Here is a 56,548-nt window from a genome sequence, read left to right on the forward strand (position 1 = left end):
GACCGGCTCGCCGAACGCGTCCACAAGGGCGCCCTGGGCGAGGGCGCGAAGGGCCTGAAGAGCGTTTCGGTCACCCTGCACGAGTCGCACATCGCCTGGGCGAGCTACGAGCGTGGCGTGTGACCGAGACGACCGTGGCGAAGGCGCGGCTCGCCTACGTGCCCGCGCAGCCCACCCCTTCCGAGAAGGCCGGGATCATCCCCATGTCCCTGCGCACCGTGCACTTCGTCATGCCGGGCGGTGTCGACGACCCGGCCGCGCCCAGCGGCGGCAACGCCTACGACCGCCGGGTCTGCCTGGACCTGCCCGGCTTCGGCTGGCAGGCCGTGCGGCACTCCGTGCCCGGCAGCTGGCCGCGCCCCGGCCGCACCGACCGTGACGTGCTCGCCCGCATCCTCCGGGACCTGCCGGACGACACCGTCGTCCTCCTCGACGGCCTGGTCGCCTGCGGCGTCCCGGAGGTCGTCGTCCCCGAGGCCGAACGCCTGCGGCTCGCCGTGCTGGTGCACCTGCCCCTCGGTGACGAGACCGGCCTGGACGCGGCCGTGGCCGCCGACCTCGACGCCCGCGAGCGGACGGTGCTACGGGCGGTGCCCGCGGTCATCGCCACCAGCGACTGGGCGGTCCGCCGCCTCGTCTCGCACCACGGCCTCGCCCCCGACCGGGTGCACGTCGCCGCCCCCGGCGCCGACATCGCGCCCCTCGCACCCGGCACCGACGGCGTCTCCCAGCTGGTCTGCGTCGCCGCCGTCACCCCGCGCAAGGGCCAGCACCGGCTGGTGGAGGCACTGGCCGCGGTGACCGACCTGCCGTGGAACTGCGTCTGCGTCGGCGGGCTCACCCAGGACCCGGAGTACGTCGCCCATCTGCGCGAGCTGATCCGGCGGCACGGCCTCCAGGACCGGCTGCGGCTCGCCGGACCGCAGGCCGGCGCCGCACTCGACGCCGCCTACGCCACGGCCGACCTGATGGTCCTCACCTCGTACGCCGAGACGTACGGCATGGCCATCACCGAGGCCCTCGCCCGCGGCATCCCGGTGCTGGCGACCGACGTCGGCGGTGTCCCCGAGGCGGTCGGCCGCGCCCCCGACGGCGGCGTCCCCGGCATCCTCGTCCCACCGGAGGACCCCGCCGCACTCGCCGCCGAACTGCGCGGCTGGTTCGGCGAACCCGACGTACGCCGCCGTCTGAAGGCCGCCGCCCGCAGTCGCCGCGCGGCCCTCGACGGCTGGGCGACCACCGCGCGCAGCCTGGCCGGAGTCCTCGGCCGGCTGCCCGAGGCACCGAGGAGGGCGGCATGACCGACATCACGACGGTGACCGGGGGGATCCCGGCCCAGCCCGGTCCGAGCGAGGCGGAGTTCGCACGGGGAGAGGGCGCGCAGTCGACGGGCGCCGGATCCCGGGGCGGTGAGGAGCAGCCGATGGGTGGCGCGCCCCAGGACAGGGAACCCACCGACGTGATCGCCGGTGCCGGCCCCGTCGCCCGCCCCGGCGAGCGGGCCACCGTACGGCTGCGGGAGGGCGGGGAAGAGGAGCCGCCGCGCTACGCGCCCGAGTGGCTGCAACTGCGCGAAGCGGCCGACGCGGACGCCCGGGCCCAGGAGCTGCTGGACCCGCTGCGGATCCGGCTGGCCAATCTGCCGGGCCGCACGGGCGGTCTCGTCGTGCACGACCTGGGCTGCGGAACCGGCTCGATGGGCCGTTGGCTCGCGCCCCGCCTGGACGGCGCCCAGCACTGGATCCTGCACGACCGCGACCCGTACCTGCTGCACTTCGCCGCCGTGGCCTCCCCGCGCTCCGCCGCCGACGGCAGCCGGGTCTCGGTCGAGACGCGGCGCGGCGACGTCGCCCGGCTCACCCCGGACGCGCTGACCGGGGCCTCCCTGGTGACGGCCTCGGCCCTGCTGGACGTCCTGACCCGCGAGGAGATCGAGGCCCTGGCCGCCGCCTGCGCGGGAGCGGGCTGCCCGGCCCTGCTCACGCTGTCCGTCGCCGGACGCGTCGAACTCACCCCGTCCGACCCGCTGGACGCCGAGATCGCCGAGGCGTTCAACGCCCACCAGCGCCGTACCGGCCTGCTCGGTCCGGACGCGGTCACGGTGGCCTGCGAGGCGTTCGCCGAGCGCGGGGCGACGGTACGGGTGCATTCGAGCCCGTGGCGGCTCGGCCCCGAGGAGGCCGCACTGACCGCCCAGTGGCTACGGGGCTGGGTGGGCGCGGCCGTCGAACAGCGGCCCGAACTGCGCGAGCCCGCCGAGCGCTACCTGCGCGAACGCCTGGCCGCCTGCGAGGCAGGCGAGCTGAGGGTGGTGCTCCACCACAGCGACCTGCTGGCGCTGCCCCGGCCGACGGGACAGGAGTCATGAGCGGGCAGGCGGGCGCGGTTTCGGCCCCGGACGCCGTAACGGCCCTGCTGGAACCGCCGGTCGGCGAGGAGACGCACGCCTGCGCCGCCGAGCCTGCGGGGCGCATCGCCGCCGGACCCGCGCGGCGTAATGCCGCCGAGCACGTGGAGCGCGTTGCCGCCGTGCCTGCGGGGCGTGTTGTCGAGCCCGCGGGGCGTAACGCCGCCGTGCCTGCGGGGCGTAGCGCCGCCGAGCCCGCGCAGCACCTCGCCCTTGAACCCGCGGAGCACATCACCCCCGAACCCGAGCAGCGCACCACCCCCCAGCCCAAGCAGCCCACCCCCCGCCGCTTCGGCTCCCGTGCCCTCCGCACCCACATCGGCACGATCGCCGGCGTGGCCATCCTCGGCGCCCTCCTGTGGCGGCTGGGTACCGGTGTGCTGCTCGACGGGCTGCGGCGGATCGACACGGTGACCCTGCTGGTGGCGTTGGGCATCGGGGTGGTCACCACCGTGTTCAGCGCGTGGCGCTGGCAGTTGGTGGCCCGGGGGCTGCGCATCCGGCTGCCGCTGGGCCCCGCGGTGGCCGACTACTACCGGGCACTGTTCCTGAACGCGGCCCTGCCCGGCGGGGTCCTGGGCGATGTGCACCGGGCGGTCCGGCACGGGCAGAGCGCCGGTGACCTGCGGCGCGGGGTGAAGGCGGTCGTTCTGGAGCGGGTCGCCGGGCAGATCGCGCTGACCGTGTTCGGCGCGGCGGTGCTGCTGACCCTGCCCTCGCCCGTCCGGGACGACGTCCGCACCTTCGCCGCGCCGACGGCCCTCGCCGCGGCGGGCGTGCTCGCCGTGCTCCTCGCCGTCCGGATGAACCGCGCGGCCGCCCGCCGCGGCGGCGCCCTGCGCCGGGGCCTCGGCGAGGTGCGGGAGGGGCTGCTGTCCCGTCAGGCCGGGCCCGGTGTCGCCCTGTCCTCGGCGGTCATCCTGGCCGGGCACGTCGCGATGTTCGTCGTGGCGGCCCGGGTCGCCGGCTCCGCCGCCTCCGTGGCGGTGCTGCTCCCGCTCGCGGTCCTCGCCCTGGTCGCCATGGGCCTGCCGCTGAACGTCGGCGGTTTCGGCCCCCGCGAGGGCGTCACCGCCTGGGCGTTCGGCGCCGCCGGGCTCGGCGCGAGCAGCGGGGTGACCGTCGCCGTCGTGTACGGCGTGCTCAGCTTCGTGGCGAGCCTGCCCGGCGTCGTCGTCCTGGTCGCCCGCTGGTACACCGGACTGCGCGGCTACCCGTCCACGGCCCCGGAGCCTTCGGCGGACGTCAGCAGCGCGAAAATCGCGCCGAACGATTCCGTCAGGCTCGCCAGCAGTTCCTTCCCCTTTTCCGCCGACCCCAGGGAAGGACGGCCGATGACGCCCGATTCGGTATAGGCGGACATTCCCACGGTGAGCAGATGACGACGGTCGTCCGCGGTGAAATCGGCGGACTCGTATCCAGGGCGGACGAATTCGGGATGAGCGTGCAGCAGAATGGAGGTCTCGATTTCCCCTGCGTGCATGTCGGTGAGCAGCGAGGTGTGCACCCCCGCCGCCTCCCGCGCCGCTTCCCAGTCCTCGGCGGCCGGGAACAGGCCCATCCTCTCCCCGCGCGCGGAGGCCTCCTGCACGACGTTGCCCAGCACGTAGTTGCCGCCGTGCCCGTTGACCACGACGAGCGCGTCGACACCGGAGCGGCGCAGCGACGCCGCGATGTCCCGGACCACCGCATGGAGGGTCACGGAGGAGATGCTGACGGTCCCCGGCCAGGCCGCGTGCTCGTGCGAGCAGGAGACCGTCACCGGAGGGAGGAGGTGCACCGGGTACGCGGCGGCGATCTCCCGTGCCACGGCACAGGCGACCAGCGTGTCGGTCGCCAGCGGAAGGAACGGGCCATGCTGTTCGAAGCTGCCGACGGGAAGGACGGCGACCTGAGTTGAAACGCCCGCCCCCCGCATCCGTACGTCCTCCGTGGTGTCTGCCGGCACCACCCCGTATGCCGCCGCCCGCGCGCCCGAACCACTCATCTTTTCCCGGCCTTTCGTCTCTGCTTAGGAATCAGATCATGACAGAAAACATCGGCATCCTCGGCAAGAAGTCCCCGCGGCGTTCGGGTGCGGAACGCGTTGTGAATACACCGCTGCCCACCGTGTACGGGAAATTCCAGGCGATCGGCTACCTGGACCACGACCGCGGTGACGAGCAAGTCGCCCTGGTGTACGGGGAGATCGGCGCCGAGAACGTTCTGGTCCGGCTGCACTCGGAGTGCCTGACCGGCGACGCGTTCGGCTCCCAGCACTGCGAGTGCGGCGACCAGCTGGCCGCGGCGCTGCGCGCGGTGGTCGCCGAAGGCAGCGGTGTCGTCGTGTACTTGAGGGGCCACGAGGGCCGTGGCATCGGTCTGCTGGCGAAGCTGCGCGCGATGGCCCTGCAGGCGGAGGGTCTCGACACGGTCGAGGCGAACCTGGCGCTCGGGCTGCCGGTCGACGCCCGCGACTACGGCGTCGCCGCGCAGATCCTGCACGACCTCGGGGTGCGTTCGGTGCGGCTGATGTCCAACAACCCGCGCAAGCGGGAGGCGCTGGTGACGCACGGCATCCAGGTCGCCGAACAGGTGCCGCTGCTGATCGAGCCGTGCGAGAGCAACATCACGTATCTGCGCACGAAGCGGGAGCGTCTGGACCACCACCTGCCCCATCTGGACGCCGTCGCGCACGGCTCCTGATTCGGCGGGCGGCCGTCCGGACAGGATCAGGGGATGACCGACGACGACGTCCTCTTCCTCTCCGCCGCCGAGGTGACACGGCTGCTCGGCGCGGACGCGGCGATCGCCTCGCAGCGGGCGGCCTTCACCGCGCTCGGCACCGGTGAGGCCGATCTGCCCGGCAAGATCATGGAGCCGAGCCGCTTCGACGACAGCGTGGTCTTCGCCTACGTCTCCCGGCTGTCCAAGGACACCGGGGCGGTGGCGAAGTTCGGCAGCGTCAACCCGGGCAACGCGGCCGCCGGGCTGCCCACCGTGCACGCGGTCGTCACCGCGTTCGACCCCGACACCGGGCGGCTCGTCGCCGTCCTGGACGGTACGGCGGTGACCACGCTGCGTACGGCCGCGGGCAGCGCCGTGGCCGTGGACGCCCTGGCCGTGCCCGGCCGCACCGAGCTGGCGCTGCTCGGCTCCGGCACCCAGGCCCTCGCCCACGCCCACATGATCGCCCGGGTGCGGGAGGTGACGGCGGTACGGCTGTGGAGCCCGACCCCGAGCCGCCGCACCGCCGCGGCGGACACCCTCGCCGCCGAACTCGGTGTCCCCGCCCGGGCGGTGGACAGCCCCGAGGAGGCCGTGACCGGCGCCGGCGTCGTCGCCGCCTGCACGCTCAGTACGACGCCCGTGGTGCGCGGCGCCTGGCTGGCCCCGGGCTGCACGGTGGTCAGCGTCGGCTCCTTCGAGCCCACCCGCCGGGAGGTCGACCCCGACGTCGTACGACGTGCCGCGGCCGTCGTCGTGGACGACGCTGGTACTGCGGCCGGGCACGCCGGGCCGGTCGTGGACGCCCTGCGCGACGGGCTGCTCACCCCCGACGCCCTGATCCCGCTGGGCGAGGTGCTCACCGGACGCCGTGGCGCCCGTACCGCACCGGAGGACATCGTCTACTACAACAGCACCGGACTCGGCATCCAGGACGCCGCGGCGGCCTGGGCCGTGATCCGCGCGGCGAAGGAGGCGGCCGAGTGAACCTTCAGGCCCGGGTGGTCATCGTCGGCGGCGGGGTGATGGGCACGAGCATCGCCCACCACCTGGCGCGCGCCGGAGTACGTGACGTCGTCCTGGTCGAACGCGACGAACTCGCCGCCGGCTCCACCTCCAAGGCCGCGGGCGGAGTACGCGCGCAGTTCTCCGACGAGCTGAACATCCGGCTCGGTGCACACAGCCTGGAGGCGTTCGGCCGGTTCGCCGACGAGATCGGACAGGACATCGGGCTGCACCGGGTCGGCTACCTGTTCCTGCTGTCCACACCCGAGGAGGTCGCCTCCTTCGAGGCGAGCGTACGGCTCCAGAACTCCCTCGGGGTGCCCAGCCGCATGCTCACCCCGCAGGAGGCCCGTCGGCTCTCCCCGCTGATCACCACCGACGGACTGCTGGCCGCCGCCTACTCCCCGGACGACGGCCACTGCACACCCGAGGCCGTCGTCCACGGGTATGCGGCCGCCGCCCGCGCCCACGGCGCCCGCATCCTGCGCCACACCGAGGTGACCGGCATCGAACTGCACGGCGACGCGATCACCGCCGTCAGCACCACCCTCGGCCGCATCGCCACCGACACGGTGATCTGCGCGGCCGGCGCCTGGTCGAAGGCGGTCGGCGCCATGGTGGGCGTGGACCTGCCGGTGCAGCCGCTGCGCCGCCAGATCGCGGTCACCGAACCCGTCCCCGGGCTTCCGCCGTCGCTCCCCATGACCATCGACTTCACCACCAGCCTCTACTTCCACGCCGAGGGCCCCGGCCTGCTGCTCGGCATGTCCGACCCGGACGAGAAACCGGGCTTCGCCACCGACACCCACGACCGCTGGATCCCCCGGCTGTACGAGGCGATGCAGCACCGCGCCCCCGCCCTGCTCGACCTGCGCCGCGCCGCCACCTGGGCGGGCCTGTACGAGAACACCCCCGATCACAACGCCCTGATCGGCGAGGCGTCTTCGGTATCCCGTTTTCTGTATGCGACCGGCTTCTCCGGCCACGGCTTCCTGCAGGGACCCGCCGTGGGCGAGATCGTCCGCGACCTGTACCTGGGCCGCGTACCCTTCCTGGACGTCCGCCCCCTGAGCGCCGGCCGGTTCGCGGCCGACGCCCCGCGCCCGGAGGCCAACCTGGTATGAGCGAGCTCCACCTGTGGCTGCGCCACGAGGCCCGTACGACCGAGCGGCGCACGCCGGTCGTCCCCGCCGACGCCCGCCGCCTGATCGAGAGCGGGGTGCGACTGACCGTCGAGGAGTCCCCGCAGCGCATCTTCCCCATCGAGGAGTACGAGGCGGCCGGCTGCGGCCGCGCTGCCACGGGCTCCTGGGTGACGGCACCACCGGAGTCCGTGATCCTGGGCCTGAAGGAGCTCCCGGACAACGAGCCGGCGACGTTGACGCACCGGCACATCTTCTTCGGGCACGCCTACAAGCAACAACCCGGCGCGGCCGCGCTGTTGCGCCGGTTCGCGGCCGGGGGAGGAGCGCTGCTGGACCTGGAGTACCTGGTGGACGACCAGGGGCGCAGGCTGGCCGCGTTCGGCTTCTGGGCAGGCTATCTGGGGGCCGCGCTCGCCGTGCTCCAGCACCGGGGCCGCCTGGTGGCACCGCTGCGCCCCACCACGAAGGAGGAGCTGGACGCCACCCTCGAACCGGTCGCCGGGGACGAGGACTTCACGGCTCTGGTCATCGGCGCGCTGGGCCGCAGCGGCCGGGGCGCCGCGGCCGCCCTCGACACCGCGGGCGTGCGGGCGACCCACTGGGATCTCGCCGAGACCCGCGCCCTCGACCGCCCGGCCCTGCTCGGCCACGACGTGATGGTGAACTGTGTCCTCGCCACCACCCCCGTGCCGCCCTTCCTGCGCGAGGCGGACCTGGACGCCCCGGCCCGCCGCCTGCGCACCCTGTGCGACGTCACCTGCGACGTCGGCTCCCCGCTGAACGTCCTGCCCGTCTACGACCGCACCACCGACTGGACGGAACCCGTGCGCCGGCTGGGCAAGGAGCCGCCGCTGGACCTGATCGCCATCGACAACCTGCCCTCGCTCCTGCCCCGCGAGTCCAGCACCGACTTCTCGGCGGCCCTCGTGCCCCAGCTGCTCGACTTCGGCCCTGCGGGCCCCTGGGGACGCTGCCTCGACCGCTTCCACGAGGCCTGCCGTGAGCTGGGCATCGCCGACGAAAGGGAGTTGCCCCATGACTGACCGCGTCCCGGCGTCCGGCACCGTCCACTGGGTCGGTGCGGGCCTGTCCACCGGCAGCGGACTGGCCGCCCTCTGCGACACGGCCGAGCGGGTACGGCTGTGGCACCGCACCGGGGAACGGGCGTCCGCCGCCCTCGCCGCCCTGGGCCTGACCGGCCGCGCCGAGCCCCGAGCCTTCACGCTCCCCGCGCTCGCCGCCGAACTCGCGCCCGGCGACATCGTCGTCTCCATGCTGCCCGCACCCGAACACGCCGGACTCCTGTCCGCGTGCGTGGACGCACGGGCCCACTTCGCCTGCTCCAGCTATGTCTCGCCCGAGGTGCTGGAGCGCGTGCCCTCGGCCGAGGCGGCCGGCCTGGTCGTCCTCACCGAGTCGGGCCTGGACCCGGGCATCGACCACCTCTTCGCACACAGCCTCATCGGCAGGGCGCGTACGGAGATCGGCGCGGACACCCCGGCGACCTACCGCCTCACCTCCTACTGCGGCGGCGTCCCGGCGGTCCCGAACGACTTCCGCTACCGCTTCAGCTGGGCACCCCTCGGCGTCCTCAACGCCCTCCGCTCACCGGCCCGTTACCTCGAGAACGGCACCGAGACCACGGCCACCCGCCCCTGGGAGGCCACCAGGCCGCACATCCTCTCCGGGGAGACCTTCGAGGCCTACCCCAACCGGGACAGCATCCCCTTCATCGCCCAGTACGGGCTCCCCTCCGCCTGGACCCCGCGCACCTTCGTACGGGGCACCCTGCGCCTGGACGGCTGGCTGAAGGCGTGGGAGCCGGTCTTCGAGGAACTGAGGTCGGGCGACGACGAGAGCATCGCCGCACTGGCCCGCGAACTGGCAGCGGCTTACCCGACCACCGACACGGACCGCGACCGCGTGGTGCTCTCCGTATCCCTGGAGGTCGAGACCGCCCCGGACCACACCTGGACGGGCATCTACCTCCTCGACCTCATGGGCGACACCGAGGAGTCGGCCATGGCCCGCTGCGTCTCCCGCCCTCTAGCCCTCGGCGTCCGCCACATCCTGGACGGCAGCCTGCCGGCGGGGCTGAACCGGGCGGCGGAGACGGCGGAGCGGTCGGACCAGTGGCTCGCCGAACTCTCCGAGGAGGGACTGGACTTCACTCTGCGGCTCGGTCGGTAGAGGAGGCCTGGCTCGCGCGCTGGTCGTCGATGAGGACCTGCAGGTCAGGCCAGCGCGCGGTCCACCGTCTCAGATCGTCCGCGGCCGGCAGCCGCTGCGAGCGCAGCGACTTGCCCGGCAGGAACCGGACGAGCGTCCCGGTCGTCCCGTCGGCCTGGAGGGGTTCCAGGCCGGTCACCGGAACGCCATGCTCATAACGCTGGGCCCAGGCTCCGTCGAGACGGCGGTTGGCGTGAATCAGCCACTCGCTGAGCGCCGCCACGACGGACATGCCACGACGCGGGTGCCCGTCCGGAAGGCGTTCCGCGTCCGGGAAGTCGAAGAACCGCAGGTCCTTCGTGGCCATGACTGGCTTCTTCACGGGCCGGCCGTGCTCATCGACGCGCGTGTCGGTACCTCGTCCGTCATCGACCACGGACACAGAGCCGTCGCGATGCAGAGTGATCGTGCATCGTCCTCCTGCTCTGCTCGCTGCCTCGTCGGCGGCATAGGCGACGACCTCGAGGACGAGGTGCCCCGGGCCACCGGGCGCAAACTCTGCTGGCCCATGGCGAATGTGCGCAAGATGGTCCAGGTCCGTGGCGCGGGCCCAGTCGTGGGTGGTGTTGGTCCAGGAAGCCCTTGATCCATCCATCCGCCAAGTATCAGGGCAGGCGGCACTGACAACGGGTCGGGGTACTCGGGTGGATCTGAGTACGTGCGCTCTGGTCGGTGACAGGGCGGGCCGAGACGCTTGGGCCATGAGGCAAGGAACACCGAAACCCGTTCTCCAGCTGGTGTCGATCCCCGTGCTGGCCGGGGTGTCGCTGGCGTTGTGGGCTGCCTGGCTGGGCTGGGACCAGCAGCGCGACGTGCACCCCGACGGTTCGACGACCGGCCCGTACGAGGCGTGGCAAGTGATCGGGCTGGTGCTGACTCTGCTGGCACCGGTGTGCTGGGCGGCATTCCGGCGCTACACCGCGGGCGCTGTGCTCGGCACCACGGTCGGCCTGACGGTTGCGGCCTACGTCGACTGGTCGGACGACTCGAGCGGCCTCTTCATGGTCGGCGTGGGGATGGTCATGCTGGGGAGCTTCGTGGTGACCGCCGTTCTGTCCGCCGTGATCGCCTCCGCGACACAGGACGGGCGACAGGCCGCGGTCCACTGACCGCCGATTGGCCCGCGACCTGGACACAGTGAGCCTGAGAGCCTGCGCCTCCAGCACCGAACTTCGAGGAGACGCCATGCAGGTAGCCGTGGTCACCTTTGATGGATTCAACGAGTTGGACAGCTTCATCGCCTCCGCGCTGATCAACCGGTGCCGAAGGGACGGCTTGGAGGCGTTCATCACGACACCGACGCCGGTGGTGACGTCCATGAACGGCGTCGAGGTGACCGGGCAGCGCCCGATGGAGTTCGTGACCGAAGCCGACGTGGTGCTGATCGGCAGCGGGGTGAAGACGCGCGACGTGGTCGCCGACGACCGCCTGATCTCCAGGCTGCCGCTCGACCCCGCGCGACAGCTGATCGGTGCGCAGTGCTCCGGCGCGCTGGTGCTCGCCCGGCTCGGCTTGCTGGACGGCATGCCCGCCTGCACGGACATGACGAGCCGGCCCTTCGTCGAAGCCTGCGACGTCACCGTGCTGGACGCGCCGTTCCACGCCGAGGGCAACATCGCCACGGCGGGCGGCTGTCTGGCGTCGCAGTACCTCGCCACCTGGGTGATCACCCGCACGCTCGGCGAGGACCCGGCCCGCGACGTCATCGGCTATGTGGCACCGGTCGGCGAGAACCAGGAGACCGTCGAACGCGCCCTGCGTGCCGTCCGGGCGGGCGAGGCGGCACTGCGCTGACGCCCCAGCGCAACCGGGCGGTCAGTCCACCACCGCCTCGTGCACCAGTCGCCGTAGCTCCGGGAAGATCTTCAGTGTCTTCGGGCGGACCTGGGTCATGAACTGGACGGTCAGGTCGTGGGTCGGGTCGATCCAGAAGGCGGTGGTGGCCACGCCGGTCCAGCCGTAGGTGCCGAGGCCCTGGGGGGCCAGGGTGCGGGTGGGGTCGGTGACGACGGAGACGTTGAAGCCGAAGCCGAGGCCTTCGTTGGCGCGCTCCTGGTGGGTGGGGGCGCCGAAGGTGCGCAGGTCGGCACCGCCCGGCAGCTGGTTGTGGGTCATCAGGGCGAGCGTGTCCGAGGAGAGCAGGCGGGTGCCGTCCAGTTCGCCGCCGCGGCGCAGCATCTCCATGAACCGGTGGTAGTCCTGCGCGGTGGCGACCATGCCGCCGCTGCCGGACAGGAACCGCGGGCGGCCGCGCAGCGGCAGTCCGGGGATCGGTGCGATGCCGGCGTCCTCGGTCTCGCCGTACATCTCGGCCAGTCGCCCGGCCTGTTCGTCGGTGATGTGGAAGCCGGCGTCGGTCATGCCGAGCGGGCGGAAGATCCGGTCGGTGAAGTACTCGTCCAGAGGCTGTCCGGAGACCACCTCGATGACCCTGCCCAGCACGTTGGAGGCGACCGAGTAGTTCCACTGCGTGCCGGGATCGAACTGGAGGGGCAGGCGCGCGTACACCTTCATCGTCTCGGCGAGGTTCGCGCCCGGTGGTACGGACGACTCCAGGCCGGCCTCGCGATAGAGGGCGTCCACGGGGTGTTTGTAGTAGAAGCCGAAGGTCAGGCCCGCCGTGTGGGTGAGCAGATGCCGGATGAGGATGGGGCCGGAGGCGGGGCGTGTGCGTACGTCGGTTCCCGCACCGCTTTCGTAGACCTGGGGGTCCGCGAACTCCGGCAGGTAGCGGTCGAGCGGGTCGTCCAGGGACAGGCGGCCCTCCTCCACCAGTTGCAGCACCGCGACCGCGGTGACGGGCTTGGTCATGGAGTAGATCCGCCACAGCGTGTCCGCCTCGACCGGCAGCCCGGCCGCGAGGTCCCGGTGGCCGTGCGTGGTGAGGTGGGCGACGCGGCCGCCGCGGGCCACGGCCACCAGGTAGCCGGGCAGGCGCCCTTCGTCGACGTAGTGGGCGAAGTGCTGGTCGAGGCGGTCCAGGGCCTTCGCGTCCAGCCCGGCCTCGTCCGGGTCGACGTCCTGTCGCAGCTGTGCCATCGCTCTCCTCCGGTCGCGTCGTACGCGTGCGGTCCGGCGTACCCGCTGGGACGCCGGGCGCACACCTCATCGTTGCGCAGGAACCCCGGGACGGGCCCGCTCATCAGGGGTGTGTGTGATCGACGCGACGCCGGGCCCCGGCAGCGCGCGGGCAGCCGGTACGGCGATCGCGGCCACGGCGGCGAGCACGAGCAGCGCCGTTCGCGGGCCCGCGTCCATGAGGGCCGTGCCGGCGGCCACGCCGAGCACCGGCCCCACGTTGAGCGCGGTCTGCTGCAGCCCCCCTGCCACTCCGGCCACCTCCACCCCTGCCCGCCGTACGACCACATGGGTGGCCGCCACCATCACCGTGCCGAACCCGGCACCCAGCAGCGCGAAGCCGAAGCCCTGGGCGAGGGCGCCGGTGGCCCCGGACAGGACGAGGACGGCGAGCGCGAGCAGCGCCGTCGCCACTGCCGTCGTTCGCCGCGCACCTGCCCGGCGCAGCAGCACCGGGCACAGGGGAGCGGACAGCACCATCAGCGCCGCCAACGGCAGGCTGCGCAGGGCGCTGTGGAACGGGTCGAGGCCGAGCCGGCGCTGCAGCACGTACGTCTCGACGAACAGGGTGCCGAAGAGCGAGGCCGACGCGGCGACCAGGAGGGCGAGGGCCGCCCCGACCGCGGGCGAGCGGATCACGTCGGGCGGCAGCAGAGGGCTCGCGGCGCGCCGCTCGTGCCGCACGAAGGCGGCAGCGGCGAGCGCGGCACCCCCGAACCCGGCCGCGATGGCCGCAGGGGAGGCGGGCAGCGCGACCAGCGTCTGGACGAGACAGGCGAGGGTCACGGCGAGGAGCAGCGCCCCCGGCAGGTCCAACGGGGTACGGGAGACGGGTACCCGGTCCGGTGCGGGCCCGACCACTGCCGCCACCCCGAAGCCCACGGCCGGCAGCACGCTCAGGAAGAACACCGCACGCCAGCCCAGCCCGTTCACCAGCGCCCCGCCCACCAGCGGCCCCGCTGCCGCCGCCAGACCGATCGCGCTGGTGCGCACCGCGAGCGGCATCGCCAGCCGGTCCGGCGGGAACGCGGCCCGCAGCATCCCGAGTGTGGCCGGCTGCAACAGCGCCCCGAACACCCCCTGCGCCGCCCGCAGTCCGATCACCCAGCCGATCGAGGGTGCGAGTCCCACGCCCACCGAGGCCGCGCCGAACCCCAGCATGCCGAGCGCGAACATCCGCCGCTGCCCGTACCGGTCGCCGAGCCGCCCCGCGAACACCAGCAGGCTCGCCACCGCCACGAGATACCCGGTACTGGTCCACTGCACCTGCGCGTACGACGCGTGCAGCGCCCGTTGCAGGGAGGGCTGGGCGACCGTGAGGACCGTACCGTCCAGGGCGACGAGCACGGCGCCCGCCACACTGCTCACCAGGGTCAGCCGGGTCTGCCGGCGGTTCACCGCCCGCCCTCCGGGCCCAGGTGGGCGAGCAGGGCCGCGTCCAGCAGCGGACCGAAGTCCTCGTCGCCCGTGGCGAGTTGGAGGCTGCCCCAGCGCCACAGCTGGGCGATGCCGTGCAGGTTGCCCCACAGGGCGCCCGCCGTGCGCCGGGCGTCGGCCTCCGGGCGGACCTGACCGACCAGGTCCGCGAGCAGCCCGAACAGCGGCAGGCTCGTGTCCCGCAGACCCAGGTGTCCGCTCTCCAGCAGATCGTGACGGAACATCAGCTCATACATGCCCGGGTTGTCCAGAGCGAACTCCAGGTAGACGCGGGCCAGTTCCCTCACCTGTGCGCGTGGACCGCCGCCGTCGAGCGCCGGCCGGACCCGGTCGCCCAGATCGGCGAATCCCCGCCGGGCGATGGCGGACAGCAGCTCCAGATGGGTGGGGAAGTAGCGGCGCGGCGCCCCGTGCGAGACCCCCGCGCGCCGGGCGATCTCCCGGAGCGTCAGCGCCTGGGCGCCCTCGGCGGCGACCAGTTCCACCCCGGCGTCGATCAGACGGGCCCGCAGTCCCGTGCCGGATTCAGTCATAGACACTGTCTACCAGGCGTGCGTAGACAGTGTCTACTGCGGTGTCCACCACAGGGGTTGCCGGTCGCGTCCGTGCGGGGAATGCCCGTACCGTCGGGCCAGTTGACCCTCATATGACTCAGGACCCGACGCAGGACGCCCTGCTCAAGCTGCTCTCCGACACGCGAGGCGGGGTGCTGGTCACCCTCAAGAGCGACGGCCGCCCCCAGCTGTCCAACGTCAGCCACGCCTACTACCCCGACGAGCGGGTCATCCGGATCTCGGTCACCGACGGCCGCGCCAAGACCCGCAACCTCCGTCGCGACCCCCGTGCCTCCTACCACGTCACCAGCCAGGACCGCTGGGCGTACACGGTCGCCGAGGGCGCGGCCGAGCTGTCGCCGGTCGCCGAGGACCCGCACGACGAGACCGTCGAGGAGCTGATCCGGATCTACCGGGACGTCCTCGGCGAACACCCGGACTGGGACGACTACCGGGCCGCGATGGTCCGCGACCGGCGGCTGGTGCTGCGGCTGCCCGTCGAGCGGGTGTACGGCATCCCGAAGGGCTGAGTCACGGCGCGTCGGGGCTGACGTACGCCGCCTCGGCGGTCCGCGTCTCGATCGCCCGCAGTACCGCCACCATGTCCTCGCCGCCGTGCCCCTGTGCCACCGTCTCCTCGAACAGGCTGTGGCAGACGTCCAGCAGCGGCGAGGCCAGGTGTGCCTTGCGGGCCGCCTCGGCGATGAGCCGGTTGTTCTTCAGGACGTCCAGGGCGGCCGCCTGCACGGCGAAGTCCCGCTCGCGCAGCTTGGGCGCCTTCATCCGGGAGACCCCGCTGGCCATGGGGCCCGCGTCCAGGACGTCCAGGAACAGTCGACGGTCCAGACCGTGCCGTTCGGCGAAGTGGAAGGCCTCGGTCAGCCCGGTCACCAGGGTGATCAGGAACAGGTTCACGGACAGCTTCATCAGCAGCGCGCCCGGTGCCGCGCCGCACGTGAAGGTCTCCCGGCACAGGGGCGCGAGCAGCGGTCGTACGACGTCCACGGCGGACTCCTCGCCGGCCAGCATCGCCACCAGCTGCCCCTGCTCGGCCGGTACCCGGGACCCGGAGACGGGCGCCTCCACGTACCGGCCGCCGGCCGCGCGGACGTCCGACTCCAGGGCGTGGGAGTACTCGGGGGAGGTCGTGCCCATGTGGACGACGACGCGTCCGGCGACGCGCGCGGCGAGGGCGGGGGTGCCGCGGCCGAGGACGGTGTCGAGCGACGCCTCGTCGGCGAGCATCAGCAGCACCACCTCCGCCCGCGCGAACACCTCGTCGGCGTCCACCGCGACCTCGGCGCCGGCCGCGCGCAACGGTTCGGTGCGCTCCGGTGTCCGGTTCCACACCACGAGGGGTGTGCCGCATGCCGCCAGCCGCAGCGCCATCGGCTGACCCATCACTCCGAGGCCGATGAATCCGACGTTCACGGGGGCCGTCCTTTCTTCTCCTCCTGGGCCCTTTCCGCTCCGGGCCGGCTATGACCGCTGTCATAGTAGCGAGTGTTATGACAGCGGTCATAGGGTGAGGGCGGAGGCTGAGGGGTGATCGGAGGCAGGTGGTTGTCCATGACGGAGTCGGGGCGCGGACCGCGCGAGCGGATGGTGTTCAGCGCGGCCCAGCTGATCCGGCGCGACGGGGTCGGCGCGACCGGCATGCGGGACGTCGCCGCCCATGCCGGTGCGCCGCGCGGTTCGCTCCAGCACTACTTCCCGGACGGCAAGGAACAGCTGGTCAACGAGGCCGTGGGCTGGGCCGGACGGTACGCCGGCAAGCGCGTCGCCCGCTTCCTCGCGGGCCTGGACGAGCCGACGCCGAGCGGCCTGTTCGCGGCGATGGCGGCCCAGTGGACGGACGAGTACGAGGCGGAAGGCTTCGCCGGGGGCTGCCCGGTCGCCGCGGCGACCGTGGACTGCGCCGCCATGGGCCCCTCCACCCGCGAGGCGGCGGCCGCCGCGTTCGCGACCTGGCGCGCCCCGGTCGCCGAGGCCCTGACCGGCATGGGCGTCCCGACCGCCCGCGCCGACGCCCTGGCCACCCTGATGATCAGCACCCTGGAGGGCGCGATCCTGATGGCCCGCGCCGAACAGGACGTACGCCCGCTGGTGACCGCGGTCCGCGAACTCGGACCGCTGCTCGACGCCGCGGTGGTCTCTTCCGCGTGACGCCCCGGCATGTGGGTGCTTGTTCCGCGCCCTCTCCCGCATTAACCTCCGCGCGTGATCAATGGGGCACATGTGGTGATCTACAGCCGGGACGCCGAGGCCGACCGGACCTTCCTGCGGGACGTTCTCGGTTGGCCGTACGTCGACGCGGGCCACGGTTGGCTGATCTTCCAGGCACCGCCCGCGGAGGTGGCCTGCCATCCCACGGACGGCGACCCGTCGCACGAGCTGATGCTGATGTGCGACGACCTCGACGCGACACGGGAACAACTCGCCCAGCAGGGCGTGGAGTTCGCCGAGCCGGTCGAGGAGGCCCGCTGGGGCCGACTCACGGCCCTCCGCCTGCCGAGCGGCAGCCGACTCGGGTTGTACGAGCCGCGCCATCCACGGCCGTAGGGCTGCGGGCGGGGTGGGGCGGGGTCGGTCGCGGTGTAGGCGTTCGGTTGCGGGAAGCCCCCGCCGGGGGCTTGGCGCGGGGGCCGTTGTGGGGTGTTGGGCTGCCGGGGTGGTCGGTGTGGGGGTGGTGCAGGCCCTGGCAGGCAGGGCCGTCGGCCCCGCTGGCAGGTCGCCTGTCCGGCAGCCGGGCGCGCGACCTGCGGAGGCCCGGCAGGCGGGGTGAGGTCGAGGCTGTCTTCGGCTGTGGGGCCGCGGGCGGGGGCCCAGTGCAGTGGTTCGGATGCGGAAGCCCTCGCTCGACCTGTGCGAGCCGCGCCATCCATGGCCGTAGGGCTGCGGGCGGGCCGCGCCGTTGGTCCCGGTCGAAGGTTGCCCGTCCGGTAGCCGGGCGCGCGCCGCGGCGGCCCGGCGGGTCTGTAAGTCGGTTCGATGGGGAGTACGGCGGCCGTGAGGCGGAGGTGATGTTCGGCCGAGGCTGGCCTCGGCCGGGGCCGTCCGTCACAGCGGCACGTTGCCCGTCCGGCCGTCGGGCCCGCACCGCGGCGGGCCCTGCCGGTCGGGATCGTGTCAGGCCGACACTGTCTCCGGGTGTGACTCGTTGCGGTTCGGGTGTTCGCCCAGGAGTTCCGTCGGGGTCGTGTGGGTCTCGCGGGCGGTGAGGGCCGCGAGGGTCGGGGGGATGCACAGGGCCGCGGTGAACAGGGCGACCGCCGGCCAGTCGTCGCCGCCGGGGCCTGCGATCTCGGCGGCGAAGGTGACCGCGAATCCCGCCACCGCGAAGCCGATCTGGGTGCCGATCGCCATGCCGGACAGCCGGACCCGGGTCGCGAACATCTCGCCGTAGAAGGCGGGCCACACACCGTTCGCGGCGCTGTAGACGATGCCGAAGGCGATGATCCCGAGGGCCAGGGTGAGGGGGTAGGAGCCGGTGGAGATGGCCCAGAGGTAGCCGGCCATGGCGGCCGCGCTGCCCACCGCGCCGATCAGGTAGACGGGGCGGCGTCCGATCCGGTCGGAGAGTGTCGCCCACAGCGGGATCGCGGCCAGTGCGACCAGGTTGGCCAGGGCGCCCACCCACAGCATCGACGTACGGGACATGCCGACCGCGTCGCTGGTCGCGTAGGCCAGTGCCCACACCGTGAAGATCGTGCTCACCGAGGCGATCAGCGCGCCCGCGATCACCCGCAGAACGTCCGCCCAGTGTTCCCGCAGCAGCACCACCAGCGGCAGCCGGACCACGCCCTCGGTCGCCGCCTGCCGGGAGAAGGCCGGGGTCTCCCGGAGCCGGCGCCGGATGCCGTAGCCGACGACGGCGACCGCCACGCTCAGCCAGAACGGCACCCGCCAGCCCCAGGACAGCAGCTGGTCCTCGGGGAGCTGAGCGACCGCGATGAAGACGAGGGTGGCGATGAGCTGGCCGCCCTGGGTGCCGCTGAGCGTGAAGCTCGTGAAGAAGCCCCGCCGGCCCGGTGGCGCGTGCTCCAGGGTCATGGAACTGGCGCTCGCCTGCTCACCGGCGGCCGATATGCCCTGCAGGACCCGGCACAGCACCAGCAGGACGGGAGCGAGGCCGCCGACCTGGGCCCGGGTGGGCAGACAGCCGATGAGGAACGTCGACAGGCCCATCAGGATCAGCGTGAACACCATGATCTTCTTGCGGCCGAGCCGGTCCCCGACGTGCCCGAGGAACAGCGCGCCGACGGGCCGGGCCGCGTAGGCCACCCCGAACGTGGCCAGCGACAGCAGGGTCGCGGTGGCCGGGTCGGAGGAGTCGAAGAACACCTTCGGGAAGATCAGCGCGGCGGCGCTGCCGTAGATGAAGAAGTCGTAGTACTCGAGCGCGCTGCCGATCCAGGCGGCCGTGGCGGCCTTCCTGGGCTGGCCGGGTGGGGCCTCGGCGGCGGGAGCGGGGGTGGGGACGGACACGGCGGTGCTCCTTCGGGGGAACTCCACCCTACGGAGGGGCGGAGTGGGCGGCGGGGCGAAGGGCCGGATCTCGGCAGCTAATTAACCCACTGGGTAGTTAGTTGTGGTGGGTGGGATGTTGCGCCCGCGTTTCCGCCGTGTCAAGAGGTCGTGCGCGAGGCGGTCAGTCCGCGGCCCGCTCCGCGGTGAGGTAGGCGATCACCATGTCGCCGAGCATGGTCCGGTAGTGCTCGCGCTGCGCCGGGTCCACCAGGTCGCGGCCGAACAGGGCGCCGAAGGTGTGCCGGTTGGCGACCCGGAAGAAGCAGAACGAGCTGATCATCGCGTGCAGGTCGACGGCGTCCACGTCCGCCGTGAACAGGCCGGACTCCTGCCCCGAGGCCAGGATGCGGCGGATCACGTCCAGCGCCGGCGAGCCGATCCTGCCGAGCTTCTCGGAGGCGGCGATGTGCTCGGCGCCGTGGATGTTCTCGATGCTGACCAGGCGGATGAAGTCCGGGTGCTGCTCGTGGTGGTCGAAGGTCAGCTCGGCCAGGCGCCGGATCGCCGCGACCGGGTCCAGATGGTCGACGTCCAGCTCCTGCTCGGCCTCGCGGATCACGCCGTACGCCCGCTCCAGCACGGCCGTGAACAGCTGCTCCTTGCCGCCGAAGTAGTAGTAGATCATCCGCTTGGTGGTGCGGGTGCGGGCCGCGATCTCGTCCACCCGGGCGCCGTCGTAGCCGGCCCGGGCGAACTCCTGCGTGGCCACGTCGAGGATCTCGGCTTTGGTGCGGACGGCGTCACGCGTCCGTCCGCCGGGGCGTACCGGTTCTTCGACGCTGGTCATCGGGTTCCTTCGGGCATGGGGCCAGTGCCGGTGATTGTAGAAGCAGGGCCCGCCGGAGCGGTCCGGGCCTTCCCGAAGAAGGCGGGGGCTGATATAGCTAACGTACTAGTTCGTACATTAGTTGGGTCGCACCAGGAGGTCCCCGTGGCCAAGGACGCGTATCTCGTCGGGCTGATCGGTTCCGGCATCGGTCCGTCGCTCAGTCCCGCGCTGCACGAACGCGAGGCCGACCGCCAGGGGCTGCGCTACCTGTACCGGCTCATCGACATCGACGCGCTCGGCGTACCGCCCGAGGCCGTCGGGGATCTCGTCCGGGCCGCCCGTGACCTGGGCTTCGACGGGCTCAACATCACCCACCCGTGCAAGCAGCTCGTCATCGAGCACCTCGACGCGCTCTCGCCGCAGGCCGAGGCGCTGGGCGCGGTCAACACGGTCGTCTTCGAGCCGCAGGGGCGAACGGTCGGTCACAACACGGACGTCACCGGCTTCGCCGCGTCCTTCGCGCGCGGCCTGCCCGACGCGCCCCTGCGGGAGATCGTGCAGCTCGGCGCCGGAGGAGCGGGCGCGGCCGTCGCCCACGCCACCCTCACCCTGGGCGCCGAGCGGGTCACGGTCGTCGACGCCCTGCCGGAGCGCGCCGCCGCCCTCGCCGCGTCCCTGAACCGGCACTTCGGCGCCGGCCGAGCGGCCTCTGCGACCCCGGATCGCCTCGCGCACCTGCTGACCGGCGCCGACGGCCTCGTCCACGCAACCCCCACCGGCATGGCCGCCCACCCCGGCCTGCCCCTGCCCGCGGACCTCCTGCACCCCGGTCTGTGGGTCGCCGAGGTCGTCTACCGCCCCCTGGAGACCGAGCTGCTGCGCACCGCCCGAGCGGCCGGCTGCGCCACCCTGGACGGCGGCGGGATGGCGGTCTTCCAGGCCGCGGACGCCTTCCGCCTGTTCACGGGCCGCGAGCCCGACACGGACCACATGCTGACGGACATCGCGGAACTGGCCGGCGCGGAGCGCTCCGCGGGTCGGGCGGTGTGACGTGGGTCAGGCAGTGCGACGCGGGTCAGGCGGTGGGATAGAGGCGGGGCGGTTCACGGCTGGTCGCGCCCACGCGGCCGGCCGCACGATGTCACTCGGGTGTACCGGGGCACGGCGGCCGAGCACCTCGGCTTGACCACAGGCTGATGAAGCGGCCGCGGCCGGCCCCTACGCGCGGCCGGGAGCACCCGTACACCTGTGAGCGGGCGGGCAGGCCGTGCTCGCATCCCGTGAGGGCGCATCGGGCAGCGTTCGTACGCCCGTGGGCCGGAGGGCAGGCCGCGTTCCCCCGCGAGGGCGCGTCGGACAGCACCCGTACCCCTTGAGCCGGACGGCAGGCCGCGTTCGCCCCCCGTGACCGCGCCCCCCGCAGCGCCCCGTCCCCGGTGAGAGCAGCCCAAGCACCAGGTGTGCCCCCGGTGAGACCTCGGTGAGACAGGGCCGCGCCACCGTCACCGGGCTCGGTACCCCGGCCGATACTCACCACGGTCCGGGGCGTTCCCAGCGTCCCGGGCCGTGAGATTCCCGGGATGCCTGGAAGGCCGTTCATGCCGAGCCCCGCCAGTAAGCCGCTCCTCGTCCGCCACGGCCCGCCGCCCATACCCGGCACGGCCGTGCGCACCGCCGCCGAGCGCCACGAGCGCCCCCTGCTCGCGGCCCTCGCCGCACTCGCGGGCGTGCTGTGCCTGTGGGGACTCGGCCACAGCGCCTACCACTCCTTCTACGCGGCCGCCGTACGCAGCATGACCGACAACCCGGTCGCCTTCTTCTACGGCTCCTTCGACCCGGCGAACTCCATCACCCTGGACAAGCTGCCCGGCTTCCTGTGGCCGCAGGCGCTCTCCGCGCTGGCCTTCGGCTTCCACCCGTGGGCGCTGGTGCTGCCGCAGGCGCTGGAGATGGTGGGCTGTGTGCTGCTCCTCCACGTGCTGGTGCGCCGCTGGGCCGGGGTGCCGGCCGGGCTGCTCGCCGCCGCGTTCCTCGCCCTGACCCCGGTGACCGTGGGCCTGGGCCGCTCGGTCACCGAGGACGCGCCGTTCGTGCTGCTCCTGCTGCTGGCCGCCGAGGCCACCTGGCGGGCCACCGCACACGCCCGGCCGCGCACCCTGCTGCTCGCGGCGGCCTGGGTGGGGCTCGCCTTCCAGTGCAAGATGCTGGAGGCGTGGGCGGTGCTGCCCGCCCTGACCGTGACCTATGCCGTCGCCGCCCCCACCCCGCCGCGCCGCCGCGTCGGCCATCTCGCCCTGGCCGCGGCGGTCACGGTCGCGGTGTCGCTGTCGTGGATGCTGGTGGCCGCGTTCACCCCGTCCGGGGCCCGCCCGTACCTCGACGGCACCACCGACGACTCGCCGTTCGGGATGGTCGTCGGCTACAACTTCCTGACCCGCTTCCACGCCGTCGGCGTCGACGCGTCCGGCACCGGCAGCATCGTCACGAGCCGGGCCGCCCACGGCGGCCACCGGTTGCCGCCCGGCATGGGGGACGGCGTCTGGAAGATGTTCGGCCCGGGCCTGGCCACCCAGACGGGCTGGCTGTACCCGCTGGCCGCGTTCGGCCTGGTCGGCGGCGTGCTGGCGCTGCGCCGGCGGGGCCTGCCGCGCACGGACCCGCTGCTCGCCGGGTATCTGCTGTGGGGGGTGTGGCTGGCGACCTTCTTCCTGGTGTTCAGCTTCGGCAGCGTGACCGGCCACACCTATTACATGGGCGTCGTCGCGGTGGGCGTGTGCGCGCTCGCCGCGGCCGGGGTCGTGCGGGCGCGGCGCAGTCGCGTGCTGCCGGTGGTGCTGCTGGTCAACGTGTTCTGGTGCGTGGCCCTGACGCTGTGGTACCCGCGCTTCTTCGTCTGGTCGGCGGCGTACGCCGTGGCCCTGGGCCTGCTCGCCCTGCTGCTGGCCGGCACCCGCCGCCGGCCGGCCGCACTCGCCGTCGGCCTCTGTGCCGTCCTGCTGATCCCCGCCGTCTGGTCGGCCTCCGCCCTGTCCCCGCGCTACAACCAGCCCGGCGGCTTCGGCCGGGTCGGCCCCACCAGCACCCGTACCGGTTCCGCGCTGTCCACGCTCGGCCCCGACCGGCAGCGGCTCCTCGCCTACCTGACCGCGCACCGCGACGGCGCCCGCTACCTGGCGGCCGTCCCCGGCTGGCAGGCCGCCGCGCCCTACGTCATCGCCGCGAACGCGCCCGTGCTGCCGATGGGCGGCTTCACCGGCCGCGTCCCGTACCCGGCACCGGCGGCCTTCCACCGTCTGATCGGCTCCGGGCGACTGCGCTACATCGTCCTGTCGCGCGCCGACCTGCGTCCGGGCGCCCGTACCGCACGCATCCCCGACGGGACGCTGGTGCGCTGGACCGCCGCCCACTGCCGGCTCGTCCCGCCCGCCGCCTACGACCCCGGCGACCGGACCCGGCTGCTGTACGACTGCGGCCCGGGTCACACGGGGTGACCCGGGCCGCGGAAGGACCGGTTACGGGCGCTTGTTCCACTCGGCGACGACCGGCCGGCCGTGCTCCGTGGAGAGCCGGCTGACCGTGCCGGTCGCCAGCTGGAACAGCCGGCCCTCGGCGGGCGGCAGACCCAGCCGACGGGCGGTGAACACCCGCAGGAAGTGGGCGTGCGCCACCAGGATCACGTCACCGCTGTCCGTGGCGAGCGCCGACTCCACCCGGGCCAGCACCCGGTCGGCGCGCGCCCCGATCTGCTCGGGCGACTCGCCGGGGTGCCCCTCGGGGCCGGGCGGTACGCCGTCGGTCCACAGGTCCCAGGCGGGGCGGGCGCGATGGATGTCGACCGTGGTGACACCCTCGTAGCCGCCGTAGTCCCACTCGTGCAGATCGGGGTCGGGTACGGCCCCGGTCAGGCCCGCCAGTTCGGCGGTGCGTATCGCGCGGCCCAGTGGGCTGGTCAGCGCGAGGGCGTAGGTCCGTTCGGTGAGGAGCGGGGCGAGGGACTTGGCCTGTTCCTCACCGTGCGTGGTGAGGGGCAGGTCGGTCCAGCTGGTGTGCTGGCCCGACAGGCTCCACTCCGTCTCGCCGTGGCGGACCAGGAGGAGGTCACCCACGGTTGCTCAGTCCTTCTTCTCCACGGCGTGGCCGCCGAACTGGTTGCGCAGCGCGGCGATCATCTTCATCTGCGGGGAGTCGTCCTGCCGGGAGGCGAACCGGGCGAAGAGGGAGGCGGTGATCGCCGGGAGCGGCACCGAGTTGTCGATGGCCGCCTCGACCGTCCAGCGGCCCTCGCCGGAGTCCTCCGCGTACCCGCGCAGCTCCTCCAGGTGCTCGTCCTCGTCCAGGGCGTTGACCGCGAGGTCGAGGAGCCAGGAGCGGATGACGGTGCCCTCCTGCCAGGAGCGGAACACCTCGCGGACGTTCTCCACGGAGTGGACCTTCTCCAGCAGCTCCCAGCCCTCGGCGTACGCCTGCATCATGGCGTACTCGATGCCGTTGTGGACCATCTTCGAGAAGTGCCCGGCGCCGACCCGGCCGGCGTGCACGTAACCGTACGGGCCCTCCGGCTTGAGCGCCTCGAAGATGGGCTGGAGCCGCTCCACGTGCTCCTTGTCGCCGCCGACCATGAGCGCGTAGCCGTTCTGCAGGCCCCACACACCGCCGGAGACGCCCGCGTCGACGAAGCCGATGCCCTTGATGCCGAGTTCGGCGGCGTGCTTCTCGTCGTCCGTCCAGCGGGAGTTGCCGCCGTCGACGACCACGTCACCGGGGGTGAGCAGGTCCTTGAGCTCGTCGATGACCGTCTGGGTGGCGGTGCCGGCCGGGACCATCACCCAGATCGTGCGCGGAGCGTCGAGCTTCTGGACCAGTTCTTCCAGGCTCTTGACGTCGGAGACGTCCGGGTTGCGGTCGTAGCCGAGGACGGTGTGGCCGGCGCGGCGGATCCGCTCGCGCATGTTGCCGCCCATCTTGCCGAGACCGATGAGACCGAGCTGCATGATCAGTTCTCCTGAGCGTTCTTGAGAGTGCGGTAGGCGGCGACGAGGGCCGTGGTGGACGGGTCGAGACCGGGCACCTCGGCGCCCGTGGTCAGGGCGGGCTCGATGCGCTTGGCGAGGACCTTGCCCAGCTCCACGCCCCACTGGTCGAAGGAGTCGATGTTCCACACGGCGCCCTGGACGAACACCTTGTGCTCGTAGAGCGCGACGAGCTGGCCGAGCACGGACGGGGTCAGCTCGCGCGCGAGGATCGTGGTGGTGGGGTGGTTGCCGCGGAAGGTGCGGTGCGCCACCTGCTCCTCGGACACGCCCTCCGCGCGGACCTCCTCGGCCGTCTTGCCGAAGGCGAGGGCCTGGGTCTGGGCGAAGAAGTTGGCCATCAACAGGTCGTGCTGGGCCCTGAGTTCACCGCTCAGCTCGGCGACCGGCTCGGCGAAGCCGATGAAGTCCGCCGGGATGAGCTTGGTGCCCTGGTGGATCAACTGGTAGTAGGCGTGCTGCCCGTTGGTGCCGGGCGTACCCCATACGACCGGCCCGGTCTGCCACTCCACCGGGTTGCCGTCCCGGTCCACCGACTTGCCGTTGGACTCCATGTCCAGCTGCTGCAAGTAGGCCGTGAACTTCGACAGGTAGTGGCTGTACGGCAGCACCGCGTGCGACTGGGCGTCGTGGAAGTTGTCGTACCAGATGCCCAACAGGCCCAGCAGCAGCGGCACATTGGACTCGGTGGGCGCGGTGCGGAAGTGCTCGTCGACGAGATGGAAGCCGTCCAGCATCTCCCGGAACCGGTCCGGGCCGATGGCGATCATCAGCGACAGGCCGATCGCGGAGTCGTACGAGTACCGTCCGCCGACCCAGTCCCAGAACTCGAACATGTTGTCCGGGTCGATGCCGAACTCGGTGACCTTCCCGGCGTTCGTGGACAGTGCCACGAAGTGCTTCGCCACGGCCTTCTCGTCGCCGTCCAGGCCCCCGAGGAGCCAGGAGCGGGCCGAGGTGGCGTTGGTGATCGTCTCGATGGTGGTGAAGGTCTTCGAGGCGACGATGAACAGGGTCTCGGACGGATCCAGGTCCCGTACCGCCTCGTGCAGGTCGGCGCCGTCCACGTTCGACACGAACCGGAACGTCAACTCCCGTGCCGTGTAGGCGCGCAGGGCCTCGTACGCCATCGCCGGACCGAGGTCGGAGCCGCCGATGCCGATGTTGACGACGTTGCGGATCCGCTTGCCGGTGTGGCCGGTCCACTCGCCCGAGCGGACCCGCTCGGCGAAGCCGGCCATCTTGTCCAGCACGGCGTGCACGGCCGGTACGACGTTCTCGCCGTCGACCTCGACCACCGCGTCCCGCGGGGCGCGCAGCGCGGTGTGCAGGACAGCCCGCCGCTCGGTGATGTTGATCTTCTCGCCGCGGAACATGGCGTCCCGCAGCGCGAACACGCCGGTGGCGGTGGCGAGTTCCTGGAGGAGGGCCAGGGTCTCGTCCGTGATCAGGTGCTTGCTGTAGTCGATGTGCAGATCGCCGACCCGGACGACGTACCGCTCGGCACGGCCGGGGTCCGTCGCGAACAGCTCACGCAGGTGCGGCTGCCCCTCGGCGCGGTGGTCGGCGAGGGCCGTCCACTCGGGCCGGCGGATGAGCTTGGGGGAGTCTGACGGTGCGTCGGACATCTCAGGCGTTCTCCTTGGTGGCCTCGCCCTTGAGGGCGATGGCGTACATCTCGTCGGCGTCGAGGCGGCGCAGCTCCTCGGCGATGAGTTCGGAGGTGGTGCGGACCTTCAGGGCGAGGGTGCGCGGCGGCTGGCCCGGCAGGGTCAGCGTCGCGAGGGGCCCTTCGGGGCGGTCGATGACGATCTCGCCGTTCGCGGTGCCGAGGCGTACGGCCGTGACGACCGGGCCGGCGGTGACCACGCGGTCCACCCGGACGTTCAGGCGGGCCTCCAGCCAGCGGGCGAGGAGTTCGGCGCTGGGGTTGTCCGCCTCGGCCTCCACGGCCGCCGACGTCACCTTCGCGCGGGCCTGGTCCAGGGCGGCGGCCAGCATGGACCGCCACAGCGTGAGCCGGGTCCAGGCGAGGTCGGTGTCGCCGGGCGCGTAGTTGCCGGCCCGGGTCTCCAGGACCTGCATCGGCCGCTCGACCGCGTACAGGTCGGTGATCCGGCGCTGGGCGAGCGCGCCGAGCGGGTCCTTGGACGGGGTTTCCGGCGCGTCCACCGGCCACCACACGACCACCGGGGCGTCCGGCAGCAGCAGCGGCAGGACCACCGAGTCGGCGTGGTCGGACACCTCGCCGTAGGTCCGCAGCACGACCGTCTCACCGGTGCCGGCCTCCGTGCCGACCCGGACCTCGGCGTCCAGCCGCGAGGTGGTGCGGTCGCGCAGGGTGCGGGCGTGCCGCTTGATGACGACCAGGGTCCGCGAGGGGTGCTCGTGCGAGGCCTCCTCGGCGGCCCGGATCGAGTCGTAGGCGTTCTCCTCGTCCGTGACGATGACCATCGTCAGGACCATGCCCACGGCGGGGGTGCCGATGGCGCGGCGGCCCTGCACCAGCGCCTTGTTGATCTTGCTTGCCGTGGTGTCGGTCAGGTCGATCTTCATGGCCTGCGCCAGCTCCGTCCGTCTCGTGCGAGCATCTCGTCCGCTTCCCTGGGTCCCCAGCTGCCCGACGCGTACTGCGCCGGCCTGCCGTGCGCCGCCCAGTACTCCTCGATCGGGTCGAGGATCTTCCAGGACTCTTCCACTTCCTGGTGACGGGGGAACAAATTGGCGTCGCCGAGCAGCACGTCCAGGATGAGCCGCTCGTACGCCTCCGGGCTCGACTCGGTGAACGACTCGCCGTAGGCGAAGTCCATGGACACGTCCCGGATCTCCATCGAGGTGCCCGGCACCTTGGAGCCGAACCGGACGGTCATGCCCTCGTCGGGCTGGACGCGGATGACGATCGCGTTCTGGCCCAGCTCCTCGGTGGCGGTGGAGTCGAACGGGGAGTGCGGGGCCCGCTTGAAGACCACCGCGATCTCTGTGACCCGGCGACCCAGCCGCTTGCCGGTGCGCAGGTAGAACGGGACGCCCGCCCAGCGGCGGTTGTCGATGCCCAGCTTGATCGCGGCGAAGGTGTCGGTCTTCGACTTGGGGTCGATGCCGTCCTCCTCCAGGTAGCCGACGACCTTCTCGCCGCCCTGCCAGCCAGTCGCGTACTGGCCGCGCACGGTGTGCTTGCCCAGCTCCTCCGGCAGCCGCACCGACTTGAGCACCTTCAGCTTCTCGGTGAGCAGCGCCTCCGCGTCGAACGCGATGGGCTCCTCCATGGCGGTCAGCGCCATCAGCTGCAGGAGGTGGTTCTGGATGACGTCACGGGCCGACCCGATGCCGTCGTAGTAGCCCGCGCGGCCGCCGATGCCGATGTCCTCGGCCATGGTGATCTGCACGTGGTCGACGTAACTGCGGTTCCAGATCGGCTCGTACATCTGGTTGGCGAAGCGCAGGGCCAGGATGTTCTGGACCGTCTCCTTGCCGAGGTAGTGGTCGATGCGGAACACCTGGTCGGGCTCGAACACGTCGTGCACGACCTTGTTCAGCTCCTGAGCCGACGTCAGGTCGTGGCCGAACGGCTTCTCGATGACCGCCCGGCGCCAGGAGTCCTGCGGCGGGTTCGCGAGACCGTGCTTCTTCAGCTGCTGCACGACCTTGGGGAAGAACTTCGGCGGGACGGAGAGGTAGAAGGCGAAGTTGCCGCCGGTGCCGCGGGAGGCGTCCAGCTCCTCGACGGCCTGCTTCAGCTGCTTGAAGGCGGTGTCGTCGTCGAAGTCGCCGGGGATGAACCGCATCCCCTCGGCGAGCTGCTGCCACACCTCCTCGCGGAACGGGGTGCGGGAGTGCTCGCGCACGGCGTCATGGACGACCTGCGCGAAGTCCTGGTCCTCCCAGTCCCGGCGGGCGAAGCCGACGAGGGAGAAGCCCGGCGGCAGCAGGCCGCGGTTGGCCAGGTCGTACACGGCCGGCATCAGCTTCTTGCGGGACAGGTCGCCGGTCACACCGAAGATGACCAGGCCGGAGGGGCCCGCGATGCGGGGGAGCCGGCGGTCGCGGGTGTCCCGCAGCGGGTTGTCCCAGTCGGTGGCCGGGGTGACCGGGACACCGACCGCCTCGACGGGGGGCGTCTCGGGTTCCGGAGCCTTGGTCGTCATTACGCGTCAACTCCCTTGCTGTCCAGGGACTTGGTGACGGCGTCCAGCAGCTCCTGCCAGGCCGTCTCGAACTTGGCGACGCCTTCGTCCTCCAGCTGCTGGACGACCTCGTCGTAGGAGATGCCGAGCCGCTCCACGGCGGCGAGGTCGGCGCGGGCCTGGGCGTAGCCGCCGGTCACCGTGTCGCCGGTGATCTCGCCGTGGTCGGCGGTGGCCTTCAGGGTGGCCTCCGGCATGGTGTTCACCGTGCCGGGCGCGACCAGCTCGTCCACATACAGTGTGTCCTTGTACGCGGGGTCCTTCACACCGGTGGAGGCCCACAGCGGGCGCTGCTTGTTCGCCCGGTCACCGGCGAGCGCCAGCCAGCGCTCGGAGGCGAAGACCTCCTCGTATGCCTCGTAGGCGAGCCGCGCGTTGGCGAGCGCAGCCCGGCCCTTGAGCGCGCGGGCCTCGTCGGTGCCGAGGGCGGTCAGCCGCTTGTCGATCTCGCTGTCCACGCGGGAGACGAAGAAGGACGCCACCGAGTGGATCCTCGACAGGTCCAGACCCCGCTCGCGGGCCTTCTCCAGGCCGGCCAGGTAGGCGGCCATGACCTCGCGGTAGCGCTCCAGGGAGAAGATCAGCGTCACGTTGACGCTGATGCCGAGGCCGATGACCTCGGTGATGGCCGGAAGGCCCGCCTCGGTCGCCGGGATCTTGATCATCACGTTGGGGCGGTCGACCAGCCAGGCCAGCTGCCTGGCCTCGGCGACCGTCGCCACGGTCTGGTGGGCGAGCCGGGGGTCGACCTCGATGGAGACCCGGCCGTCGCGGCCCTCGGAGGCGTCGTACACCGGACGCAGGATGTCGGCGGCCGCCCGCACATCGGCGGTCGTCATCATCCGTACGGCCTCGTCGACCGTGACACCCCGTACGGCGAGGTCGCTCAGCTGCTCCTCGTACCCCTCGCCGGAGCCGATGGCCGCCTGGAAGATCGACGGGTTGGTGGTGACGCCGACGACGCCACCGCTCTGCACCAGCTCGGCCAGGCCGCCCGAGGTGATCCGCTTGCGCGACAGGTCGTCCAGCCAGATCGACACGCCCTCGTCGGCGAGGCGCTTCAGGGCTCCCGGGGTCGCGATTGCTTCGGTCACAGTGATCATCTTTCTAGTCGCGTCGGTATCAGGCGCGCGCGGCGGCCAGCGACTCGCGGGCAGCGGCGGCGACGTTCTCGGGGGTGAAGCCGAACTCGGCGAACAGTGTCGTCGCGTCGGCGGAGGCACCGAAATGTTCGAGGGAGACAATCCGACCTGCGTCGCCCACGAACCGGTACCACGTGAGGCCGATACCGGCCTCGACGGCGACACGGGCCTTCACGGCCGGCGGCAGCACGCTCTCGCGGTAGGCGCGCGGCTGCTCCTCGAACCACTCCACGGACGGCATCGACACCACCCGCGTGCCGATCCCCTCGGCCTCCAGCCGCTCCCGCGCGGCGACGGCCAGGTGCACCTCGGAACCGGTCGCGATGATGATCACCTCCGGGGTCTCGGTCGACGACTCGCGCAGCACATAGCCGCCCTTGGCCGCGTCCTCGTGGGGCGCGTACGTCGGCACGCCCTGGCGGGTGAGCGCGAGCCCGTGCGGGGCCGGGTCGGTGGTGTGCCTCTTCAGGATCTCGGCCCAGGCCACCGCGGTCTCGTTGGCGTCCGCCGGGCGGACGACGTTCAGGCCCGGGATCGCGCGCAGCGCGGCCAGGTGCTCGACCGGCTGGTGGGTGGGCCCGTCCTCGCCGAGACCGATGGAGTCGTGCGTCCACACGTACGTCACCGGCAGCTGCATCAGGGCCGACATCCGGACGGCGTTGCGCATGTAGTCGGAGAAGACCAGGAAGGTGCCGCCGTAGACGCGGGTGTTGCCGTGCAGGGCGATGCCGTTCATCTCCGCGGCCATCGAGAACTCGCGGATGCCGAAGTGGACGGTTCGGCCGTACGGGTCCGCCTCGGGCAGCGGGTTGCCCTTCGGCAGGAAGGAGCTGGTCTTGTCGATGGTGGTGTTGTTCGAGCCGGCGAGGTCGGCGGAGCCGCCCCACAGCTCGGGGAGGACCGGGCCGAGCGCCTGCAGCACCTTGCCGGAGGCGGCGCGGGTGGCGACGGCCTTGCCCTCCTCGAACACCGGCAGGGCGTCCTCCCAGCCCTCGGGCAGCTCGCCCTTGCTGATCCGGTCGAACAGCTGCGCCCGATCCTCGTCGGCCGCGCGCCACTCGGCGATCCGCTTGTCCCAGGCGGCGTGCGCCTCGGCACCCCGGTCCAGGGCCCGGCGGGTGTGCCGGAGAACCTCGTCCGTGACCTCGAAGGACCGCTCCGGGTCGAAGCCGAGGACGCGCTTGGTGGCGGCGATCTCGTCCGCGCCGAGCGCGGAGCCGTGGGAGGCCTCGGTGTTCTGCGCGTTCGGAGCCGGCCAGGCGATGACCGTGCGCATCGCGATGATCGAGGGCCGCCCGGTCTCGGCCTGTGCGGCCTTCAGCGCCGCGTACAGGGCGGGCACGTCGACGTCGCCGTCGGCGGTGGGCTCGATGCGCTGGGTGTGCCAGCCGTAGGCCTCGTACCGCTTCAGCACGTCCTCCGAGAAGGCGGTCGCGGTGTCGCCCTCGATGGAGATGTGGTTGTCGTCGTAGAGGAAGACCAGGTTGCCGAGCTTCTGGTGGCCGGCGAGCGAGGAGGCCTCGGCGGAGACGCCCTCCTCCAGGTCGCCGTCGGAGACGATCGCCCAGATGGTGTGGTCGAAGGGGGAGGTGCCCTCGGGCGCCTCCGGGTCGAACAGACCGCGCTCGTACCGCGCGGCCATCGCCATGCCCACGGCGTTGGCGGCGCCCTGCCCGAGCGGGCCGGTGGTGGTCTCGACGCCGGCGGTGTGCCCGTACTCGGGGTGACCGGGCGTCTTCGACCCGTGCGTCCGGAACGCCTTCAGGTCGTCCAGCCCCAGCTCGTACCCGGCGAGGAAGAGCTGGGTGTAGAGGGTCAGCGAGGTGTGGCCGGGGGACAGCACGAAGCGGTCACGGCCGGTCCACTCCGGGTCGGCCGGGTCGTGCCGCATCACCTTCTGAAAGATCGTGTACGCGGCGGGGGCCAGGCTCATCGCGGTGCCCGGATGTCCGTTGCCGACCTTCTGTACGGCATCTGCCGCGAGAAGCCGGGCCGTGTCCACGGCACGCCGGTCGAGGTCGGTCCACTCGAAGCCATCGGATGTCTGCGTGCTCATCTTCAAGAAATCCTCGTTCGATGCGTGATTGCTGGCCGGACGCGTTCAAAAGTAAAAGTCTGACTTTTTAGGGGGAAGGGCGGGGTGTGTCAGCCTGTGGTGAATCTGGGACAGTGGTCGCGCGACAGGACGGCACGAGCAGGACATGGCGGACAGAACACACCAAGGCGACGGCGAGGGCATCAAGACCTTCCCCTTCCCGGCGGAGCTGGCCGTCGGCGGCGTCGGCATGCGGATCGGCACCATGGGGACCGAGACCTGGACCGTCGACGTCCCGCTGCACCGGTTCCACCGCATCGACTTCCACGTCGTCATGCTCTTCACCGAGGGCCCTGTCCGGCACGTGATCGACTTCACCGAGTACGAGGCCGCGGCCGGCGACCTGTTGTGGATCCGCCCCGGACAGGTCCACCGGTTCTCCCCGACGAGCGAGTACCGCGGCACCGTCCTGTCCATGCAACCCGGCTTCCTCCCCCGCGCCACGGTCGAGGCCACCGGCCTGTACCGCTACGACCTGCCACCGCTGCTGCACCCCTCCCCGCCCCAGCTCGCCGCACTCCGGGCCGCCCTCGACCAACTGTGCCGCGAGTACGAGGACACCGCGACCCTCCCGCTGAGCCTGCACACGGCCGTCCTCCGGCACACCCTGACCGCGTTCCTGCTGCGCCTGGCCCACCTCGCGGCCAGCTCCGCCGAGGCGTCCCGGGAACAGGCGGACACCACCTTCACCCTCTTCCGGGACGCGGTCGAGCAGGGCTTCGCCACCAACCACAGCGTCAGCGCGTACGCCGACGCGCTCGGTTACTCCCGCCGCACCCTCGTCCGCGCGGTCCGCGCGGCCACCGGAGAGACGCCGAAGGGCTTCATCGACAAGCGGGTCGTCCTGGAGGCCAAGCGCCTCCTCGCCCACACGGACACGCCGATCGGCCGCGTCGGGGCGGCGGTGGGCTTCCCCGACGCGGCGAACTTCTCCAAGTTCTTCCATCTGCACACAGGGGTGACGCCGGCGGCGTTCCGGGCGGAACTGCGTTGAGAGAGCGGGCTGTTGTCGTCCCCCTCACCGAACTGTCGCCCGATGGCCGCTTCGCCCAACTCCGAGCAGAAACAGGGTCCTTGTAATACTTGCTGCAGGCGGCTTTTGCTGTGCGTGACCTGTGCGTGACGTGATGTTCGCCCGGCAGGGTCCACGGTTCGTCTGGGCTTCACCCAAGACCGGGCGGGGGCTTCTAGGGTTGCGGCGCCGCTCCCCCGTGTACGTCCGTCACTTCTGTCCGGAGGACAGTCATGGCCGCCGTAAAGGCTCCCCAGCGTAACCGACGTTCCCTCTCCGCTCTCGCCGGGGCCGTCGCCCTCACCACCGCGTCGATCGGGCTGTGGGCGACCTCGTCCACCACCGCTTCCGCCGTCGCTCTCCCGACCCCCGACCACGTCGTGGTCGTGGTGATGGAGAACCACTCCTACTCGCAGGTGATCGGCAGCTCCAGCGCCCCGTACATCAACAACACCCTCAAGGCGGGTGGCGCCAACCTCACCCAGTCCTTCGGCCTCACCCACCCCAGTGAGCCGAACTACTACATGCTCTTCTCGGGCTCCAACCAGGGCCGCACCGACGACAGCTGCGTCCCGGTCGGTTCCATCTCCGCGCCGAACCTCGGCTCCGAGCTGATCGCCGCGGGCAAGACCTGGAAGAGCTACAACGAGTCGCTGCCCAGCCAGGGTTCGACGGTCTGCAGCAGCGGCAACTACGCGCAGAAGCACAACCCGTGGTTCGGCTTCTCCAACGTGCCGACGAACACCGCGATGACCTTCGCGCAGTTCCCGACCGACTACACGACCCTGCCGAAGGTCTCCTTCGTCGTCCCGAACCTGTGCAGCGACATGCACGACTGTTCGGTCTCCACGGGCGACACCTGGATCCAGAACAACCTGGGCGCCTACGCCACCTGGGCCCAGACCCACAACAGCATCCTCGTCGTCACCTTCGACGAGGACAACAAGCAGTCCGGCAACCGCATCCCGACCGTCCTTTACGGGCAGCACGTCACCCCCGGCAGCTCCACCGCCACCACCTACAACCACTACAACGTCCTGCGCACGGTGGAGGACCTCGCCGGTCTGACCACGCACGCGGGCAACGCCGCCACGGCATCCGACATCGCCGGCATCTGGAACTGACGCCCGTGTACCTCGCGGACTCCCGCAGCAACAAGGCCGCCGTCGTCCCGGACTCCGGTCCGGGGCGGCGGCCGGCCGCTGTGCCCGGCACGGTGCTGGCCCTGGGAGCGGTCAGCCTGATCACGGACATCTCCTCGGAGATGGTCACGGCCGTCCTGCCGCTGTACGTGGTCGCGGGCCTCGGCCTGTCACCGCTCGGCTTCGGGCTGCTGGACGGCATCAACAACGGCGTCGGAGCCCTGGTCCGGCTGGCCGGCGGCCACCTCGCCGACCGGGGAGGCCGTCGGCACAAGGTCGTCGCGGGCATCGGCTACGGCCTGTCGGCGGTGTGCAAGCCACTGCTGCTGCTCGCCCACACCCTCCCGGTGATCAGCGCCGTACTCGCGGCCGACCGCACCGGCAAGGGGCTGCGCACCGCGCCCCGGGACGCGATGATCTCGCTGGCCACCGAACCCGAGCACCGGGGGCGGGCGTTCGGGGTGCACCGCGCCATGGACACCACCGGCGCGCTGCTCGGCCCGCTCGTCGCCTTCGCCGTGCTGCGGGCCACCGTCGACGGCTACGACGCGGTCTTCGCGGTCAGCGGCTGCGTCGCCGTCCTCGGCGTCCTGGTGCTGGTGCTCTTCGTGCCCCGCCGCATCGTCGCCCCCGCCGATGCCGTACGGCGGCCCGAGCCTGCCCTGCCCGAGCCGGCCCGGCCGGAGCTGCGCGATGCGCTCGGGCTGCTGCGCCGCCCGGAACTGCGCCGGCTCACCCTGTGCGCGGCCCTGCTCGGTCTGACCACCGTCAGCGACTCCTTCCTCTATCTGCTGCTCCAACGCGAAGGGGACCTGCCCGCCCACCTGTTCCCGCTCCTGCCCCTGGGCACCGCCGCCTTCTTCCTGCTGCTCGCGGTCCCGCTCGGCGCACTCGCCGACCGCGTCAGCCGCCGCCGGCTCTTCCTCGCCGGCCACGGCGTCCTGCTGCTCGGCTACGGCCTGGTGCTCTCCCCGTGGCACGGCGCCCCGGCCGTGGTCGCCGTCCTCGTGCTGCACGGCACCTTCTACGCGGCCACCGACGGAGTGCTCGCGGCCGCCACCGCCGGGGTCGTCCCGGCACAGCACCAGGGCGCCGGGCAGGCGCTGGTGGGCACCGGGCAGGCGCTGGCCCGGTTCGCCTGCTCGCTCGCCTTCGGCGCGGCCTGGAGCCTGTGGGGCGGGCGGACCGCGCTCGCCGTCACCGCCGCCGCACTGGCCGTCAGCGCCGTCGTGGCCTCGTTCGTCCTCCGTACCACCGATGAGGTGCCCGTATGACCCGAACAACCCGCCTGGTCGTCCTGCTGGTCGCCGTTGTCCTGCTCGGCGCGGTCGGCACCGGGTCGGTGCTGTACGCCGCCCACCGGTCGGGCATGCGGGACCAGCAGCAGGCGGACGGTCCGACCGTGCGGACCGGTACCGTCTCGCTCCGGCCGACGGACGGCCGCCGCCTGCTGGTGCGCAACCTGGCCTGGGGCCCGAAGCGCGACGAGATCGCCACCGTGCCCGCCGACGATCCGCAGGGCCCGCGCACCGTGTCGGGCGTGAAGTGCCTGCGCTTCCACGCGGCAGCCGGTACCGGTATCTGCCTGCAGGCCGTGCACGGCGCACTGGAGGACACCTACCGAGCGGTGGTACTCGACTCACACCTGCACGAGCTGCACCGCTTCCCCGTACCCGGGATCCCCACCCGGGCCCGGGTCTCGCCCTCGGGTCACCTGGTCGCCTGGACGGTGTTCGTCAGCGGAGACTCGTACTCCGGCACCAACTTCTCCACCCGCACCGCCATCGTCGACACCCGCACCTGGAAGATCGACGACAACCTGGAGACCTTCCACGTCGTCAAGGACGGCCGCCCCTACCGCGCCGCCGACACCAACATCTGGGGCGTCACCTTCGCCGACGACAACCGCTTCTACGCCACGCTGGCGACCGGCGGCCAGACCTACCTCGTCCGGGGCGACGTCACCGCGCGCACCCTCACCACCCTGCACCGCAACGTCGAATGCCCCTCCCTCTCACCCGACGGCACGCGGATCGCCTACAAGAAACGCGTCAAGGGGGCCTCGCCCGACGCCCCCTGGCGCCTGTACGTCCTGAACCTGCGCACCATGAAGGAGACCGCGACCGCCGAGCGGCGCAACATCGACGACCAGGCCCTGTGGGCCGACGGCTCCACCCTGGTCTACGCCCTCCCCGGCGACTACGGCTCGGACCTGTGGACCGTCTCCGCCGACGGCAGCGGCACGGCCCGCCGGCTGATGACCTCGGCCCTCGCCCCCGCCTATCTGGGGTGACGGGCCGCTGCCCCCGCGAGACCGCACCGGCCTCACGGGGGCAGCGTCGACACACCGGTCAGTGACCGAAGTCGAACCAGTTCACGTTCACGAAGTCGGCCGGCTGGCCGCTGGTGAACGTCAGGTACACGTCGTGCGTGCCGGTCACCGAGCTGATGTTCGCCGGGATCGTCTTCCAGCTCTGCCATCCCCCGGTGTTGGCCAGCGCGAAGCTGCCTATGGGGGCGTTGCTGCGGCTGTCGAGGCGGACCTCGACCAGCCCGCTCACGCCGCCCGCGGCGCCACTGGCCACGCGTGCGTAGAACTGGGTGGCCGCCGTGGAGCCGAAGTCGACGCCCTTGTAGAGGGCCCAGTCGCCGTTGGCCAGGGAGCCGATGTCCTGGCCGCCGCCGGTGTCCGTGGTGGTCTCGGGGATCACGCCGGACTGGCTGTCGTAGGACTCGGCCTGGATCGCGCTGTAGGCGTCCCGGTTGCCGGAGGGCGGGGGAGTGGTGCCGCCGCCGCTGCCCGTGGACTGGAGCACCTGGACGTAGTCCACGGTCATCGGGTGGTTGGGCTCGGTGCCGCTGTCCGGGCCGCCGCCGAAGGCGGCCGGGAAGCCGCCGCCCATCGCCACGTTCAGGATGATGAAGAAGCCGTGGTTGGTGGCGTTGGCCCAGGTCGTTGCGTCGACCTGGTTGGCCTTGACGGTGTGGAAGTTGACGCCGTCGAGGTAGAAGCGGATCTCCTCGGGGCTGGTCGAGCGGTCCCACTCCATCGCGTAGGTGTGGAAGCCCGCCTGGCAGGTCGTACCGGAACACGGGGTGTTGCCGCCGATGCCCGATGTCTCGTTGCAGGGGCCGCCCGGGTTGGTGCCGCAGTGCACGGTGGCCCAGTCGGTGTTCAGGCCCTGGACGTTCTCCATGATGTCCAGCTCGCCGACGCTCGGCCAGTTCTGGTAGTTGCCGCGGTAGGGCGCGCCCAGCATCCAGAACGCCGGCCAGTAGCCCTTGGCGGCCGCCCCGGTGACGTTGGGCAGCTGGATTCGGGCCTGCACGCGCAGCTTGCCGCCGGCCGGCGGCTGGAAGTCGGTGCGGGTGGTCTCGATGCGCCCGGAGGTCCAGTTGCCGGACGCGTCGCGGCGCGGGGTGATGAGCAGGTTGCCGTTGCCGTCCAGCGAGACGTTGTTGGTGCTGGAGGTCATCGTCTCGACCTCGCCGGTGCCCCAGTTGGCGGCCCCGCCCGGGTACGAAGTGCCGGTGTCGTACTGCCAGTTGGAGGTGCTGACGCCGGAGCCGGCCGATCCGTTGAAGTCGTCCAGGAAGACCTGTGTCCAGCCGGACGGGGGTGTGGGGGCGGAGGCGTTGGCGGGTGCGGTGGCGGCCGTCGCGACAGCGGCGGCCAGACCGAGCGTGGCGACGGCGGCGACGAGTGCGCGGCGGAGGGCACGGGGTCTGGGTATGCCGGAGGAATCGCTCATGAGGGAGGGCCTCTCGGGTACGGAGGGGTGTGCGGGAGACCTGGGAGAGCGCTCCCACGGTCGATTGAGAGCGCTCTCACGGTGCCGCCAATGTGCTCCCCGGCCCTGCGGTCGTCAAGAGTTAAAGCAGAGAAACTCCTTTTGCTGTACGGGAGTTCACCCCATGAAGTCACCCGTACCGGCTCAGACCGCGCTGCCCGCCTTCCAGTCGGCCCACGACAGGTTCCACCCGTTGAGCCCGTTGGCCGGATCCACCGTCCTCTCGCCGGAGTTCTTCACGATCACCACATCGCCGAGCATCGAACTCTCGTAGAACTTGTAGCCGGCCACGGAGCTGTCGCCCGCGCCCTTGGTGTCGTGCAGGCCGATGCTGCCGTGACTGGTGTTCTGCTGACCGAACACCGCCGTGGACGCCCAGTAGTTGCCGTGCACGAAGGTGCCGGAGGTGGTGAGCCGCTGGGCGTGCGGCACGTCCGGGATGTCGTACTCGTCGCCGAGGCCGACCGTGGACGACTCCATCCGGGTCTGCTCGAACCGCTCGCTGATCACCATGATCCCGGACCAGGTGGTGTGGCCGGAGCCGCCACCGGTGACCGGGTAGCCGGCTACGGTCTCGCCGTTCCGCTTGACCGTCATCGTCTTCGCCGACAGGTCCACCGTGCTGATCTGCTCGCGGCCGATGTGGAAGGTGACGTCCTTGTGCTGGATGCCGTAGACGCCGTCCGCGCCCTCGACGTCCTTCATTCGCAGACTCAGGGTGATCTTCGTGCCGGGGGCCCAGTACGTCTCCGGCCGGAAGTCCAGCCGGGTGTCGCTGAACCAGTGCCCGACCACCTCGACGGCCGGTTCGGCGGTCACCGTGATCGCCTTCTGGACGGCGGCCCGGTCGGCGACGGCGTGGGTGAAGTTGATCGACACGGGCATGCCGACGCCGGAGGTGGCGCCCGCCTCGGGGGTGAAGTAGCCGACGAACGTGGCACCGGGCGACCGCGTGGTGAACGTCGTCACCGACGCCTCGGCGGCGCCCTCCGCCTTCGCCGTCACCGTGTACTTCGTGCCCGAGTACGGGTTCCTCGCCGAAGTCCACTTCGTCCGGGCCTCGTTGAAGGAGCCCGAGAGGGTGGAGCCGTCGTTTCCGGCGACCGTGACCGAGGTCAGCGTGCCGTCGGCCACGGTGACCTCGACCGGACTGGTGAAGCCGGCCTTCCCGGTGCCGGGCGCGGGTGTGACCGTGATCGTCGCCTTCTTGGTCGTGGCGGCCCGGGCGGTCGCGGCCGCGTCCTTGCCGTCCGAGGCCGCCGAGGCGTCCGCCGAGGAACTGCAGCCCGCGAGGGCGGCGGCCGGTACCGCCCCGAGAGCGGCGAGGATCCCGCGCCGGGACCACCCGCGCGACCGCTGTCCGGACCGGTTCGATATGTGCGAGACGCCCACGACACGCCTTTCTGAGTTGTCCGTCCGTGCGTGGGCATCCTGCGCCGGTTGTCTGGGCCGGCCCTTTGAATCCGTGGGGTGCTGCCTGAGATTCCCATGAGGACGCGCGGAGAGACGGCTGGAAGTCGTGGTTGTGGGGGCCGCGACCCGATCGGAAGAGTGAAGAGGCACTTTCACCGACCCGCCGGAGGTATCCGTGACCGAAGTCCGCAAGCGGCAGACCGTGGCCATCGTCGGAGCCGGCGCGGCCGGCGCCCTGGCGGCCGTCCAGCTCTGCGAGACGGCGACCCGCCGCCGGACTCCCCTCGACGTGGTCCTGATCGACGCGGCCCCCGAAGCGGGCCGCGGCACCGCCTATGCCACCCATGACCCACGCCACCGACTGAACGTGCCCGCGGGCAATATGAGCGCCTACCCGGATGATTCCGGCCATTTCATCCGCTGGCTGTGCCGGCACGGCGAACCCGAGGTCACCGGCGCCGACTACGCCACCCGCTACCGCTACGGCGCGTACCTCGCCGACACCCTCGGCCAGGCGATCGTCCGCGCCCACGGCACGGTCGGCGTACGCCGGCTGCGCACCCGGGCGGAGAGCTGTACCGGCACCCCCGACGGGCGGGTGGAGCTGCGCCTCGCCGACGGGGGACCCCTGACCGCCGACGCCGCCGTCCTCGCCACCGGCCCCGCCGCGCCGACCGCCGCATGGGCCCCGCCCGCCCTGCGCGCCTCGCCCCGCTTCATCGGCGCTCCGTGGGTGCCGGGTGCCCTGGACGGCGCCCGCGACGGCACCGACGACGTGCTGCTCGTCGGCACGGGCCTGACCGCCGTCGACCTCGCTCTGACCCTCGACCGCCCCGGCCGTACCGTGCACGCGCTCTCCCGCAACGGCCTGCTGCCCCAGCCGCACGCGCTCGGTCCGGCTGGTGTGATGCCCGCGCCTCAGGACCTGTACGACACGTCCCTGGGCCTACTGCGCCGCGCCGTCTACCGGCACCTGAGCCGCTCGGTCCGCACCCACGGCGACTGGCGCCCCGGCCTCGACAGCCTCCGCCCGCACACCACGCGCCTGTGGCGCAGCCTCACCCCCGAGGAGCGCGAGGATTTCCTCGCCCGCGAGGGCGCCCTGTGGAACACCCACCGCCACCGCATGGCCCCCGCCACCGCCGAACACGTCCTGCGGGCCCGCACCGCCCGCCGCCTCCAGGTCCACACGGGCACGGTCGTACGGGCCACCGCAACCGGCGGCGGACCGCTCGCCGTCGAGCTGTCGGACGGCCGCACGCTGCACGTGGGCTGGGTGGTCGACTGCACCGGCCCGGGACGGCGCCCCGACGACCCGCTGTGGCGTGCGCTGTTCGCGTCCGGGACGGTGGTTCCCGGCCCGCAGGGCATGGGCGCCGCGACCCGGGACGGCCGCCTTCTCGACGCCCGGGGCGAGGCCGGGCTCCCTCTGTTCACGCTGGGCGCCCCGCGCCGGGGCGAGCTGTGGGAGACCACCGCGATCCCCGAAATCCGTGTCCAGGCAGCCGAGTTGGCCCAGCAGCTGCTGGGCCCGCTCACCCCGAGGCGGCGTACGACCCGCCGCCCGGTCGACGGGCACGGCCTCGCCCTGACCACGCACGCCGAGGCGGCCGCCGCCTACCGCGGCGGGCTCGACCGGGTCCTGAAGGTACGCTCCGGAGCCCAGGACGCCTTCGCCCGTGCGGTCGCCCTCGACCCCGGCTTCGCCCTCGGCCACGCGGCCCTCGCCCTGCTGGGCCATGAGGGCGGGGCCGCCGTCGACGTGCCCCGCGCCCTCGCCGACGCCCAGCGCTCGGCCCGCGAGCGGTCCGACGAACGCGAGCGGTCCTTCGTGGACGTGGTCACGCGCCGGATCACCGGCGAGGACGGGGACGAGGCGCTCGTACGACACCTGCGGACGTACCCCGCCGACGCCCTCGCGCTCGCCGCCGCCGTGCCCACCATCGCCTTCTCCGGTGTCAGCGACCTGCACGACGACGACGCGCTCGGTCTGCTCGCGCTGACGTCACCGGCGTACGACGGGCACTGGTTCCACACCTCGCTGCTCGCCTTCCTGCGCCAGGAGCAGGGCCGCCTGTACGAGGCGGGCGAGCTGGCGCACCGGGCGCTGGCCGTCGAACCCGCCTCCGGGCACGCCGTGCACGCCCTGGCGCATGTGCACTACGAGTCGGGCGCGCACGAGGCCGGCCGTGACTGGCTGGACCGCTGGGTGTCCGGCCGGGGCCGGGGCGCGGTCCACCGGGCGCACTTCTCCTGGCACATCGCCCTGCACGAACTCGCCCTCGACGACCCGGCGGCGGTCCGCAAGCGCTGGTTCGCGCAGCTCGCGCCCGGCCGGGTGACCGGTGTACGGGCCCTGGTCGACTCGGGGTCGCTGCTGTGGCGGGCGCGGCTGAGCGACAGCTGGCGGGGCGAACTGCCCGCGGCCGACGTGCTGGACTCGGTCGAGCGGGAGGTGCTGGAGCGGCCGGCGACCGCCTTCACCGCGCTGCACGTCGCGGTCGCCCTCACCGCCGCCGGGGACCTGCCCGGCCTGCGCCGGCTGCGCGACCACGCCCTGGGCGCGGACCTGGTGCAACGCGAGGTCGTCGGGCCGCTGTGCGAGGCGTTCGCCGCGCTCGTCGAGGAACGCTTCGGGGAGGCGGCCCGTGGCCTCGACGCGCTGCTGCCCGTGCTGCGCGGGGTCGGCGGCAGCGCGGCCCAGCGGGAGGTCGTCGAGGAGACGCTGCTGTACGCCCTGGTGGCCGCGGGCCGCTGCGACGCGGCCCGCAGCCTGCTGGACGCCCGCCTGGACCGCAAACCGGCCCCGCGCGACCGGCGGTTGCTGGCCGCCCTGCCCGGCTGACCGGACGCCCGTCGCGAGGTCAGCGTGCCATCGGGGACGGTGACCTCGACCTGCCGAGTGCCGCGAGGACGAACGTGACGCTGATGAGCAGGGACCAGGCGCCGAACTTGCCGACGTCGACGGGCTGCCAGCCGTGGAGTTGGTACGGGTAGCGCCAGGCGCCCACATAGGTGGCGAGGTTCTCCGCCAGCCACAGGAAGAAGCCGATCAGGGTGAACGACAGCGCGAGCGGCATGCGCCGCCGTACCCCGCGCACGGTGTAGCGCACCCAGGTGCCCGCGGTGACGGCCACGAGGAGGGCCGCGAGGGGCCAGCGGGCGTCGGGCAGCCAGTGGTGGCTGAAGAAGTTGACGTAGACGGCGGCGGCCACCAGGGCCGTCGCCCGGGGCCGGTAGCGGACCAGCTCCAGGTCGAACAGGTGCCAGGCCCGGCAGACATAGCTGCCGACGGCCGCGTAGAGGAAGCCCCCGTACAGCGGGACGCCCGCGAACTTCAGCACGGCCGGCTCCGGGTAGCTCCACGAGCCGAGCGAGACCTTCACCAGCTCGAAGGCGAGACCGACGACATGGCAGGCGGCGATGACGGCGACGTCCCGCCCGCTCTCCCAGCCACGCCGCCAGAACAGCAGGGTCAGCAGCAGGCCGTAGCCGAGGAGCAGGTCGTAGCGGGCCACCGGCAGGTGCGGCAGCAGGGTCGATGCCGCCACCCCGGACAGCAGGGCGATGGCGAAGGCGCAGGACCGGGCCTGTGTCCAGGTGAAATCGAGCAACTGGCCGACGGGGGAGGCCGGCAGACCGGCCGGATGTGTAGTGGGCATGATGATCAGGGGGACGACGCCCGGCCCTCCGGCGGTTGCCCGGCCACGCTAGTCACCGGCGCACAGCTCTGCCCCCGCCGGTTCGTCGTCCTTTAACTATCAGTGCTTACCTACGCCTCCGTAACCTCTCGGCCTGCTCAGCTTCACGTACCTCTTCACCCCACAGAAGGGACGCTCTGAGGTGAACTCCCACAGGTCGAGGAAGCCCCTGCCGAAGAGAGCCGCACTGCTCGCCGCCGCGGGTCTGCTCGGCGGACTGCTGGCGGTGCCGGCGGTGAACGCGGCGGCCGGAACGCCGGAGGCGTGCTCCGCCGCGGACGCCGACATCTACCGGCCCCCGGACGGCGCCACCGCCGCACCGGGCGCCGTCGTCGCCTGCCGCCGGGTCGACTCGCTGCCCATGGTGGTCGGCGGCCCCCCGCTGAACGCGTGGAAGGTGCAGTACGGCTCCACCGACGGGCGCGGCCGGCGGGTCTCCGTCGTCGGCACCGTCGTCGTACCGCAGAAGCCGTGGACCGGACCGGGCGAGCGGCCGCTGGTCGCGTTCGTGCCCGGCACCCTCGGCATCGGACCGCAGTGCGCGTTCTCCAAGCAGCTCGCGGGCCAGTACCAGGACGCCTACGAGGGCCCGAACATCGCGGCGCTGCTCAACGCCGGTTACGCCGTCGCCGCGACGGACGGCCAGGGTTACATGGACGGCCAGGTCCACCCGTACGCCTCCGGGGCCGAGGCCGGTCACGCCGCTCTCGACGTGGCCCGCGCGGCCTCCCGGGTGCCCGGCGCCGGGGTGAGCCCCGATGCCGAGGTCGGGATCTGGGGCTACTCGGAGGGCGGCTCCGGCAGCCTCTGGGCGGCCCAGCTCGCCAAGTCGTACGCCCCCGAACTCAACGTCGTCGGCTCGGCCTCCGGCGGGATCCCCGCCGACCTCAAGCAGGTGGCGAGCAACCTCGACGGACAGTTCTTCGCCGGGTTCCTGGTGGACGCGTTCATCGGTCTGTCCGTCACCCATCCGGACATGCCGTTCGACAGCCTCCTCAACGACAGCGGCCGCAAGGCCGTCAAGGACGCCGAGTCGCTCTGCGCGCTCGGCACCGTGAGCCGCTTCCCGGGCACGCGGATCGAGCAGTACACCAAGGACGGACTGACCCTCGACCAGATCTACGCCCTGCACGGCTCCGACGGCACCACCTGGGGCGACGCGGTCGAGGCCAACAAACTGGGCACCGGGGTCGGCACCCCCGGATCCGGCGCCCGGTACGAGATCGGCTTCCCGGTGCTGCAGTACCGCGGCCTGCTGGACGAGGTGATCCCCGCGCAGATGGCGAGCGCCACCCGTCGCGCCTACTGCGCCGCCGGTGTCACCACCCGCTGGACCTCGTACGCCGGCGACCACCTCACCGGTGACGCCCAGGCGATCGGTGACGTGGTGGCCTGGCTCGGCGACCGTTTCGCGGGCAAGGCGGACGCCGGGAACTGCTGACCCCGGCACCCCGCAGAGGTCCCCGCGCCGGAACCCCACGGCGCGGGGACCTCACGCGTCCGCCCGATCCGGTCGCCAGCCCAGTGCCCGCGAGATCCCCCGCGCCGCCAGCCGCACCGCCGGTATCAACACCGGTACTTGCGCGCTCTCTTGGGGCACGACGACGGAGACCGCCGCGACCACGGCGCCGCCCGCTCCGCGCACGGCGGACGCCACCGACAGGGCGTCGTCGGTGATCTGACGGTTGCTCACCGCTGCCCCGGTGCGGCGTACTTCGGCCAGGGTGCGGCGCAGGTGTGCCGGGTCGGTGATCGTGTACGGCGTGAAGGAGGTGAGCGGGCCGGTGCAGTACTCCTCCTGGAAGCCGGGGTCGCCGTGGGCGAGGAGGGCGAGGCCGACTCCGGTGGCGTGCAGCGGCCAGCGGGCGCCGACCCGGATGTGCACGCCGACCGCCGAACGCCCGGACAGCCACTCGATGTAGACGACCTGCGCACCGTCGCGGACCGCCAACTGCACGTTCTCGTGGGTCGCTTCGTACAGGTCCTCCAGGTACGGCAGCGCGACCTGCCGCAGCGCCAGGCCGCGCGGGGCGAGTGCGGCCACCTCCCACAGGCGCAGGCCCACGTGGTAGACCCCGTCGTCGTCCCGCTCCAGGGCGCCCCACGTGGTGAGCGCGTGCACGAGCCGGTGCGCGGTGGTCAGGCTGAGCCCGGCCCGGCGGCTGATGTCCGTCAGCGACAGCGCCGGGTGCGCGTGGTCGAACGCGGCGAGCACGGCCAGCAGCCGCTCGGGTGCGGAGCGGGCGGAGCGGACCGGCTCGCCGGTCATGGCCGGTCGGCGACCCGTAGCAGCAGGGCGTGCAGTGTCTCGCGCTCGGCGGGGTCGAGCGGGCCCAGCAGGTCGTTGGTGACGCGCCGGCCCGCCTCGTCCGTGCCGCGCAGGAAGGCACGTCCGTCCTCGGTGAGGACGACGATCTTGCTGCGGCGGTCGTCGGGAGAGGGGCGCCGCTCGGTGAGGCCGAGCTTCTCCAGATCGTCGACCAGGCCCACGATGGCGCTCGGGTCGTAGCCGAGCCGGGTGCTCAGCTCGCGCTGCAGGGCCCCGTCGGAGCCGGCCAGGAACCGCAGCACCGCGTAGTGGCGCAGCCGCAGCCCCGACTCCTGCAGAAAGGCGTTGAACAGCTGCCCGGAGCGCAGGCCCAGACGGTACAGCAGGTAGCCGGTGTCCGCGTGCAGCCCGCGCATCCACGGCTCGTCCGCGTCGATCGGTGTCGGGTCGTTCGTGTGCCGGGGGCTGATGACGGACTCCCTGTCTCGGTTCCTGCGTGCGGTACGGATCCCAGCATGCCGCATCCGAAGGTTCGCAACAACTATTGACGACAACAATTATTGCTCTTAGCTTCGATCTCACCCGCTTCCCAGCCGAAGGGACCCGCACGTGCCCCCCATCGATCTCACCGGCAAGGCCGCCGTCGTCACCGGCAGCGGCCGGGGCCTCGGCCTCGCCTACGCCCACGCCCTCGCCGCCCACGGCGCCTCGGTGGTCGTCAACGACATCGACGAGGCCGTGGCCGAGCAGGCCGTGAAGTCGATCACCGAGGCCGGCGGCACCGCCGTGGCCGAGGTGGTCCCGGTCGGCACCGCCGAGGCCGCCGACCGGCTGGTCGCCCGCGCGGTCGAGGAGTTCGGCCGGCTCGACGTCCTGGTCACCAACGCCGGCATCCTGCGCGACAAGGTGCTGTGGAAGATGACCGACGACGACTTCGACGCCGTGGTCACCACCCACCTCAAGGGCACCTTCACCTGCGCCCGCGCCGCCGCCGTCCGGATGCGCGAGCAGGGCGGGGGCGGCACCCTGATCCTGGTCGGCTCCCCGGCCGGGCAGCGCGGCAACTTCGGGCAGACCAACTACGCCGCCGCCAAGGCCGGCATCGCCGCCATGGCCCGTACCTGGTCGATGGAGCTGGCCCGCGCGCAGATCACCGTCAACGCGATCGTGCCGGTCGCCGCGACCGCGATGACCGAGACGATCCCGGCCTTCGCCCCCTATGTCGAGGCGATGCGGGGCGGCGCGCCGCTGCCGGACTTCCTGCGCAAGGGCGAGGGATTCGGCACCCCCGAGGACTGCGCGGCCCTCGTGCCCTTCCTCGCCTCCGAGGCGGCGCGCGGCATCACCGGCCAGGCCATCGGTATCGGCGGCGACAAGGTGGCACTCTGGTCGCATCCGCAGGAGGTCCGGGCGGCGTACGCGAACGGCGGCTGGAGCCCCGAGGCGCTGGCCGACGCCTGGCACACGTCGGTGGGCGCCGAACCCCAGACGGTCGGCATCCCCGCCCCGAAGATCCCGGAGGCGTGATGGACATCGAGGACCTGGTCGCGATCGACGTCCACACCCACGCGGAGGTGTCCTCGCAAGGCCACTCCTCCCTGGACGACGACCTGCACGACGCCTCCTCCGCCTACTTCAAGGTCGAGGGCAAGCGGAAGCCGACCCTGGAGGAGACGGCCGCCTACTACCGCGAGCGGAAGATGGCCGCGGTGATCTTCACCGTGGACGCCGAGTCCGCCACCGGCACCGCGCCCGTCCCGAACGAGGAGGTCGCCGAGGCCGCGGCCGCCAACTCCGACGTCCTCATCCCCTTCGCCTCCATCGACCCCTTCCGCGGGAAGGCCGGCGTACGGCAGGCCCGGCGGCTGGTGGAGGAGTACGGGGTGAAGGGCTTCAAGTTCCACCCCAGCATCCAGGGCTTCTTCCCCAACGACCGCGCGGTGGCCTACGCGCTGTACGAGGTGATCGAGGAGACCGGCACGATCGCCCTGTTCCACACCGGCCAGACCGGCATCGGCGCGGGCGTGCCCGGCGGGGGCGGCATCCGCCTGAAGTACTCCAACCCCCTGCACGTGGACGACGTCGCCGCCGACTTCCCCCATCTGAAGATCATCCTGGCGCATCCCTCGTTCCCCTGGCAGGACGAGGCCCTGGCCGTCGCCACACACAAGCCGGGCGTGCACATCGACCTGTCCGGCTGGTCGCCGAAGTACTTCCCGCCGCAACTGGTGCAGTACGCCAACACGCTGCTGAAGGACAAGGTCCTGTTCGGCTCCGACTTCCCCGTCCTCACCCCGGACCGCTGGCTCGCCGACTTCGCGAAGCTGCCCGTCAAGGACGAGGTCAGGCCGAGGATCCTCAAGGAGAACGCCGCCCGCCTGCTCGGGCTGACCAAGCCATAAGGGGCCGTAGATGCGCAATGAGGGACTGGGGTCGTGGCCCGCACGCCGGGCCCGCAAGACCCCGCACCGTACCGCCCTGATCCACGGCGGCACCTCGCTCACGTACGCGCAGCTGTACGACCGCACCACCCGCCTCGCCCACGCCCTGCGTTCCCGGGGCGTCCGGCGCGGCGACCGCATCGCCTACCTCGGCCCCAACCACCCCTCCTACCTGGAGACCCTCTTCGCGGCCGGCACGCTCGGCGCGGTCTTCGTCCCGCTCAACACCCGCCTGGCGGGCCCGGAGATCGCCTTCCAGCTCGCCGACTCGGGCGCGAGGGCACTCGTCTACGGCCCCTCGCACGCGGGCCTGGTCGCCGGACTGCCGGGCGACACCGACGTGCGTACGTACGTCGAGGTGGGCGCCGAGTACGAGGAGGCGATCACCTCCGCGGCGACCGACCCGGTCGACGAGCCGGTCACCCCCGACGACACCTGCATCATCATGTACACCTCGGGGACGACCGGCCGCCCCAAGGGCGCGATGCTCACCCACTCCAACCTGACCTGGAACGCGATCAACGTCCTCGTCGACACCGACCTGATCGCCGACGAACGCGCCCTGGTCTCCGCGCCGTTGTTCCACACGGCCGGCCTGAACATGCTGACGCTGCCCGTGCTGCTGAAGGGCGGCACCTGCGTCCTGGTCGAAGCCTTCGACCCGAACGCCACCTTCGACCTGATCGAAGAGCACCGGATCACCTTCATGTTCGGGGTGCCGACGATGTTCGAGCAGGTCGCCCGGCACCCGCGCTGGCCGGACGCCGACCTGTCGTCGCTGAGGATCCTGACCTGCGGCGGCTCCCCGGTCCCGACCCCGCTCATCGCCGCCTACCAGGAGCGCGGGCTCACCTTCCTCCAGGGCTACGGCATGACGGAGGCGTCCCCCGGCACGCTCTTCCTGGACGCGGAACACGCGGTCGGCAAGGCCGGGTCGGCCGGAGTCCAGCACTTCTTCAGCGACGTACGCGTCGTGCGGCCGGACTTCACGCCGGTCGACGTCGGTGAGACCGGCGAGGTCGTGGTCCGTGGTCCGCATGTCATGCCCGGCTACTGGGGGCTGCCCGAGGAGACGGCCGCCTCGTTCGCGGACGGCTGGTTCCGCAGCGGGGACGCGGCCCGGGTCGACGAGGACGGGTACGTCCATATCGTCGACCGCATCAAGGACATGATCATTTCCGGCGGCGAGAACGTCTACCCGGCCGAGATCGAGGACCTGCTGCTCTCCCACCCCGACATCGTCGAGTGCGCGGTCATCGGCGTGCCGGACGACAAGTGGGGCGAGGTGCCGCGCGCGGTCGTGGTGCCCCGCGAGGGTGCCTCGGTCGACCCCGACGAGCTGCTGGCCTCGCTGGCCGGACGCCTCGCCAAGTACAAGATCCCGAAGTCGGTGGTCCTCGCGGACGAACTCCCGCGCACCGCCTCCGGGAAACTCCTCAAGTCCCGCGTGCGCAAGCGCTACGGCACCAACTCCTAGCGAAGGAAAGCCATATGAGCGTCACCGTCAACGGCATCGACGAACTGAAGAAGCTCGCGGGCAGCGACCTGGGCACCAGCGAGTGGATCGAGGTCACCCAGGAGCGCATCGACACCTTCGCCGACGCCACCGGCGACCACCAGTGGATCCACGTGGACCCCGAACGCGCCAAGGAGGGCCCCTTCGGCGCCCCGATCGCCCACGGCTACCTCACCCTCTCCCTGTTCATCCCGCTCTTCACCGAGCTGCTGGACGTCCAGGGCGTGACCACGAAGGTCAACTACGGGCTGAACAAGGTGCGTTTCCCCTCCCCGGTGAAGGTGGGCTCGCGCATCCGGCTCACCGCGCGGCTCGCCTCCGTGGAGGACGTGCCGGGCGGGGTGCAGATCGCCGTCGACGGCACGATAGAGATCGACGGCGGCGGGAAGCCCGCCGCCGTCCTGCAGAGTCTCTCCCGCTTCTACGCGTGAGCGGTCACCGCTGCACGTCGACGAAGACGGGGTTGGAGTAGAACCACGTGTCGGCCCACGGGTCACCGTTTCCGGGCTCGTGGGCGATCGGCCCGTGCGGGTCGACCGCGGCGCCGAGGTAGCCGGCGCCGTGCCGGTTGCCGTCGCTGCCGCGCAGCCGTACGTAGAACGACTCGTCCCCGGCGGTCAGCGGGATGCGCAGGGTGTACGTGCCGGTACGGCCGCTGACGTCCCTGGTCTCGACGACCTTGGTGTCCGGCGCCTGCCAGCTGTCGCGGTCGGCGACCGGGCCGCGCACCGCGCCCCGGATCACGTCGACGTGCGCCAACTGGGGCAGGATCCCCTGCGGGTTGGCCCGGGAGGCGGTCGTCACCGTCACGTACAGCGTGATCTTCTCGCCCTTGCGCACGCGGAGCCGGCCGCCCAGTGTGACCCCCCGCCCGAAGTCGCAGTCCCGCTTGAGCCGCACGTCGAGCCCGTCGAGCAGATGCCCGTGGTCCAGCCAGACGCGGCCCGCGCGCAGGCCCGCCATCACGGCGCGGTAGCCGTAGCGGGTCACGCCGACGTGGGTCCGGCTGAACTCGCCGGGCCAGAAGTCGCTGCCGGGCTGCGGGGTGTCGGTGTCGACCGGGTCGGGCAGCTTCCCGGTGTTGTCGAAGTTCTGGCCGGGCTGCCAGTCGCCGTTCTTCCAGGTGTCGAAGACGGTGCGGTGGTTGTCGGAGTTGGTGGTGATCGAGAACAGCCGGCCCTCGGCCAGCATCGAGTCCCACAGACCGCCGACCGTCGCGGTGGCCCAGTCGAAGCCGCCGTAGGTGAGGTAGGCGTCCGTCGGGTAGCCGGTGAAGGAGTTCGCGGAGGGCTTGTTCTCGTACTCGCCGCGGATCGACGTCGCGCCGCGCCAGCCGGGGATGGCCGCGCCCTGGGCGCCGGGCGCACCCTCCATGCCGATCATGATCTCGGGGGCCGCGTCGCGCCAGTTGCGCATCTCGTGCGGGGAGTCGATGCCGAGGCGCAGCGGGTGGTTGGCGAGGACGAGGACGTCGTCGACGTAACCGGTGCGGCGCTGCTCGGCCAGCCACTGGATGGCCTTGACGGCATGGGCCTCGTTGCGGGCGGTGTTGGCGTTGTCCGGCGCGCCGTCGGTGTAGCCGAGCAGCTTGCCGTCGTAGGCCAGCTCGAACTGGGTGAGCAGGTCGACCTCGTGGGGGCCGGGGGCCGCGAAGATCGTGCAGTGCTCGGCGGCCGGGATGTACCACTCCAGGCCCTGGAAGATCAGCTGGCGCGGGTTCTCGGCGCGGGCCTTGAGGATCTCCTGGTGTTCCAGCGCGGCGCCGTAGTGGGCGTGGCCGAAGTTGGAGTGCTCGTTGAACACCATCCAGTCCAGGCCGTACCTGGCGGCGGCCTGGGCCTGCTGCGAGAACGTGTACTTGGCGTCGTGGCTGTAGACGGAGTGGACGTGGTGGTCGCCCACGAGGTAGGCGAGGCGCGGATCCTCGCCGCCGAAGCCCTTCTGGTGGGCAGGGGAGGCCGAGGCGAAGGCCGGTGTCGCGGCCGAACCCAGGGCGAACGCGGCCCCGAACAGTCCGGCGCGGTGGAGGAGTCCGCGTCTCGACACGCCCTGCGCGTCGAGGGAGGCGGGGGAGACGGACGGGTCGGCCCAGGAGGGCAGCTGCTGCTCGGTCATGATCGTGAAAAGTCCTCTTCGAGGGCGTCAGTGGTTCATGAAGGAGGTGACGGGCAGCGCCCGTTCGACGATGCGCACGTCGCCGAGACGGCCGTGCAGGATCTGGTCGATCTTCCCGGCGTACTCGTAGCCGCCGAGCAGCCAGGGCAGACCGACGGAGGTGATCCCGACGGCCGGCGCCTTGGGGTTGCGGACGACCGGGCAGCCCTCGACGTACAGCGTGGTGTGCTGCCCGTCGTTGACGACCGCCAGGTGCCACCAGGTCTCCAGCGGCGTCTCCTGCCCCCAGTTGGTGGCGATGCCCTCCTGGTTGAGCGGACGCATCGCCCACTGCGGCTCCCGGTCGTTCGACAGGGACAGCGTGGCCAGCGGCTCGTCGGGGTCGTCGCCGGTCTTCCCGGCGGCGCCGCCGGTGCCGGTGCGGCTGACGACGCCGGACCAGGCGTGGTGCGAGGGGTCCCAGTCGGCGGGGAGGCGGTAGAAGGCCTCGATGGTGTAACCGGCCTCGAACGTCGCCGAGTTGAGGGGCGCGCCGTCGACCGTGCGCAGATACGCCCCCTTCAGCGGGGACTTGAAGCCCTGGAACTCCAGGCTGCCGTGGCCCGGCTGGTCGGGGTGGTGGTCCGCCGACCAGGTCAGCGCGCCGCCGCCGACCGTGACGAGCGTGAGGTCGTTGCCGCGCCCGGACAGGTCACGGACCGTACCGCTCACGCCCGTACCGTTGTCGTGTCCGTCGAAGCGCCAGTAGGCGACCGTGCCGGGGACGACCATCCGGGACGCGGGGCGCGCCGGACGCGCGGGGACCGGGGCGAAACCGGAGAAGCGCGCGGCGAAGTCGATGCCGACGGAGAACCGGTCCGCGTCCCCGCTCAGCTCGATCTCCTGCCGCTCCAGCTCGTTGAGCCCCTTCGCGGCCCGGCCCAGGATCCAGGGCGAGACCGTCTCCACGTCGATGACGTTCCGGTCCAGGTCGAAGCGGTACAGGCGGATCATCGCCGCGCCGCCGAAGTACCGGTTCTGGTAGTTGGTCAGGTGCAGGTGCACCTCGTTGCCGGCCGCGTTCTTGAGGGTCGCGCGGCCCGCGGGCCAGTAGTGGCCGTTCAGGGTCAGGAAGATCTGGTCGTGGTCCTCGATCAGCCGGTCCCACAGCTGCTGCCCGTAGGCCGACAAGGTGTCGTCCTCGACGACCAGCTCGTGCGTGGTGAGGATGACCGGCGTCTTCGGGTGCTGGGCGAGGACGTCCTTCGCCCAGGCGTACCCCTTCGCCGACAGCCGCCAGTCCAGCGCCAGCACCATCCACTCCCGTCCGCCGGCCCGGAAGAGATGGAAGGTGTTGTAGCCGTCGGGCGAGGCCCCGCCGAACGTCTTCCTGCCCTGGAACCGCTGCGGCCCGAAGACGTCCAGGTACGCCGTCGCACCGCGCTGGTCGTCCGTCGAGGACCGCACATCGTGGTTGCCGGCGAGGACGCTGTAGCCGACGCCCCGCCGGTCGAGGATCCCGAACGCCTCGCCGATCGCCGCGAATTCGTCCTTGGCGCCGTTCTGGGTGAGGTCACCGAGGTGGGACAGAAAGACGACGTTCTCGTCCCTGCCGTGTTCCAGCAGATAGCGCAGGGACGCCTCGACGGGCGCCTTGTCGATGCTCGGTCCGTCGAAGAGGTACTGGGTGTCGGGCATCACCGCGAGGGTGAAGCGGCGGCTCTCCGGATCGGGCCGCCAGCGGGAGGCCGACGCGGGCGCCGCCTCGGCGGCGGTCGGCAGCGCGACGCCGGCCGTGGCGGCGGCGCCGAGCAGCGCCGTGGCCCTGAGGAAGCCGCGCCTTCCGGCTCCGGCCTGCGCGGCCTCGCCCTGGGGGTGGTCATGCGAAGTACACACGTGTGCTCCGTGAGAGGGGTGAAGGGGAGAGGAGGCGTGGGGGGAGTCAGAGAGCGCGCAGGGTCCAGCTCCAGCGGTGGACCCCGGCGGGGACGAGGTAGGAGGGGGCGGTGTCCGGGCCGCAGGACGCCGTGCCGAGGCCCCGGTGCGCGGCGTCCAGGTGCACCACGCAGCCCTGGCGCGGCACCAGTTCGTCGTGGTGCGCGGCGGCGGTCAGGTCCTCGGCGCGGTAGCGGGTGACGGACACCTGCCGTGGCTCGTCCAGCTCGACCGCGATCCCGGTCGCGTCGGACGCCGACAGCCTGAACCGCCGTACCCCGTGCCGGCCGCCGCTCTCCTGCGGGCGCAGATACGGCGTGAACAGCTCGTCCACGGGCAGCGCGTAATGGCCGACCGGCGCGCCCGTCGAGCGGTCCGGGTACGACTCCCAGGGCCCCTGCCCGAACCACTCCAGCAGATCGAGCCCCGGCACCGTCTCGAACACCGACCCGACCCGGGCCACATCGTCGAACTCGGGAGGCAGTTCGGCCGACTCGGTCACCCGGACGCCGCCCTCGACCGGCGTGAACTCCTGCCGGTGCCGTACGACACCGGCCGTCCCGGCGTACTCGGCGAGCACGGTCACCGTCTCGCCCTCGTGGCGCACCGAGACGACCTTGCGGACCAGGGTGTCCAGACCCCAGGTCCGCCAGCGGCGGGCGATGCCGCCCAGCTCGTCGTTGTCGGTGGGCGCCCGCCACAGGGACAGCACCGGCGCGGCCGTCAGCAGCGGATGCACCAGCAGCCCGTCGTCGTCCACCCGCACCGTCCGCCCGGGCGCGGCCGGTCCCGGCTCCGTTACGGCGGCCGCCCGCAGCCGCACCTGCGGCGCGCACACCTCCGTACCGCGCGGCGCCCACGCCTCGTCCTCGGCGGTCGTCACCCGCAGCGTCAGCCACGCCTCGCCGCCGTCCTCGGGCAGCGTGAACGGCAGCGGTACGGCGGCCGTCTCGCCGGGCCGCAGATCCGGCAGCTCGGCCGGCCCGGTCAGCACGCGACCGTCGGCCAGGGACAGCTCCCACCTGGCCGCCAGCCAGTCCAGGCCGCGGAAGTGCTGATGGTTGGCGAGGACGATCCCCTCGTGTTGGTAGCACCGGATGCGGACCGGTGCCGCCAGCTCCCGGTGCTCGTACAGCACGGGCTTGGCCGTGCGGTCCGGGAAGACGACCCCGTCGGCGATGAAGGCACCGTCGTGGAGGGGCTCGCCGAAGTCGCCGCCGTACGCCCAGCGATGGCCGGGCGCGGCGACACCGTTGTCATACAGCCCGGCGCCCGCGCGCCCGGCCGGTCTTCCATCGCTCACGCGCTGCAGAATTCCGTGGTCCCAGAACTCCCAGATGAAGCCGCCCTGAAGACCCGGCGTTGACTCGATGGCCGCCCAGTGGTCGGCCAGGGTGCCGTTGCTGTTGCCCATCGCGTGCGAGTACTCGCACTGGATCAGCGGCTTGGTCTGCTCCCCGGACAGGGCGTGCGCCACACAGTCCACGATCGGCGCGTACATCGGGCACGCGATGTCGGACGCCACGTCCGGATCCGCCCAGCCGCGCTTGGCTGCCCCCTCGTACTGGAGGGGCCGGGTCGGATCGTGCCGTCGCACCCAGCCGGCCGCCGCGTCGTGGTTCGCCCCGTAGTCGGACTCGTTGCCCAGCGACCAGATGATGACCGACGGGTGGTTCTTGTCGCGCAACACCATCCGGGAGACCCGGTCCACGAACGCGTTCAGATAGCGCGGGTCGTCGGCGATCTCGTGCGCGTGGTCGTGCGACTCGATGTCGGCCTCGTCGACGACGTAGAGGCCCAGCTCGTCGGCGAGGTCGTAGAGGGCCGGGTCGTTCGGGTAGTGGGAGGTGCGGATCGCGTTGAAGCCGAACCGCTTGAGCAGGACGAGGTCCGCACGCATGTCGTCGTACGACACCGTCCGCCCGGTCAGCGGATGGAAGTCGTGCCGGTTCACGCCCCGGATGTACACGCGCTCGCCGTTGACCAGCAGATCGCGGCCGACGATCTCGACGTCGCGGAAGCCGACGCGGTGCCGCGAGATGTCGGCGACCGTTCCGTCCGGGCGGTGCAGGCGGACGGTGAGGTCGTACAGCTCGGGGGTCTCGGCGTTCCAGGTGCGCACGTCGGGGATCGTGGCGTGGACACGGGCCTCGCCGAGGAAATCGGAGACGCGGTCGTCCTCGGCGTTGACGCGGTCGAACTCCGTGTCCTGGGCGAGGAGCCGGCCGTCCAGATCGCCGCTGACGTACCACCCCTCGGGCAGCGCGCCGCGGGTGTCCCGCACCCGGCAGTCGACGCGCAGATCACCGTCGTACGCGGCCCGCACGGTCACGTCGGCGAGGTACAGGGGATCGGTGGCGTACAGCAGCACGGACCGGGTGATCCCGCCGTGCCACCACTGGTCCTGGTCCTCGATGTGCGAGGCGTCCGACCACTTCACGACGGTGAGTCGTACGACGGACCGCTCGCCGGGGCGCACGACATCCGTGAGGTCGAACTCGGCGGCCAGGTGGGAGTCCTTGGAGATCCCGACGGGCCGTCCGTCCACGTGCACGAGGAGCACGCTCTCGGCGGCCCCGACCTGAAGCACGATCCGGCGTCCGGCCCAGTCGTCGGGGACGTCCATCTCGCGCTCGTAGACGCCCGTAGGATTGGCCGCGGGCGACTGTGGCGGGAATTCTGTATACGGCATACGGACGTTCGTGTACTGCGGAAGGTCGTCGGCACCGGCGGACTGCATGGTCCAGACGCCCGGGACGTACGACGACGACCAGGCACCGCCGACCGGCGCGTCCGGAGCGGGCAGCAGCTGGAATCGCCAGTCGCCGTCCAGGGGGAGTGCTCCGGAGCGCCGGTCGACGGCGTTCATGGGCAGCCGCCCCCAGGAGGTCACCTCGGGTGCCTCCCAGGGGCGCAGCGCGGA

Annotated in this window: 48 protein-coding genes and 1 pseudogene (2 of these 49 cut by a window edge); 26 read left to right on the top strand and 23 right to left on the bottom strand. The window is 72.1% G+C overall.

Annotated elements, in window-relative coordinates; translation table 11 throughout:
* The 4 genes from BEK98_RS35965 to BEK98_RS35980 all read left to right on the top strand — a co-directional run.
* Positions 1-123, top strand: partial view of a 6-pyruvoyl trahydropterin synthase family protein gene (locus BEK98_RS35965; protein WP_094220932.1) — the 3' end only. 276 nt of this gene lie to the left of the window's left edge; 123 of the gene's 399 nt are visible here — the last part of the coding sequence; its start codon lies beyond the left edge, outside the window; its stop codon occupies positions 121-123.
* A complete protein-coding gene (locus tag BEK98_RS35970; protein ID WP_094220933.1) occupies positions 120-1,301 on the top strand; it encodes a glycosyltransferase family 4 protein in 1,182 nt (393 codons plus the stop codon). Before BEK98_RS35965 ends, BEK98_RS35970 begins: the two co-directional genes overlap by 4 nt.
* Positions 1,302-1,423: 122 nt before the next feature.
* On the top strand, positions 1,424-2,368 hold the full coding sequence (locus tag BEK98_RS35975) for a methyltransferase domain-containing protein (protein WP_244202121.1): 945 nt from the start codon (positions 1,424-1,426) through the stop codon (positions 2,366-2,368).
* The gene (locus BEK98_RS35980; protein ID WP_143684201.1) at positions 2,365-3,762 is read left to right on the top strand and encodes a lysylphosphatidylglycerol synthase transmembrane domain-containing protein; all 1,398 of its coding nucleotides are present in this window, start codon (positions 2,365-2,367) and stop codon (positions 3,760-3,762) included. The genes BEK98_RS35975 and BEK98_RS35980 overlap by 4 nt, the downstream gene beginning before the upstream one ends.
* Here BEK98_RS35980 and BEK98_RS35985 read toward each other — a convergent pair.
* A pseudogene (locus tag BEK98_RS35985) lies at positions 3,732-4,394 on the bottom strand (creatininase family protein); the annotation flags it as partial. The gene BEK98_RS35980 and the pseudogene BEK98_RS35985 sit on opposite strands and share 31 nt — an antisense overlap.
* Before the next feature lie 38 nt (positions 4,395-4,432).
* On the opposite strand from BEK98_RS35985, the gene ribA reads away from it, so the two are divergent.
* The 5 genes from ribA to BEK98_RS36010 are packed head-to-tail and all read left to right on the top strand — an operon-like array spanning position 4,433 to position 9,453.
* On the top strand, positions 4,433-5,092 hold the full coding sequence (gene ribA / locus BEK98_RS35990; RefSeq protein WP_094220936.1) for a GTP cyclohydrolase II: 660 nt from the start codon (positions 4,433-4,435) through the stop codon (positions 5,090-5,092).
* Positions 5,093-5,125: 33 nt separating this feature from the next.
* Positions 5,126-6,100, top strand: a complete 975-nt coding sequence (locus BEK98_RS35995) for an ornithine cyclodeaminase family protein (RefSeq protein WP_094220937.1) — start codon at positions 5,126-5,128, stop codon at positions 6,098-6,100.
* Complete coding sequence (locus tag BEK98_RS36000; RefSeq protein WP_094220938.1) at positions 6,097-7,242, top strand: NAD(P)/FAD-dependent oxidoreductase; 1,146 nt, start codon at positions 6,097-6,099, stop codon at positions 7,240-7,242. Before BEK98_RS35995 ends, BEK98_RS36000 begins: the two co-directional genes overlap by 4 nt.
* A complete protein-coding gene (locus BEK98_RS36005) occupies positions 7,239-8,306 on the top strand; it encodes a saccharopine dehydrogenase (protein WP_094220939.1) in 1,068 nt (355 codons plus the stop codon). The genes BEK98_RS36000 and BEK98_RS36005 overlap by 4 nt, the downstream gene beginning before the upstream one ends.
* Positions 8,299-9,453 (top strand): saccharopine dehydrogenase family protein, encoded by a 1,155-nt coding sequence (locus BEK98_RS36010; RefSeq protein WP_094220940.1) that lies wholly within the window; start codon positions 8,299-8,301, stop codon positions 9,451-9,453. The genes BEK98_RS36005 and BEK98_RS36010 overlap by 8 nt, the downstream gene beginning before the upstream one ends.
* Here BEK98_RS36010 and BEK98_RS50310 read toward each other — a convergent pair.
* Complete coding sequence (locus tag BEK98_RS50310) at positions 9,431-9,799, bottom strand: hypothetical protein (RefSeq protein ID WP_244202116.1); 369 nt, start codon at positions 9,797-9,799, stop codon at positions 9,431-9,433. The genes BEK98_RS36010 and BEK98_RS50310 overlap by 23 nt on opposite strands.
* Positions 9,800-10,193: 394 nt before the next feature.
* Between BEK98_RS50310 and BEK98_RS36020 the strand changes: the two genes are divergently transcribed.
* On the top strand, positions 10,194-10,601 hold the full coding sequence (locus BEK98_RS36020; protein ID WP_094220942.1) for a hypothetical protein: 408 nt from the start codon (positions 10,194-10,196) through the stop codon (positions 10,599-10,601).
* A gap of 76 nt (positions 10,602-10,677) precedes the next feature.
* Complete coding sequence (locus BEK98_RS36025; RefSeq protein ID WP_094220943.1) at positions 10,678-11,286, top strand: DJ-1/PfpI family protein; 609 nt, start codon at positions 10,678-10,680, stop codon at positions 11,284-11,286.
* 21 nt (positions 11,287-11,307) lie between these two features.
* Here the strand turns inward: BEK98_RS36025 and BEK98_RS36030 are convergent, their stop codons facing one another.
* From BEK98_RS36030 to BEK98_RS36040, 3 genes are all read right to left on the bottom strand, one after another.
* On the bottom strand, positions 11,308-12,531 hold the full coding sequence (locus tag BEK98_RS36030; RefSeq protein ID WP_094220944.1) for a serine hydrolase domain-containing protein: 1,224 nt from the start codon (positions 12,529-12,531) through the stop codon (positions 11,308-11,310).
* Between the two features lie 66 nt (positions 12,532-12,597).
* Positions 12,598-13,968 carry an MFS transporter gene (locus BEK98_RS36035; RefSeq protein WP_094220945.1) on the bottom strand — a complete coding sequence of 457 codons (1,371 nt, stop codon included), beginning with the start codon at positions 13,966-13,968 and terminating at the stop codon, positions 12,598-12,600.
* On the bottom strand, positions 13,965-14,540 hold the full coding sequence (locus tag BEK98_RS36040; protein ID WP_094220946.1) for a TetR/AcrR family transcriptional regulator: 576 nt from the start codon (positions 14,538-14,540) through the stop codon (positions 13,965-13,967). Before BEK98_RS36040 ends, BEK98_RS36035 begins: the two co-directional genes overlap by 4 nt.
* Before the next feature lie 113 nt (positions 14,541-14,653).
* On the opposite strand from BEK98_RS36040, the gene BEK98_RS36045 reads away from it, so the two are divergent.
* Entirely contained in the window at positions 14,654-15,091 is a 438-nt protein-coding gene (locus tag BEK98_RS36045; RefSeq protein WP_094220947.1) for a PPOX class F420-dependent oxidoreductase, read from the top strand.
* A 1-nt stretch (position 15,092) separates the two neighbouring features.
* Here BEK98_RS36045 and BEK98_RS36050 read toward each other — a convergent pair whose 3' ends face one another.
* Complete coding sequence (locus BEK98_RS36050; protein ID WP_094220948.1) at positions 15,093-15,992, bottom strand: NAD(P)-dependent oxidoreductase; 900 nt, start codon at positions 15,990-15,992, stop codon at positions 15,093-15,095.
* A 138-nt stretch (positions 15,993-16,130) separates the two neighbouring features.
* Between BEK98_RS36050 and BEK98_RS36055 the strand changes: the two genes are divergently transcribed.
* Both BEK98_RS36055 and BEK98_RS36060 read left to right on the top strand, forming a co-directional pair.
* Positions 16,131-16,727, top strand: a complete 597-nt coding sequence (locus BEK98_RS36055; RefSeq protein WP_094220949.1) for a TetR/AcrR family transcriptional regulator — start codon at positions 16,131-16,133, stop codon at positions 16,725-16,727.
* Positions 16,728-16,781: 54 nt separating this feature from the next.
* Positions 16,782-17,123, top strand: coding sequence for a VOC family protein (locus BEK98_RS36060; protein ID WP_094220950.1), 342 nt, complete (start codon positions 16,782-16,784; stop codon positions 17,121-17,123).
* A 567-nt stretch (positions 17,124-17,690) separates the two neighbouring features.
* Here the strand turns inward: BEK98_RS36060 and BEK98_RS36065 are convergent.
* Together BEK98_RS36065 and BEK98_RS36070 are read right to left on the bottom strand one after the other, a co-directional pair.
* Positions 17,691-19,049: an MFS transporter gene (locus BEK98_RS36065; protein WP_094220951.1), complete on the bottom strand. Its 1,359-nt coding sequence runs from the start codon at positions 19,047-19,049 to the stop codon at positions 17,691-17,693.
* A 163-nt stretch (positions 19,050-19,212) separates the two neighbouring features.
* Entirely contained in the window at positions 19,213-19,878 is a 666-nt protein-coding gene (locus tag BEK98_RS36070; RefSeq protein WP_094220952.1) for a TetR/AcrR family transcriptional regulator, read from the bottom strand.
* Between the two features lie 144 nt (positions 19,879-20,022).
* Here BEK98_RS36070 and BEK98_RS36075 point away from each other — a divergent pair, with 144 nt between their 5' ends.
* Positions 20,023-20,910: a shikimate dehydrogenase gene (locus tag BEK98_RS36075; protein WP_094220953.1), complete on the top strand. Its 888-nt coding sequence runs from the start codon at positions 20,023-20,025 to the stop codon at positions 20,908-20,910.
* Between the two features lie 548 nt (positions 20,911-21,458).
* The gene (locus BEK98_RS36080; RefSeq protein WP_107428313.1) at positions 21,459-23,351 is read left to right on the top strand and encodes an ArnT family glycosyltransferase; all 1,893 of its coding nucleotides are present in this window, start codon (positions 21,459-21,461) and stop codon (positions 23,349-23,351) included.
* 21 nt (positions 23,352-23,372) lie between these two features.
* On the opposite strand, the gene BEK98_RS36085 is transcribed toward BEK98_RS36080, so the two are convergent.
* The 7 genes from BEK98_RS36085 to tkt are packed head-to-tail and all read right to left on the bottom strand — an operon-like array spanning position 23,373 to position 32,272.
* Positions 23,373-23,966, bottom strand: coding sequence for a histidine phosphatase family protein (locus BEK98_RS36085; protein ID WP_094220955.1), 594 nt, complete (start codon positions 23,964-23,966; stop codon positions 23,373-23,375).
* 6 nt (positions 23,967-23,972) lie between these two features.
* The gene (gene gnd, locus BEK98_RS36090) at positions 23,973-24,851 is read right to left on the bottom strand and encodes a phosphogluconate dehydrogenase (NAD(+)-dependent, decarboxylating) (RefSeq protein ID WP_094220956.1); all 879 of its coding nucleotides are present in this window, start codon (positions 24,849-24,851) and stop codon (positions 23,973-23,975) included.
* 2 nt (positions 24,852-24,853) lie between these two features.
* Entirely contained in the window at positions 24,854-26,518 is a 1,665-nt protein-coding gene (gene pgi / locus BEK98_RS36095) for a glucose-6-phosphate isomerase (protein ID WP_094220957.1), read from the bottom strand.
* A 1-nt stretch (position 26,519) separates the two neighbouring features.
* Entirely contained in the window at positions 26,520-27,446 is a 927-nt protein-coding gene (gene opcA / locus BEK98_RS36100; protein ID WP_094220958.1) for a glucose-6-phosphate dehydrogenase assembly protein OpcA, read from the bottom strand.
* Positions 27,443-29,035 (bottom strand): glucose-6-phosphate dehydrogenase, encoded by a 1,593-nt coding sequence (zwf, locus tag BEK98_RS36105; protein ID WP_094220959.1) that lies wholly within the window; start codon positions 29,033-29,035, stop codon positions 27,443-27,445. Before zwf ends, opcA begins: the two co-directional genes overlap by 4 nt.
* Entirely contained in the window at positions 29,035-30,177 is a 1,143-nt protein-coding gene (gene tal / locus BEK98_RS36110) for a transaldolase (RefSeq protein WP_094220960.1), read from the bottom strand. Before tal ends, zwf begins: the two co-directional genes overlap by 1 nt.
* 19 nt (positions 30,178-30,196) lie before the next feature.
* Positions 30,197-32,272 carry a transketolase gene (gene tkt, locus BEK98_RS36115; RefSeq protein ID WP_094220961.1) on the bottom strand — a complete coding sequence of 692 codons (2,076 nt, stop codon included), beginning with the start codon at positions 32,270-32,272 and terminating at the stop codon, positions 30,197-30,199.
* Between the two features lie 145 nt (positions 32,273-32,417).
* Here tkt and BEK98_RS36120 point away from each other — a divergent pair, with 145 nt between their 5' ends.
* The 4 genes from BEK98_RS36120 to BEK98_RS36135 all read left to right on the top strand — a co-directional run bounded on the left by BEK98_RS36120 (position 32,418) and on the right by BEK98_RS36135 (position 36,758).
* Positions 32,418-33,305 carry a helix-turn-helix domain-containing protein gene (locus tag BEK98_RS36120; protein ID WP_094220962.1) on the top strand — a complete coding sequence of 296 codons (888 nt, stop codon included), beginning with the start codon at positions 32,418-32,420 and terminating at the stop codon, positions 33,303-33,305.
* A gap of 251 nt (positions 33,306-33,556) precedes the next feature.
* A complete protein-coding gene (locus tag BEK98_RS36125; RefSeq protein ID WP_094220963.1) occupies positions 33,557-34,447 on the top strand; it encodes an alkaline phosphatase family protein in 891 nt (296 codons plus the stop codon).
* A 5-nt stretch (positions 34,448-34,452) separates the two neighbouring features.
* Positions 34,453-35,739: an MFS transporter gene (locus BEK98_RS36130; protein WP_094220964.1), complete on the top strand. Its 1,287-nt coding sequence runs from the start codon at positions 34,453-34,455 to the stop codon at positions 35,737-35,739.
* The gene (locus BEK98_RS36135; RefSeq protein WP_094220965.1) at positions 35,736-36,758 is read left to right on the top strand and encodes a TolB family protein; all 1,023 of its coding nucleotides are present in this window, start codon (positions 35,736-35,738) and stop codon (positions 36,756-36,758) included. Before BEK98_RS36130 ends, BEK98_RS36135 begins: the two co-directional genes overlap by 4 nt.
* Positions 36,759-36,816: 58 nt before the next feature.
* Here the strand turns inward: BEK98_RS36135 and BEK98_RS36140 are convergent, their stop codons facing one another.
* Together BEK98_RS36140 and BEK98_RS36145 are read right to left on the bottom strand one after the other, a co-directional pair.
* Positions 36,817-38,217, bottom strand: a complete 1,401-nt coding sequence (locus BEK98_RS36140) for a glycoside hydrolase family 16 protein (RefSeq protein WP_094220966.1) — start codon at positions 38,215-38,217, stop codon at positions 36,817-36,819.
* Positions 38,218-38,400: 183 nt separating this feature from the next.
* Positions 38,401-39,648, bottom strand: coding sequence for a L,D-transpeptidase (locus BEK98_RS36145; RefSeq protein WP_094220967.1), 1,248 nt, complete (start codon positions 39,646-39,648; stop codon positions 38,401-38,403).
* A gap of 196 nt (positions 39,649-39,844) precedes the next feature.
* On the opposite strand from BEK98_RS36145, the gene BEK98_RS36150 reads away from it, so the two are divergent.
* On the top strand, positions 39,845-42,514 hold the full coding sequence (locus tag BEK98_RS36150; RefSeq protein ID WP_208643326.1) for an FAD/NAD(P)-binding protein: 2,670 nt from the start codon (positions 39,845-39,847) through the stop codon (positions 42,512-42,514).
* A 19-nt stretch (positions 42,515-42,533) separates the two neighbouring features.
* On the opposite strand, the gene BEK98_RS36155 is transcribed toward BEK98_RS36150, so the two are convergent.
* A complete protein-coding gene (locus BEK98_RS36155) occupies positions 42,534-43,331 on the bottom strand; it encodes a DUF817 domain-containing protein (protein WP_094220968.1) in 798 nt (265 codons plus the stop codon).
* 181 nt (positions 43,332-43,512) lie between these two features.
* On the opposite strand from BEK98_RS36155, the gene BEK98_RS36160 reads away from it, so the two are divergent.
* Entirely contained in the window at positions 43,513-44,811 is a 1,299-nt protein-coding gene (locus tag BEK98_RS36160) for a lipase family protein (RefSeq protein WP_244202117.1), read from the top strand.
* Positions 44,812-44,862: 51 nt separating this feature from the next.
* Here the strand turns inward: BEK98_RS36160 and BEK98_RS36165 are convergent, their stop codons facing one another.
* Together BEK98_RS36165 and BEK98_RS36170 are read right to left on the bottom strand one after the other, a co-directional pair.
* Positions 44,863-45,639 (bottom strand): IclR family transcriptional regulator, encoded by a 777-nt coding sequence (locus tag BEK98_RS36165; RefSeq protein WP_094220969.1) that lies wholly within the window; start codon positions 45,637-45,639, stop codon positions 44,863-44,865.
* Entirely contained in the window at positions 45,636-46,055 is a 420-nt protein-coding gene (locus BEK98_RS36170) for a MarR family winged helix-turn-helix transcriptional regulator (RefSeq protein ID WP_094220970.1), read from the bottom strand. Before BEK98_RS36170 ends, BEK98_RS36165 begins: the two co-directional genes overlap by 4 nt.
* 193 nt (positions 46,056-46,248) lie before the next feature.
* Here BEK98_RS36170 and BEK98_RS36175 point away from each other — a divergent pair, with 193 nt between their 5' ends.
* Genes BEK98_RS36175 through BEK98_RS36190 form a run of 4 tightly spaced genes read left to right on the top strand, consistent with a single transcriptional unit; the run spans position 46,249 to position 50,027 of the window.
* Positions 46,249-47,166 (top strand): SDR family NAD(P)-dependent oxidoreductase, encoded by a 918-nt coding sequence (locus tag BEK98_RS36175; RefSeq protein WP_094220971.1) that lies wholly within the window; start codon positions 46,249-46,251, stop codon positions 47,164-47,166.
* Positions 47,166-48,041 carry an amidohydrolase family protein gene (locus BEK98_RS36180; protein ID WP_094220972.1) on the top strand — a complete coding sequence of 292 codons (876 nt, stop codon included), beginning with the start codon at positions 47,166-47,168 and terminating at the stop codon, positions 48,039-48,041. The genes BEK98_RS36175 and BEK98_RS36180 overlap by 1 nt, the downstream gene beginning before the upstream one ends.
* A 10-nt stretch (positions 48,042-48,051) precedes the next feature.
* Positions 48,052-49,557, top strand: a complete 1,506-nt coding sequence (gene menE, locus BEK98_RS36185) for an o-succinylbenzoate--CoA ligase (protein ID WP_094220973.1) — start codon at positions 48,052-48,054, stop codon at positions 49,555-49,557.
* A gap of 14 nt (positions 49,558-49,571) precedes the next feature.
* Positions 49,572-50,027 (top strand): MaoC family dehydratase, encoded by a 456-nt coding sequence (locus BEK98_RS36190; RefSeq protein WP_094220974.1) that lies wholly within the window; start codon positions 49,572-49,574, stop codon positions 50,025-50,027.
* Positions 50,028-50,031: 4 nt separating this feature from the next.
* On the opposite strand, the gene BEK98_RS36195 is transcribed toward BEK98_RS36190, so the two are convergent.
* The 3 genes in view from BEK98_RS36195 to BEK98_RS36205 are tightly spaced (at most 46 nt apart) and all read right to left on the bottom strand, a layout consistent with a single transcriptional unit that may run on beyond the window.
* Positions 50,032-51,711, bottom strand: coding sequence for a PHP domain-containing protein (locus BEK98_RS36195; protein ID WP_094220975.1), 1,680 nt, complete (start codon positions 51,709-51,711; stop codon positions 50,032-50,034).
* A gap of 27 nt (positions 51,712-51,738) precedes the next feature.
* Entirely contained in the window at positions 51,739-53,586 is a 1,848-nt protein-coding gene (locus tag BEK98_RS36200) for a LamG-like jellyroll fold domain-containing protein (protein WP_094220976.1), read from the bottom strand.
* 46 nt (positions 53,587-53,632) lie between these two features.
* Positions 53,633-56,548 carry the 3' portion of a glycoside hydrolase family 2 TIM barrel-domain containing protein gene (locus BEK98_RS36205; RefSeq protein WP_094220977.1) on the bottom strand. The gene runs 15 nt beyond the window's last position, so 2,916 of the gene's 2,931 nt are visible here — the last part of the coding sequence; its start codon lies beyond the right edge, outside the window — the gene reads right to left on this strand; the stop codon is at positions 53,633-53,635.

The organism is Streptomyces diastatochromogenes (genome assembly GCF_002242805.1).
Lineage (GTDB): Bacteria > Actinomycetota > Actinomycetes > Streptomycetales > Streptomycetaceae > Streptomyces > Streptomyces diastatochromogenes.

Excerpts from the sequence above, each read along its gene's own strand:
- BEK98_RS35975 (WP_244202121.1), top strand. The coding sequence starts at position 1,424 with ATGGGTGGCGCGCCCCAGGACAGGGAACCCACCGACGTGATCGCCGGT.
- BEK98_RS35980 (WP_143684201.1), top strand. The coding sequence starts at position 2,365 with ATGAGCGGGCAGGCGGGCGCGGTTTCGGCCCCGGACGCCGTAACGGCC.
- ribA (WP_094220936.1), top strand. The coding sequence starts at position 4,433 with ATGACAGAAAACATCGGCATCCTCGGCAAGAAGTCCCCGCGGCGTTCG.
- BEK98_RS35995 (WP_094220937.1), top strand. The coding sequence starts at position 5,126 with ATGACCGACGACGACGTCCTCTTCCTCTCCGCCGCCGAGGTGACACGG.
- BEK98_RS36005 (WP_094220939.1), top strand. The coding sequence starts at position 7,239 with ATGAGCGAGCTCCACCTGTGGCTGCGCCACGAGGCCCGTACGACCGAG.
- BEK98_RS36010 (WP_094220940.1), top strand. The coding sequence starts at position 8,299 with ATGACTGACCGCGTCCCGGCGTCCGGCACCGTCCACTGGGTCGGTGCG.
- BEK98_RS50310 (WP_244202116.1), bottom strand. The coding sequence starts at position 9,799 with ATGGCCACGAAGGACCTGCGGTTCTTCGACTTCCCGGACGCGGAACGC.
- BEK98_RS36020 (WP_094220942.1), top strand. The coding sequence starts at position 10,194 with ATGAGGCAAGGAACACCGAAACCCGTTCTCCAGCTGGTGTCGATCCCC.
- BEK98_RS36025 (WP_094220943.1), top strand. The coding sequence starts at position 10,678 with ATGCAGGTAGCCGTGGTCACCTTTGATGGATTCAACGAGTTGGACAGC.
- BEK98_RS36030 (WP_094220944.1), bottom strand. The coding sequence starts at position 12,531 with ATGGCACAGCTGCGACAGGACGTCGACCCGGACGAGGCCGGGCTGGAC.
- BEK98_RS36040 (WP_094220946.1), bottom strand. The coding sequence starts at position 14,540 with ATGACTGAATCCGGCACGGGACTGCGGGCCCGTCTGATCGACGCCGGG.
- BEK98_RS36045 (WP_094220947.1), top strand. The coding sequence starts at position 14,654 with ATGACTCAGGACCCGACGCAGGACGCCCTGCTCAAGCTGCTCTCCGAC.
- BEK98_RS36055 (WP_094220949.1), top strand. The coding sequence starts at position 16,131 with ATGACGGAGTCGGGGCGCGGACCGCGCGAGCGGATGGTGTTCAGCGCG.
- BEK98_RS36070 (WP_094220952.1), bottom strand. The coding sequence starts at position 19,878 with ATGACCAGCGTCGAAGAACCGGTACGCCCCGGCGGACGGACGCGTGAC.
- BEK98_RS36080 (WP_107428313.1), top strand. The coding sequence starts at position 21,459 with ATGCCGAGCCCCGCCAGTAAGCCGCTCCTCGTCCGCCACGGCCCGCCG.
- gnd (WP_094220956.1), bottom strand. The coding sequence starts at position 24,851 with ATGCAGCTCGGTCTCATCGGTCTCGGCAAGATGGGCGGCAACATGCGC.
- pgi (WP_094220957.1), bottom strand. The coding sequence starts at position 26,518 with ATGTCCGACGCACCGTCAGACTCCCCCAAGCTCATCCGCCGGCCCGAG.
- opcA (WP_094220958.1), bottom strand. The coding sequence starts at position 27,446 with ATGAAGATCGACCTGACCGACACCACGGCAAGCAAGATCAACAAGGCG.
- zwf (WP_094220959.1), bottom strand. The coding sequence starts at position 29,035 with ATGACGACCAAGGCTCCGGAACCCGAGACGCCCCCCGTCGAGGCGGTC.
- tal (WP_094220960.1), bottom strand. The coding sequence starts at position 30,177 with ATGATCACTGTGACCGAAGCAATCGCGACCCCGGGAGCCCTGAAGCGC.
- tkt (WP_094220961.1), bottom strand. The coding sequence starts at position 32,272 with ATGAGCACGCAGACATCCGATGGCTTCGAGTGGACCGACCTCGACCGG.
- BEK98_RS36120 (WP_094220962.1), top strand. The coding sequence starts at position 32,418 with ATGGCGGACAGAACACACCAAGGCGACGGCGAGGGCATCAAGACCTTC.
- BEK98_RS36125 (WP_094220963.1), top strand. The coding sequence starts at position 33,557 with ATGGCCGCCGTAAAGGCTCCCCAGCGTAACCGACGTTCCCTCTCCGCT.
- BEK98_RS36135 (WP_094220965.1), top strand. The coding sequence starts at position 35,736 with ATGACCCGAACAACCCGCCTGGTCGTCCTGCTGGTCGCCGTTGTCCTG.
- BEK98_RS36140 (WP_094220966.1), bottom strand. The coding sequence starts at position 38,217 with ATGAGCGATTCCTCCGGCATACCCAGACCCCGTGCCCTCCGCCGCGCA.
- BEK98_RS36155 (WP_094220968.1), bottom strand. The coding sequence starts at position 43,331 with ATGCCCACTACACATCCGGCCGGTCTGCCGGCCTCCCCCGTCGGCCAG.
- BEK98_RS36165 (WP_094220969.1), bottom strand. The coding sequence starts at position 45,639 with ATGACCGGCGAGCCGGTCCGCTCCGCCCGCTCCGCACCCGAGCGGCTG.
- BEK98_RS36170 (WP_094220970.1), bottom strand. The coding sequence starts at position 46,055 with ATGCGCGGGCTGCACGCGGACACCGGCTACCTGCTGTACCGTCTGGGC.
- BEK98_RS36180 (WP_094220972.1), top strand. The coding sequence starts at position 47,166 with ATGGACATCGAGGACCTGGTCGCGATCGACGTCCACACCCACGCGGAG.
- menE (WP_094220973.1), top strand. The coding sequence starts at position 48,052 with ATGCGCAATGAGGGACTGGGGTCGTGGCCCGCACGCCGGGCCCGCAAG.
- BEK98_RS36190 (WP_094220974.1), top strand. The coding sequence starts at position 49,572 with ATGAGCGTCACCGTCAACGGCATCGACGAACTGAAGAAGCTCGCGGGC.
- BEK98_RS36195 (WP_094220975.1), bottom strand. The coding sequence starts at position 51,711 with ATGACCGAGCAGCAGCTGCCCTCCTGGGCCGACCCGTCCGTCTCCCCC.